Annotated in this window: 58 protein-coding genes (1 of these 58 only partly in view); 33 read left to right on the top strand and 25 right to left on the bottom strand. The window is 73.1% G+C overall.

Annotated elements, in window-relative coordinates; all coding sequences use genetic code 11:
- Positions 1-101 precede the first annotated feature (101 nt).
- A complete protein-coding gene (locus ABT008_RS09715) occupies positions 102-302 on the bottom strand; it encodes a DUF397 domain-containing protein (RefSeq protein WP_350695179.1) in 201 nt (66 codons plus the stop codon).
- A gap of 42 nt (positions 303-344) precedes the next feature.
- Positions 345-1,187 carry a helix-turn-helix domain-containing protein gene (locus tag ABT008_RS09710; RefSeq protein WP_350695177.1) on the bottom strand — a complete coding sequence of 281 codons (843 nt, stop codon included), beginning with the start codon at positions 1,185-1,187 and terminating at the stop codon, positions 345-347.
- A 143-nt stretch (positions 1,188-1,330) separates the two neighbouring features.
- Between ABT008_RS09710 and ABT008_RS09705 the strand changes: the two genes are divergently transcribed.
- Genes ABT008_RS09705 through ABT008_RS09695 form a run of 3 tightly spaced genes read left to right on the top strand, consistent with a single transcriptional unit; the run spans position 1,331 to position 4,099 of the window.
- Complete coding sequence (locus ABT008_RS09705) at positions 1,331-1,957, top strand: GOLPH3/VPS74 family protein (protein ID WP_350695176.1); 627 nt, start codon at positions 1,331-1,333, stop codon at positions 1,955-1,957.
- 40 nt (positions 1,958-1,997) lie between these two features.
- On the top strand, positions 1,998-3,509 hold the full coding sequence (locus ABT008_RS09700) for an APC family permease (protein ID WP_350695174.1): 1,512 nt from the start codon (positions 1,998-2,000) through the stop codon (positions 3,507-3,509).
- Positions 3,506-4,099 (top strand): GNAT family N-acetyltransferase, encoded by a 594-nt coding sequence (locus ABT008_RS09695; protein WP_350695172.1) that lies wholly within the window; start codon positions 3,506-3,508, stop codon positions 4,097-4,099. The genes ABT008_RS09700 and ABT008_RS09695 overlap by 4 nt, the downstream gene beginning before the upstream one ends.
- A gap of 125 nt (positions 4,100-4,224) precedes the next feature.
- Here the strand turns inward: ABT008_RS09695 and ABT008_RS09690 are convergent, their stop codons facing one another.
- Complete coding sequence (locus tag ABT008_RS09690; RefSeq protein ID WP_350695171.1) at positions 4,225-5,034, bottom strand: SigB/SigF/SigG family RNA polymerase sigma factor; 810 nt, start codon at positions 5,032-5,034, stop codon at positions 4,225-4,227.
- A 391-nt stretch (positions 5,035-5,425) separates the two neighbouring features.
- Here ABT008_RS09690 and ABT008_RS09685 point away from each other — a divergent pair, with 391 nt between their 5' ends.
- Entirely contained in the window at positions 5,426-6,157 is a 732-nt protein-coding gene (locus ABT008_RS09685) for an acetoacetate decarboxylase family protein (RefSeq protein WP_350695169.1), read from the top strand.
- 389 nt (positions 6,158-6,546) lie between these two features.
- Here ABT008_RS09685 and ABT008_RS09680 read toward each other — a convergent pair whose 3' ends face one another.
- Complete coding sequence (locus ABT008_RS09680) at positions 6,547-7,068, bottom strand: GNAT family N-acetyltransferase (protein WP_350695168.1); 522 nt, start codon at positions 7,066-7,068, stop codon at positions 6,547-6,549.
- Between the two features lie 160 nt (positions 7,069-7,228).
- Here ABT008_RS09680 and ABT008_RS09675 point away from each other — a divergent pair, with 160 nt between their 5' ends.
- Complete coding sequence (locus ABT008_RS09675) at positions 7,229-7,705, top strand: MarR family winged helix-turn-helix transcriptional regulator (protein ID WP_350695166.1); 477 nt, start codon at positions 7,229-7,231, stop codon at positions 7,703-7,705.
- An 11-nt stretch (positions 7,706-7,716) separates the two neighbouring features.
- Positions 7,717-8,706 carry a pirin family protein gene (locus ABT008_RS09670; protein ID WP_350695164.1) on the top strand — a complete coding sequence of 330 codons (990 nt, stop codon included), beginning with the start codon at positions 7,717-7,719 and terminating at the stop codon, positions 8,704-8,706.
- Positions 8,707-9,351: 645 nt separating this feature from the next.
- Here the strand turns inward: ABT008_RS09670 and ABT008_RS09665 are convergent.
- Positions 9,352-9,939, bottom strand: coding sequence for a YflT domain-containing protein (locus ABT008_RS09665; RefSeq protein WP_350695162.1), 588 nt, complete (start codon positions 9,937-9,939; stop codon positions 9,352-9,354).
- A 170-nt stretch (positions 9,940-10,109) separates the two neighbouring features.
- Complete coding sequence (locus ABT008_RS09660; protein ID WP_350695160.1) at positions 10,110-11,492, bottom strand: glycoside hydrolase family 6 protein; 1,383 nt, start codon at positions 11,490-11,492, stop codon at positions 10,110-10,112.
- A 167-nt stretch (positions 11,493-11,659) separates the two neighbouring features.
- Between ABT008_RS09660 and ABT008_RS09655 the strand changes: the two genes are divergently transcribed.
- Positions 11,660-12,616 carry an NAD(P)/FAD-dependent oxidoreductase gene (locus tag ABT008_RS09655; protein ID WP_350695159.1) on the top strand — a complete coding sequence of 319 codons (957 nt, stop codon included), beginning with the start codon at positions 11,660-11,662 and terminating at the stop codon, positions 12,614-12,616.
- 155 nt (positions 12,617-12,771) lie between these two features.
- On the opposite strand, the gene ABT008_RS09650 is transcribed toward ABT008_RS09655, so the two are convergent.
- Positions 12,772-14,895: an ATP-binding SpoIIE family protein phosphatase gene (locus ABT008_RS09650; RefSeq protein WP_350695158.1), complete on the bottom strand. Its 2,124-nt coding sequence runs from the start codon at positions 14,893-14,895 to the stop codon at positions 12,772-12,774.
- Between the two features lie 188 nt (positions 14,896-15,083).
- Between ABT008_RS09650 and ABT008_RS09645 the strand changes: the two genes are divergently transcribed.
- Complete coding sequence (locus ABT008_RS09645; protein WP_350695156.1) at positions 15,084-15,950, top strand: mechanosensitive ion channel family protein; 867 nt, start codon at positions 15,084-15,086, stop codon at positions 15,948-15,950.
- Positions 15,951-16,001: 51 nt separating this feature from the next.
- On the opposite strand, the gene ABT008_RS09640 is transcribed toward ABT008_RS09645, so the two are convergent.
- Positions 16,002-16,376 carry a DUF6401 family natural product biosynthesis protein gene (locus ABT008_RS09640; RefSeq protein WP_350695154.1) on the bottom strand — a complete coding sequence of 125 codons (375 nt, stop codon included), beginning with the start codon at positions 16,374-16,376 and terminating at the stop codon, positions 16,002-16,004.
- Positions 16,377-16,517: 141 nt separating this feature from the next.
- On the opposite strand from ABT008_RS09640, the gene ABT008_RS09635 reads away from it, so the two are divergent.
- Complete coding sequence (locus ABT008_RS09635) at positions 16,518-16,964, top strand: hypothetical protein (protein WP_350695152.1); 447 nt, start codon at positions 16,518-16,520, stop codon at positions 16,962-16,964.
- Between the two features lie 40 nt (positions 16,965-17,004).
- Here ABT008_RS09635 and ABT008_RS09630 read toward each other — a convergent pair whose 3' ends face one another.
- The 5 genes from ABT008_RS09630 to ABT008_RS09610 form a co-directional block, all read right to left on the bottom strand.
- Positions 17,005-17,361, bottom strand: a complete 357-nt coding sequence (locus ABT008_RS09630) for a hypothetical protein (RefSeq protein ID WP_350695151.1) — start codon at positions 17,359-17,361, stop codon at positions 17,005-17,007.
- A 26-nt stretch (positions 17,362-17,387) separates the two neighbouring features.
- The gene (locus tag ABT008_RS09625) at positions 17,388-17,645 is read right to left on the bottom strand and encodes a hypothetical protein (protein ID WP_350695150.1); all 258 of its coding nucleotides are present in this window, start codon (positions 17,643-17,645) and stop codon (positions 17,388-17,390) included.
- A gap of 140 nt (positions 17,646-17,785) precedes the next feature.
- A complete protein-coding gene (locus tag ABT008_RS09620) occupies positions 17,786-18,247 on the bottom strand; it encodes an SRPBCC family protein (protein ID WP_350695149.1) in 462 nt (153 codons plus the stop codon).
- Between the two features lie 49 nt (positions 18,248-18,296).
- Positions 18,297-18,713, bottom strand: coding sequence for a DUF2795 domain-containing protein (locus ABT008_RS09615; RefSeq protein ID WP_350695147.1), 417 nt, complete (start codon positions 18,711-18,713; stop codon positions 18,297-18,299).
- Positions 18,714-18,759: 46 nt separating this feature from the next.
- Positions 18,760-19,740 carry a YihY/virulence factor BrkB family protein gene (locus ABT008_RS09610; RefSeq protein ID WP_350695145.1) on the bottom strand — a complete coding sequence of 327 codons (981 nt, stop codon included), beginning with the start codon at positions 19,738-19,740 and terminating at the stop codon, positions 18,760-18,762.
- A 148-nt stretch (positions 19,741-19,888) separates the two neighbouring features.
- Here ABT008_RS09610 and ABT008_RS09605 point away from each other — a divergent pair, with 148 nt between their 5' ends.
- The gene (locus tag ABT008_RS09605) at positions 19,889-20,290 is read left to right on the top strand and encodes a ChaB family protein (protein ID WP_350695144.1); all 402 of its coding nucleotides are present in this window, start codon (positions 19,889-19,891) and stop codon (positions 20,288-20,290) included.
- Positions 20,291-20,377: 87 nt separating this feature from the next.
- Here ABT008_RS09605 and ABT008_RS09600 read toward each other — a convergent pair whose 3' ends face one another.
- A complete protein-coding gene (locus ABT008_RS09600) occupies positions 20,378-21,811 on the bottom strand; it encodes an aldehyde dehydrogenase family protein (protein WP_350695592.1) in 1,434 nt (477 codons plus the stop codon).
- A gap of 72 nt (positions 21,812-21,883) precedes the next feature.
- Here ABT008_RS09600 and ABT008_RS09595 point away from each other — a divergent pair, with 72 nt between their 5' ends.
- A complete protein-coding gene (locus tag ABT008_RS09595; protein WP_350695591.1) occupies positions 21,884-23,494 on the top strand; it encodes a phytoene desaturase family protein in 1,611 nt (536 codons plus the stop codon).
- A 24-nt stretch (positions 23,495-23,518) separates the two neighbouring features.
- Here the strand turns inward: ABT008_RS09595 and ABT008_RS09590 are convergent, their stop codons facing one another.
- Complete coding sequence (locus ABT008_RS09590) at positions 23,519-24,286, bottom strand: polyprenol monophosphomannose synthase (RefSeq protein ID WP_350695142.1); 768 nt, start codon at positions 24,284-24,286, stop codon at positions 23,519-23,521.
- A 348-nt stretch (positions 24,287-24,634) separates the two neighbouring features.
- On the opposite strand from ABT008_RS09590, the gene ABT008_RS09585 reads away from it, so the two are divergent.
- From ABT008_RS09585 to ABT008_RS09550, 8 genes are read left to right on the top strand one after another with little or no spacing between them, the layout of a single operon-like run.
- Positions 24,635-26,293, top strand: coding sequence for an HAD-IIIA family hydrolase (locus ABT008_RS09585; RefSeq protein WP_502890394.1), 1,659 nt, complete (start codon positions 24,635-24,637; stop codon positions 26,291-26,293).
- The gene (locus tag ABT008_RS09580) at positions 26,290-27,261 is read left to right on the top strand and encodes a glycosyltransferase family protein (RefSeq protein ID WP_350695140.1); all 972 of its coding nucleotides are present in this window, start codon (positions 26,290-26,292) and stop codon (positions 27,259-27,261) included. The genes ABT008_RS09585 and ABT008_RS09580 overlap by 4 nt, the downstream gene beginning before the upstream one ends.
- Positions 27,252-28,466: a glycosyltransferase gene (locus ABT008_RS09575; protein WP_350695139.1), complete on the top strand. Its 1,215-nt coding sequence runs from the start codon at positions 27,252-27,254 to the stop codon at positions 28,464-28,466. The genes ABT008_RS09580 and ABT008_RS09575 overlap by 10 nt, the downstream gene beginning before the upstream one ends.
- Positions 28,466-29,161 carry a D-sedoheptulose-7-phosphate isomerase gene (locus ABT008_RS09570; protein ID WP_502890381.1) on the top strand — a complete coding sequence of 232 codons (696 nt, stop codon included), beginning with the start codon at positions 28,466-28,468 and terminating at the stop codon, positions 29,159-29,161. The genes ABT008_RS09575 and ABT008_RS09570 overlap by 1 nt, the downstream gene beginning before the upstream one ends.
- Positions 29,162-29,171: 10 nt before the next feature.
- Positions 29,172-30,608, top strand: a complete 1,437-nt coding sequence (locus ABT008_RS09565) for a PfkB family carbohydrate kinase (protein WP_350695137.1) — start codon at positions 29,172-29,174, stop codon at positions 30,606-30,608.
- Positions 30,605-31,300: an SDR family oxidoreductase gene (locus ABT008_RS09560; RefSeq protein ID WP_350695135.1), complete on the top strand. Its 696-nt coding sequence runs from the start codon at positions 30,605-30,607 to the stop codon at positions 31,298-31,300. Before ABT008_RS09565 ends, ABT008_RS09560 begins: the two co-directional genes overlap by 4 nt.
- Entirely contained in the window at positions 31,297-32,244 is a 948-nt protein-coding gene (locus tag ABT008_RS09555) for a glycosyltransferase family 9 protein (RefSeq protein WP_350695133.1), read from the top strand. Before ABT008_RS09560 ends, ABT008_RS09555 begins: the two co-directional genes overlap by 4 nt.
- Positions 32,228-33,211 (top strand): DNA topoisomerase IB, encoded by a 984-nt coding sequence (locus ABT008_RS09550; protein ID WP_350695131.1) that lies wholly within the window; start codon positions 32,228-32,230, stop codon positions 33,209-33,211. The genes ABT008_RS09555 and ABT008_RS09550 overlap by 17 nt, the downstream gene beginning before the upstream one ends.
- Positions 33,212-33,215: 4 nt before the next feature.
- On the opposite strand, the gene ABT008_RS09545 is transcribed toward ABT008_RS09550, so the two are convergent.
- A complete protein-coding gene (locus ABT008_RS09545; RefSeq protein ID WP_350695129.1) occupies positions 33,216-33,974 on the bottom strand; it encodes a TetR/AcrR family transcriptional regulator in 759 nt (252 codons plus the stop codon).
- A gap of 97 nt (positions 33,975-34,071) precedes the next feature.
- On the opposite strand from ABT008_RS09545, the gene ABT008_RS09540 reads away from it, so the two are divergent.
- Both ABT008_RS09540 and ABT008_RS09535 read left to right on the top strand, forming a co-directional pair.
- A complete protein-coding gene (locus ABT008_RS09540) occupies positions 34,072-35,037 on the top strand; it encodes an ATP-binding cassette domain-containing protein (RefSeq protein ID WP_350695127.1) in 966 nt (321 codons plus the stop codon).
- The gene (locus ABT008_RS09535) at positions 35,030-35,794 is read left to right on the top strand and encodes an ABC transporter permease (protein ID WP_350695126.1); all 765 of its coding nucleotides are present in this window, start codon (positions 35,030-35,032) and stop codon (positions 35,792-35,794) included. Before ABT008_RS09540 ends, ABT008_RS09535 begins: the two co-directional genes overlap by 8 nt.
- 61 nt (positions 35,795-35,855) lie before the next feature.
- On the opposite strand, the gene ABT008_RS09530 is transcribed toward ABT008_RS09535, so the two are convergent.
- From ABT008_RS09530 to ABT008_RS09520, 3 genes are all read right to left on the bottom strand, one after another.
- Entirely contained in the window at positions 35,856-36,359 is a 504-nt protein-coding gene (locus tag ABT008_RS09530) for a hypothetical protein (RefSeq protein ID WP_350695124.1), read from the bottom strand.
- Positions 36,360-36,461: 102 nt separating this feature from the next.
- On the bottom strand, positions 36,462-38,093 hold the full coding sequence (locus ABT008_RS09525; protein WP_350695122.1) for a RecQ family ATP-dependent DNA helicase: 1,632 nt from the start codon (positions 38,091-38,093) through the stop codon (positions 36,462-36,464).
- 208 nt (positions 38,094-38,301) lie between these two features.
- Entirely contained in the window at positions 38,302-38,427 is a 126-nt protein-coding gene (locus tag ABT008_RS09520; protein ID WP_350695121.1) for a hypothetical protein, read from the bottom strand.
- A 298-nt stretch (positions 38,428-38,725) separates the two neighbouring features.
- Here ABT008_RS09520 and ABT008_RS09515 point away from each other — a divergent pair, with 298 nt between their 5' ends.
- Positions 38,726-40,243: a glycoside hydrolase family 3 protein gene (locus ABT008_RS09515; RefSeq protein WP_350695120.1), complete on the top strand. Its 1,518-nt coding sequence runs from the start codon at positions 38,726-38,728 to the stop codon at positions 40,241-40,243.
- On the opposite strand, the gene ABT008_RS09510 is transcribed toward ABT008_RS09515, so the two are convergent.
- Positions 40,227-40,508, bottom strand: coding sequence for a GNAT family N-acetyltransferase (locus ABT008_RS09510; RefSeq protein ID WP_350695586.1), 282 nt, complete (start codon positions 40,506-40,508; stop codon positions 40,227-40,229). The genes ABT008_RS09515 and ABT008_RS09510 overlap by 17 nt on opposite strands.
- A 72-nt stretch (positions 40,509-40,580) precedes the next feature.
- Here ABT008_RS09510 and ABT008_RS09505 point away from each other — a divergent pair, with 72 nt between their 5' ends.
- The 7 genes from ABT008_RS09505 to ABT008_RS09475 all read left to right on the top strand — a co-directional run bounded on the left by ABT008_RS09505 (position 40,581) and on the right by ABT008_RS09475 (position 45,053).
- Positions 40,581-40,964: a hypothetical protein gene (locus tag ABT008_RS09505; RefSeq protein ID WP_350695118.1), complete on the top strand. Its 384-nt coding sequence runs from the start codon at positions 40,581-40,583 to the stop codon at positions 40,962-40,964.
- Positions 40,965-41,057: 93 nt separating this feature from the next.
- Positions 41,058-41,879 carry a DUF1206 domain-containing protein gene (locus tag ABT008_RS09500; RefSeq protein WP_350695117.1) on the top strand — a complete coding sequence of 274 codons (822 nt, stop codon included), beginning with the start codon at positions 41,058-41,060 and terminating at the stop codon, positions 41,877-41,879.
- 207 nt (positions 41,880-42,086) lie between these two features.
- Positions 42,087-43,283: a mechanosensitive ion channel family protein gene (locus tag ABT008_RS09495; protein WP_350695115.1), complete on the top strand. Its 1,197-nt coding sequence runs from the start codon at positions 42,087-42,089 to the stop codon at positions 43,281-43,283.
- A 215-nt stretch (positions 43,284-43,498) separates the two neighbouring features.
- Positions 43,499-43,933 carry a phage holin family protein gene (locus tag ABT008_RS09490; RefSeq protein WP_350695113.1) on the top strand — a complete coding sequence of 145 codons (435 nt, stop codon included), beginning with the start codon at positions 43,499-43,501 and terminating at the stop codon, positions 43,931-43,933.
- Positions 43,930-44,268: a DUF3618 domain-containing protein gene (locus ABT008_RS09485; RefSeq protein WP_350695112.1), complete on the top strand. Its 339-nt coding sequence runs from the start codon at positions 43,930-43,932 to the stop codon at positions 44,266-44,268. The genes ABT008_RS09490 and ABT008_RS09485 overlap by 4 nt, the downstream gene beginning before the upstream one ends.
- Complete coding sequence (locus ABT008_RS09480; RefSeq protein ID WP_350695110.1) at positions 44,265-44,537, top strand: DUF4235 domain-containing protein; 273 nt, start codon at positions 44,265-44,267, stop codon at positions 44,535-44,537. The genes ABT008_RS09485 and ABT008_RS09480 overlap by 4 nt, the downstream gene beginning before the upstream one ends.
- A gap of 312 nt (positions 44,538-44,849) precedes the next feature.
- Positions 44,850-45,053, top strand: coding sequence for a cold-shock protein (locus tag ABT008_RS09475; protein ID WP_067306996.1), 204 nt, complete (start codon positions 44,850-44,852; stop codon positions 45,051-45,053).
- Positions 45,054-45,157: 104 nt separating this feature from the next.
- On the opposite strand, the gene ABT008_RS09470 is transcribed toward ABT008_RS09475, so the two are convergent.
- Complete coding sequence (locus ABT008_RS09470; RefSeq protein WP_350695584.1) at positions 45,158-45,352, bottom strand: hypothetical protein; 195 nt, start codon at positions 45,350-45,352, stop codon at positions 45,158-45,160.
- A gap of 62 nt (positions 45,353-45,414) precedes the next feature.
- Positions 45,415-46,398, bottom strand: coding sequence for an aldo/keto reductase (locus tag ABT008_RS09465; protein ID WP_350695108.1), 984 nt, complete (start codon positions 46,396-46,398; stop codon positions 45,415-45,417).
- 159 nt (positions 46,399-46,557) lie between these two features.
- On the opposite strand from ABT008_RS09465, the gene ABT008_RS09460 reads away from it, so the two are divergent.
- On the top strand, positions 46,558-47,583 hold the full coding sequence (locus ABT008_RS09460) for an adenosine deaminase (protein WP_350695105.1): 1,026 nt from the start codon (positions 46,558-46,560) through the stop codon (positions 47,581-47,583).
- A 269-nt stretch (positions 47,584-47,852) separates the two neighbouring features.
- Here the strand turns inward: ABT008_RS09460 and ABT008_RS09455 are convergent, their stop codons facing one another.
- The 3 genes from ABT008_RS09455 to ABT008_RS09445 form a co-directional block, all read right to left on the bottom strand.
- Positions 47,853-49,265 (bottom strand): HAMP domain-containing sensor histidine kinase, encoded by a 1,413-nt coding sequence (locus tag ABT008_RS09455; RefSeq protein ID WP_502890393.1) that lies wholly within the window; start codon positions 49,263-49,265, stop codon positions 47,853-47,855.
- A gap of 17 nt (positions 49,266-49,282) precedes the next feature.
- A complete protein-coding gene (locus ABT008_RS09450; RefSeq protein WP_131054346.1) occupies positions 49,283-49,972 on the bottom strand; it encodes a response regulator transcription factor in 690 nt (229 codons plus the stop codon).
- An 85-nt stretch (positions 49,973-50,057) separates the two neighbouring features.
- Positions 50,058-50,909 (bottom strand): DUF1775 domain-containing protein, encoded by an 852-nt coding sequence (locus ABT008_RS09445; RefSeq protein WP_350695103.1) that lies wholly within the window; start codon positions 50,907-50,909, stop codon positions 50,058-50,060.
- 200 nt (positions 50,910-51,109) lie between these two features.
- Between ABT008_RS09445 and thrS the strand changes: the two genes are divergently transcribed.
- The 3 genes from thrS to ABT008_RS09430 all read left to right on the top strand — a co-directional run.
- A complete protein-coding gene (thrS, locus tag ABT008_RS09440) occupies positions 51,110-53,113 on the top strand; it encodes a threonine--tRNA ligase (protein ID WP_350695102.1) in 2,004 nt (667 codons plus the stop codon).
- Positions 53,114-53,285: 172 nt separating this feature from the next.
- Positions 53,286-53,798, top strand: coding sequence for an HIT family protein (locus ABT008_RS09435; RefSeq protein WP_350695581.1), 513 nt, complete (start codon positions 53,286-53,288; stop codon positions 53,796-53,798).
- Positions 53,799-54,151: 353 nt separating this feature from the next.
- Positions 54,152-54,551: the 5' portion of an aldo/keto reductase gene (locus ABT008_RS09430; protein WP_350695100.1), read on the top strand. The gene runs 659 nt beyond the window's last position; the window shows 400 of its 1,059 coding nt (coding positions 1-400); the start codon lies at positions 54,152-54,154; its stop codon lies off the right edge, out of view.

Here is a 54,551-nt window from a genome sequence, read left to right as displayed (position 1 = left end):
CGTGCCGTTTCCGCCCCGGTCGACTGCCCGGCCGGCCTGCTGTTTCCGCCCCTGGCCGACGGGTCCGTCGGCCGGCCGACGGTGCCCGCCGAGGCGGCGGATCAGCCGGCGCGGACCTCGTCGACGCCGGTGACGAAGGTGTGCCAGGCCGACGGCGGGAAGGTCAGCACGGGGCCGGGGCGGTCCTTGCTGTCCCGCACCGCCACCCGACCGTCGACGACGGCGACCTCGACGCAGTTGCCGTTGCCCACGCTGCGCGTACTGATGCGCCAGTTAGCCCGGGACAGGTCGAGCGCGGTCATCGCGATCCCTTCGTCGATACCGACCGTGACCGCGCCGAACGGTCACGTAAAGTAACGAGAAGCTTCCTTCAGGCGCACCAAAGACGCCGCTGGATCAAGCGCCAGACGTCGCAGCCTCTCGTGCACAAGGCTATACGAGCGCACCTGCGCGACCTCTTCCAGTGCCAGGCCTGTCGAGAGGTTTTCCAGGTAAACCACGGCTGCGTCGGCGGCGTCGGCAAACGTGAGGATCACGTACGGCGAGTTCATCGCCGGGTGACCGCCGGCCGCGAATGGAAGTACCTGGATGGTGACGTTGGGTAGCTGTGCGGTGCTTTCAAGGTGGGCGAGTTGCTCCGCCATGACCGCCCGTTCGCTCACAGGGCGTAGCAGTACCGCCTCGTTCAGCACCACCGACAGCTCGGCCGGCTCGTCGCTGCGCAGCACGTCCTGGCGGCGCAGTCGGGCGGCCACCTTGCGGTCGATGTCGTCCTCGCCCGCGGTGAGCCGGTAGACCTCCCGGGCGTACGCCTCGGTCTGCAACAGACCCGGCACCGCCTCCGCCTCGTACGTGCGCAGCGTGGCCGCCTCGGCCTCCAGTCCGACGTAGAACTCGAACCACTCGGGCAGGACGTCGCTGTAATGCTGCCACCAGCCCCGTTGCTGGGCGCCCCGGGCGATCTCGATGAGCGCCTCGGCGTCGTTCCCGGTCACCTGGTACAGCGCCAGCGCGGCCCGGACGTCGCGCGGCTTGATGCCGATCTGGGCGTTCTCGATGCGGGAGAGGTTGCTCTTGGACATGTCCAGTTGCCGAGCGGCGACGTCCAGGGTCATGCCGGCGCGTTCGCGCAACTGGCGGAGTTCCCGGGCGATGCGGCGGCGGCGAACGGTGGGGCTCGCGGTCACCCTCCGAGTCTGTCACGGGAAAAGTCCCAGGTCGCGTCAGCACGGAGTGCAACTGCCAAAAACGGGAGTTGCGTTGCAGTTGCTCTCGGTGCATCCTTGCCTGCGGTTAGCGATCACTATGGACGGCCGACCCGGGGGGACGCGTGCTCATCGCCGACGAGTTCTTCCTGATCGCCCATAACGACACCCGGGGCAAGGCCAAGCTGCATCCGGCCGCCACCAGCCTCGGCCTGGCCGCCGGCCTGCTCGGCGAGCTGGTCCTCTATGGACACGTGACGGTCGCCGCCGGGCAGGTCACCGTGGTCGACCGGCGTCCACCGGGCGACGCGCTGGCGCACACCGTGCTGGACCAGTTGATCGGCGAGCAACAGCACCAGGCGGTGCGGACCTGGCTCAGCTTCCTCGCCCAGACGGCGGTGACCTCGGTGGGGGAGCGGTTGGCGCGTGCCGGGGTGCTGCGTCGGCAGGAGACGCGCCGGCTGCTGCGGACCAGCGTCACGTACGTGCCGACCGACCTCAACGTCGCGGCCTGGCCGGCCACCCGACTGCGCGCCGCGCTGGAACGCGCGGATCCGCCCCACGTGCCCGACGCGCTGCTGCTCGGGCTGGTGGCGGCGGCCGGCTTGACCCGCGAGGTGCTGTGGAGCGCGGGTCCGCGCGCCCACCACCGGCTCAACCTGATCATTCCGGCCCTGCCGGCTCCGCTGAAGGAACTCGTCGGACAGACCGAGGCCGCCGTGGGTGCGGCCGTGCTGCGCGGGATCCCCTGAGCCGGTTCCTCCCTTCCCCTCCCTGACATCCGGAGCAGTCATGTCCTCGACAGTGACAACCCCACGACCGAGCAACGTCTCCGAGGCACTGGCCCGTGGCCGCCTCGGGGTGCCCTCGGTGGTGTTCTTCGTGCTCTCCGCGGCGGCGCCGCTGACCGTGGTCGCCGGTGTGGTCACCACCGGCTACGGCGTCGTCGGGGTGCTCGGCATCCCGCTGGCCTTCCTGGCGGTCGCCGCCGTGTTGGCGCTCTTCTCCGCCGGCTACGTGGCGATGGCCCGCCGGATGGCCAACGCCGGCGCCTTCTACGCGTACGTGGCCCGGGGGCTGGGCCGCCCGGCCGGGGTGGGCGCGGCCTGGGTGGCGCTGATCGCGTACAACGCCCTCCAGGTCGGGCTCTACGGCACCATCGGCGCCGCGGCGGCACCGGTGCTGGACCGGCTGTTCGGCGTGACGCCGCAGTGGTGGATCGTGGCGCTGCTGGCCTGGGCGCTGGTGGGCCTGCTCGGGCTGCTGCGGGTGGACATCAACGGCATGGTGCTGGCCGCGCTGCTCTGCGCCGAGATCGCCGTCATCGTGCTGTTCGACCTCGGCCAGTTGGGCAACCCGGCGGGCGGCAGCGTCAGCTTCGCGGCGTTCTCGCCGGACAACTTCTTCGTGCCCGGCCTGGGCGCGGTGCTGGTGCTGGCCATCCTCGGCTTCGTCGGCTTCGAGGCGGCGGTGGTGTTCAGCGAGGAGAGCAAGGACCCGCAGCGGACCGTGCCGATGGCCACCTACCTCTCGGTGGCGATCATCGCGGTGGTCTACGCCCTCTCGTCGTGGAGCATGACGGTGGCCGTCGGCCCGGACCGGATCGTCGAGGAGGCCGGCACCCAGAGCGTAGAGCTGATCTTCAACCTGGCCGGCGCACACCTGGGCGACACCGTCCTCACCATCGGCCAGGCGCTCTTCCTGACCTCGGTGCTGGCCGCGATGATCTCGTTCCACAACACCACCGCGCGGTACGCCTTCGCCCTGGGCCGCGAGCGGGTGCTGCCGGCGGTGTTCGGGCGGACCTCGCCGACGACCGGCGCTCCACAGGCCGCCTCGCTGGCGCAGAGCGCGCTCGGCCTGGTGGTGATCCTGCTGTACGCGTTCAACGGCTGGGACCCGGTCCTGCAACTGTTCTTCTGGCTGGGCACCAGCGGTGGCTTCGGTGTGCTGCTGCTGATCGCGACCACCGCGGTCGCCATCATCGTCTACTTCGCCCGCAACGCCGCGCAGGAGACGCTCTGGCGGCGGCTGGTCGCCCCCGGGATCGCGGCGATCGCGCTGACCGCCATCATCGTGCTGGCGGTGCAGAACTTCGCCAACCTGCTCGGCGTCGAGCCCGACTCCCCGCTGCGCTGGGCCTTCCCGGCGGTGTACCCGGTGGCCGCGCTGCTCGGCGCGCTGTGGGGACTGACGTTGCGCAGCAGCCGGCCCGACACGTACGCCCGGATCGGTCTGGGGGCGGAGAGCGCCGCCGCGGTCGTGGCCCCGCCGTCGCCGGTCGAGGCGGAGGTGCGGCGATGACCGTTCCGACGATCGCCCGTCTCGACGTGGCCGACACCCGCTGGGTGGCCGAGCGCATCGCCGAGTCCTTCCTGGTCCTGGACGCCACCCGGTGGCTGGTCCCGGACGAGGCCAAGCGGGAGGCGGTGCTGGCCGGGAACTTCGAGATCATCGTGGCGCACGCGATGCGGCACGGGCTGGTGTTCGGCACCGCAGACCGGGCCGGTGTGGCGGTCTGGCTGCCGTCGGTCGGTGAGCCGCTGCCGCCGCCGGAGGAGTACGACGCCCGGCTGGCCGCCGCGTGCGGGGAGTGGACGCCGCGCTTCGTCCACCTGGACGAGCTGTTCGCCGCCCATCATCCGCACCGGGACCACCATCACCTGGCGCTGCTGGCCGTGCGGCCGGACCGCCAGGGGCAGGGGGTGGGGTCGGCGCTGCTGCGGCACCACCACGGCTGGCTGGACGCCCACGGCGTGCCGGCCTATCTGGAGGCGAGCAGCGAGATCGGCCGCGACCTCTACGCGCGGCACGGCTACCGGGTGTCGGAGCCGTTCCGGCTGCCCGACGACACGCCGTTCTGGCCGATGTGGCGGGAGCCCTCCGCCACCTGAGTCGTCCGCCGCCACCGGCTCGACGACGCGGGCGCCGGCCCGCGAGGGCCGACGGGCCGAGATGGTGGCGGCGGACACGACGGTGGCCGGGTCCTCGCAGGCCCGGCCACCGTCGCCACCCCCTCTTAGTACGTACCGTCGAGCTGCCCCCGCAGCTTCGTCAGCGCCCGGGCCAGCAGCCGGGACACGTGCATCTGCGAGACGCCGATCTGCTCGGCGATCTGCGACTGGGTGAGGTTGCCGTAGAAGCGCAGGGTGAGGATCTTCTGCTCGCGCTCGTCCAGCGTGGCCAGCGCCGGCCCGAGGGCCACCCGCAGCTCGGCCAGCTCGAACTCGCTGTCCTCGCCACCGAGCATGTCGCCCAGCTCGGTCGCCCGGTCACCGTCACCGGTCGGGGTGGACAGCGACACCGCGTTGTAGGCGCGGGCGCCTTCTAGGCCCTCGAGGACCTCTTCCTCGGTGAGGTTGAGGTGGGTGGCGATGTCGGCGACCGTCGGCGAGCGACCCAGGGTCTGCAACAGCGAGCTGTTGGCGTCGGAGATGGCCAGCCGCAGCTCCTGGAGTCGCCGGGGGACCCGGATGTCCCAGGTGCGGTCGCGGAAGTGCCGCTTGAGCTCGCCGATGATGGTGGGGATCGCGTAGCCGGCGAAGTCGACGCCCCGGGTGGGGTCGAACTTGTCGATGGCCTTGATGAGGCCGACGGCGGCGGTCTGGGCCAGGTCGTCGGTGGGCTCGCCGCGCCCGCTGTAGCGGTGCGCGAGGTGGTTGGCCAGCGGCAGCCATGCCTCGATCGCCCGGTCGCGCAGCGCGGCCCGGGACGGGTGCCCGGCCGGCAGCGCGGCCATCGCGTTGAGTAGGTCGGTGGCACTGTCGGAGAGTGATCGCGGGTCGAGCTTCGGCGCCGGGGCGGTCGCCGTTTCGGTGAGCGCGGTCATGGTGGTCCTCCCTGCACCTCGTCCGCGGATAAAGACGTGACGCTTTGGTTTAGAGCCTGTTAGTCCGTTCGGGAGTCACCTTAGCCTGATGGTGCCGCAGAAATCTAGCCGAACGGACGATGTGCTTAAGTGATTTTAAGGCATGAAACATCCTCAATCGGTCATTCGTAGATCAACTACCACCGGACCGAAGGGTGATTCGTGATCTCAACCGGGCGGTTCGGACGATCCCTCATCGGTCGTCGCCAGCGACGGACCGGACGGACGGCGAGCCGACACCGCCGATCGGAGGAGATGCCGCCGGGTCGGTTCGACGACTGTCGCCTATCCGTCGTTGTCCCGTCGGTGGGACCGGGCATAGCGTCGCGGGGGACTGTCGACCGGAGGTGTTGTGCTCGACCCCGCAGTACCCCAACTCGTCGTGAACTGCCGGACGCTGTACTTCAGCTGGCTGCCGGCGGATCCGGACGTGGTGGCGGCGCTCGTGCCGGCCGGGCTCCACCCGCATCCCGGTGGTCAGGTCTTCATGAACCAGTACGTGGTCGACGACGCGAGCCAGACCTCCGGCTTCGGCTCGTACTCGCTGACCTATCTCGGGGTGACCCTGGCCGGCGTGGACGCCCCCGATGGGGTGACCCCGGGGGGCTGGTGGACCCACTACGTGACCTCCAGCGAGCTGGTCCGCCGGTACGCCCTCGGCCGGGGCGCCCCCGCGCTGACCGGCGACACCACCATCGCCGCGAACGGCCACGAACTGGTGACCGAGACCGCCATCGAGGGCGCGCCGGTGATCCGCGCCCGGGTGCGCGCCGGGGAGACCGGGCACGCCGTGCACAACGGCCATCACCGGTACGTCACCGCACTGCACGGCCGGCTGGTGAGCAGCGTCTACCCGGTGGTCGCCGAGCCGACCACCTCCTTCGAGATCGAGTCGGTGGAGTTCCTGGACCCGGACCACCCGGTCTACGCGCTGCGGCCGGAGAATCCGCTCACCATCGGGTGGGGCTATTACTCGCCCCGGGCGTCCTTCGCGTACCCGGGTGGGCTGACCGTGCTCGATGCCCCGGGGTCCGGGTCGGCGGACACGCCGTACGCCGAGCGCCCGCTGCCCGCGCTCGGCTGAGCGACACCGACGCCTCCACCAGCAGAAAATACGGGTCGCTTTCGGGTTTTCCCTGGTCCAGATGGGTAAGCCAGTCGCGGGTCGGTACGCCTCTGTGCGCGGGGCGACATCGTCGTGCGCGTCGGCGTGCCCGCCCGGAGGCCGCCCCGGCCTCACCATCCCGGATCGGGCTCGCCCCGTCGGCCGTCGGTGCCGATGGCGTGCGCCCGGCTTCGGCCCGAGCAGCGAGGAGGCCGCACCATGCCCGGCGAGATGACGAACTCCGTGACCGAGCACCGTGAGCAGGCGGTGGAGAGCGAGCGGGGTGCGCTGTTGGCCGTACTGGTGATGGTCCTGCTGGGCGTGGCCGGCATTTTCGCCGTCTCCTGACCCCGCCACCCGTCGAGGGCTCAGTCGGTGGCGAGGCGGGCGTGCAGGTGTTCGTCGTGGCGTCGACCGTCGCCGTAGCGGTGTGACTGGCGCAGAGTGCCCTCGACCGGATATCCGGCCCGTTCGGCGACCCGGCAGGAGGCCGGGTTGGCGACCGCGTGGCACAACTCGATGCGGTGCAGGCCCAGATCGCGGAAGGCCCACTCGGTGAGCCGGCTGACCGCAGCCGAGGCGAGGCCCTGCCGGCGGGCGGCGGCGACGGTCCAGTAGCCGATCGACGCGTCGCCCGCGTGGATCCGGTGCAGCGACACCGAGCCGAGCATGATCTCCGGCCGGGTCGGGTCGGCCACCGCCAGCGAGACGTGGGTGCCCCGGGACCAGTCGGCCCGCCAGTGCACCCACTGGCGGGCGGCGTCGAGGTCGAACGCGTCGCCCTGCGGGTTCCACTGGGCGATGGCCGGGTCGTGCCACGCGGCCAGCACGGCGGGCGCGTCCGCGGTGTGCCAGGGACGCAGCAGCAGGCCGGGGGCGGTCAGTTCCACGACGGCACAGTGTGGCACAGCCGTCGGGGTCGTCGCGGGGCGTACTTTACCGGTCACTGCTTCAAACTTTCACCAACCGTTCAGCCTGCGGTCGGCGCAGGCCGCTCCGCCGCGCCTTGGCGTCATTGTTCAAATTTTGAATACGTGCTACCGTGGCGCCATGACCGAGAGCCTGAGCGAGGTGCGACTCGCCGCCTGGCGGGCGTACATCGAGGCCAGCCAGCGGTTGTTCACTCGGCTGGAGGACGACCTGCGGGCCGCCAGCGAGCTGAGCTTCGCCGACTACCACGTGCTGGTGCTGCTCGCCGAGGCCCCGGGGCAGCGACTGCGGATGGGTGAGCTCGCCGGTCGACTGGTCTTCTCGCCGAGTCGACTGACCTACCAGGTCTCCTCCATGCAGCGACGCGGCCTGGTCGCCCGGCAGCCCTGTCCGGACGACGGGCGCGGCAGCGAGGCGGTGCTCACCGCCGCCGGGCTGATGGCGCTGCGCGAGGCCGCTCCGCACCATCTGCGCTCGGTCCGCACCCACCTGATGGACGACCTCGACGACGCCGAGATCGCCTGCCTGACCACGGTCTTCACCCGACTCGGCCAGCGGCTGCAGGGCACCCCCGGCGCCGCCCCCCGCGAGAGCTGAAGGAGCTTCCGATGCCCGCCATCACCGTCGACAACGTCCTCGTCCTGCCCCGGCTGCCGAAGCTCGACGAGTCCACCACCGTCATCCGGCCGGTCCGCCGGCTGACCACCGCGCCCAGCGGCTTCGAGGGCGAGGGCTTCCCGGTGCGCCGGGCCTTCGCCGGGGTACCCACCACCGAGCTGGACCCGTTCCTCCACCTCGACCAGATGGGCGAGGTGGAGTACGCGCCGGGCGAGCCGAAGGGCACCAGTTGGCATCCGCACCGCGGCTTCGAGACCGTCACGTACATCATCGACGGGATCTTCGACCACCAGGACAGCCACGGTGGTGGCGGCACCATCACCAACGGCGACACCCAGTGGATGACCGCCGGCAGTGGTCTGCTGCACATCGAGGCGCCGCCGGAGCACCTGGTGGTCAGCGGTGGTTTGTTCCACGGCACCCAGCTCTGGGTCAACCTGCCCAAGGTGGCCAAGATGACCCCTCCGAAGTACCAGGACATCCGGGGCAACCAGGCGGCACTGGTGACCACGCCGGACGGCGGCGCGCTGGTCCGGGTGATCGCCGGTGAGATCGCCGGGCACCAGGGACCCGGATCGACGTACACGCCGATCACCGTCGCCCACGTGACGGTCGAGCCCGGCGCGCAGGTCGACCTGCCCTGGCGGCCGGACTTCAACGCCCTGGTGTACGTGCTGGGCGGCCGGGGCACGGTCGGCGCGAACGGGCGCGGCGTCCGTACCGGGCAGCTCGCGGTGCACGGCCCGGGCGACGCGTTGCGGTTCAAGGCCAACGCCCGGCAGGACAGCCGCACGCCGACGCTGGACCTGTACATCATGGGCGGGCAGCCGATCCGGGAGCCGGTGGCCCAGTACGGCCCGTTCGTGATGAACAGCCGTGACGAGCTGATCCAGGCGTTCGAGGATTACCAGGCCGGTCGGCTCGGGGTCGTCCCGGCGGAGCGGGTGCCGCACACCGGCGGTCAGGGCGACCGTCCCTGACAGGTCTGCACGTGGCGCGCCCCGGGTGCGCGGCCGGGGGGATGGCCGTGGCGGGGCGGGCGGTCCTACCCGGGGTGTGACTCGGCCCAGGTCGTGAAGCGGGGCGTCAGGCCGGCGGGACGCTCGTGTGGATGGCGGCCGGGTGCGCGGCGGCCTGTTCCGGCAGCGCGGTCAGGTGGGCCACCGACCCGACCCGACCCGGCGCGTGCGGTAGGTCGCCGGGTGCTTCGGCCGGAGTGTCTCTGGCGGGTACGTCTGCTCTGGTGCGACCTGCCACTCCGCGGTCAAGTCCTCGGCGGACCCGGCTCGCCTCCACCGGATGCCCGATCCGCCGCCGAGCGGTCATCGTGCCGCCGACGTCGCGGCATCGCTCCGCGCGGGGCTGAGGTGGGTAGATTTGTCGTCGCTCCAGCGACAACAAATCTACCCACCTCTCGGCGCCGAACCGGGGACCGCAACCAGCGGCGGACCCGGCCCGCCGCTGCCCGAGACCCGGCCAAGTTGCATCCCAGGCGCCCAGCGCCGAGGTGAGTGTGAACGGGTTCGCGGTGGCGGGGGCTTTGTCGTAGGGCGGTCCGGTTACGGCCCTGACCACGCGAAACGGCCCACGGGCGGGAGAGTTCCCACCCGTGGGCCTCGCGTGCGTCAGGTCGCCGGTTGTGCCTGGCGACCGCCCAGGTGCAGCCGGCCCATGAGCTGTCGGGCCTGCTCGGCCACGTCCGCCTCGACGGTGACCGCGTACTGGTTGGCCCGCAGTGAGCTGGCGGAGGTGAAGTCCCGCTTGCCGCCGGTCATGGCGTGCGCGACCCCGCCGAACACGGCACCCCAGACGGCACCGATGACCAGGCCGACCAGGAGAACGGCCAGCCAGTTGCCGACCGTGAAGATGCCGAACAGCAGGCCGATGAAGAGCCCGAGCCAGGCACCGGTGCCGGCGCCGATCAGCGCCGCCCGGGCCGTGGTCAGCCGACCCAGCACCGTCTCCACCAGGGTGAGGTCGGTGCCGACGATCGCGGTCCGTTCGACCGGGAAGCGGTTGTCGGCCAGATAGTCCACGACGCGTTGCGCGGACGGATAGTCCGGGTACGCGCCCAGTGTCACGGTCGGCGGTCCGGTCGGCGGGCCGTGCCCGTCGCCACCGGGTGCCACGGTGCGGCCACCGGGACCGGACGGGAGGGTGCCGCCGCCGGTCACACCGGGTTGCCACGCCGAGGGATTCGACTGTGTGGTCATGGGTCTCCTCCTTCGTCTGTAGTCGCGTTCCCGCCTGGGGCGAGCGGTAACGCCGGTGGAGGATCCGGCGCAGGCGACCGGGCCCCCGGCCACCGCTGTCGCGGTGTCGGCCGGAGGCCCGGTCTGTGGTGGTGGCCCGAGGGCCCGGTGTGGTCCTGGGAGCGCGCCGGTCAGGCGCAGGTGCCGCCGTTCAGGGTGAAGGGGCCGGGCGTCGGCAGGCTGCTGCCGCTGTAGGTGCCCTGGAAGCCCACGCTGATCGTGCCGCCGCTGGGCACGCTGCCGTTGTAGGCGACGTTGCGGACCTCGATCCGGTCACCGGACTGGCTCCAGGTGCCGTTCCAGCCGTTGCTCAGCCGGACGCCGGAGCCGGCGTTGAAGGCGAGCGTCCAGCCGTTGAGCGCCCCGCTGCGGTTGGTGACCCGGATCTCGGCGGTGAAGCCGCCGGCCCACGTGTTCGGGGTGAACGTCACCGCGCAGTTGCCGGCGGGCGGGTTGGACGGGGGCGGTGTGGTGGTCGGCGGCGGGGTGGTGGGGGGAGTGGTGGTCGGCGGGGTCGTCGTCGGCGGGGTGGTGGTCGGCGGGGGGCCGGCCGCGATCGCCAGGTCGTACGCCCGCTGCGGCACGAACTGTCCGGCGGCGGCGATACAGCCGTCGGCTTCGCCGGGCAGTTTCACCCAGAGGAACGCGTCGATCGCCGAGTCGCCGGTGGCGGTGGTGCTCGGCGTGCCGATCGCCCGCCCCGGCGGGTCGCACCACTCCGAGCCCGCCGGGCCGTTGCCGTTGCGGCTGGTGTCGATGACCGCCTTGAGACGGGAGATGCCGGTGGCCGCGATGATCTGCTTGGCGTACGAGACCTCGTCGGCGGTGCGGCGGTAGTTCGACACGTTCACCGAGATGCCGTCCGCGCTGTTGGCGATGTCCGCCGCGTTCAGTCGCGCGGCCGCCTCGCTGGGTGCGAGCCATCCGCCGTGGCCGATGTCGTAGTAGACCTTCGCCCCTGACGAGCCGGCCTTGAGCGCCTTGCCGGCGTACGCCATGGAGGCCCGGACCTCGGCCTGCTGGCTGGCGTTCATGCAGCTCGTCATGATCGGGAGCACGTCGGGCTCCAGGATGATCGTGGCGGGCCGACCGCCGAGCCCGGCGGCGACCTGGTCCACCCACTGCCGGTAGGCGGTGTGGTTGGGCGCACCGCCCGCGCTGTGGTTGCTGCAGTCGCGGTTGGGGATGTTGTAGACCACGAGGATCGGGATCTTGCCGGCGTTGGCGGCGGCGGTGACGAAGGAACTCACCTCGGCGCGTACGGTCGAGGTGTTGGTGGTGGTGTACCAGCGAGGTTGCGGGACGCTGGCGATCCGGTCCCGGATCACGGCGGTCTTGGAGTCGTTCGGGTTGGCGGCCACCCAGCGGGCGGCGCTGGTGTCCGGATCGACATAGAACACGGAGTCGGCGGCGGCTGCGGGCGCGGGACGCAACGCGCCCACGCCGACGGTGGCGACCACGGTCAGTGCCGTCGCGACGGCGCCGACCACGGCATAGGTGCCTCGAGTTCTCATGTACTGCTCCTCGTATGCATCGAAGACAGTGCGTGGAAGCGCTCCCACATGTCCGACAAAGTACGGGCCGGTTGCGAACTTGTGAAGACCTTCCGGAAGTATCCGGAGGATCGACGGGCACCGTTCGGTCGCCGCCGCCCGGGCCAGGTCGCGAATACGATCACCGGATGGGACTGGATCGGGCGGGTGTCGTGGTGGTCGGTGCGGGTATCGCGGGCGTCGCCTGCGCCGGGGAACTGGCGCGGGCCGGCGTGCCGGTGGAGATCCGCGAACGCGGTCGGGTGGCCGGCGGGCGGATGGCCAGCAAACGCTTCGACGGCCGCCCCGCCGACCTGGGCGCCGCCTACCTGACGGTGAGCGATCCCGAGTTCGCCGAGGTGGTACGCGAATGGGAGGCCGCCGGCCTGGCCCGCGAGTGGACCGACACCTTCGTCTCCTACGACGGCACCGGGCGGCGTGAGGTCCCCGGGCCGATGCGCTGGGCCGCTCCCCGGGGACTGCGGTCACTCGTCGAGCACCTGGCCCGCGACCTGCCGGTGGTGGTGAACCGGCTGGTGCTCGGCGTCGAGGCCGGTCCGCTGGTGGACGGCACCGCGTGCGCGGCGGCGGTCCTGGCGATGCCGGGCCCGCAGGCGGCGCTGCTGCTCGACCCGGCCCTGGCCGCCGCCACCGAGGCGGCCGGGCGGCAGCGCTGGGCGCCGACGCTCTCCGCCGTGCTGCGCTTTCCGACCCGACGCTGGGCCGACTTCCGGGGCGCCTTCGTCAACGACCATCCGCTGCTCAGCCTGGTCTGCGACGACGGTGACCGGCGCGGTGACGGCGCGCCGGTGCTGGTCGCGCACACCACGCCGGAGTTCGCCGCCGGTCATCTGGCCCAGCCCACCGGCGCCGCGTCGGCCGTCGAGGCGGCCGTCCGCGACCTGTTCGCGCTGCCCGACCGGGCCGAGCACGTGCACGTGCACCGCTGGACGTACGCCCGGCCCACCTCCGACACCGACGCCGGGTTCCACCTGGACGGCGACGGGATCGGGCTGGCCGGGGACGCCTTCGGCGAGTCCCGGGTGCAGACCGCCTGGCGTTCCGGCCGCGACCTCGGCCGCGCCCTGGTCCAGCGCCTGACCTGACGCACGGTCCCGGTGACCAGCCGACGGTCGGAACGGCCAGCCCGGTCGGAACGGCCAGCCCGGTCGGAACGGCCAGCCCGGTCGGGATGGTCAGCCCGGTCAGCCCGGTCGGGAGCCGGCCCGGTCGGGACGGCCAGCCGCCGGGCGCGGGGTGGTCAGGCGGGCGGGAGCAGGATCTCGAACCAGACGGTCGAGCCGCGCACGGTGGGGTCGGTGCCCCAGGCGTCGCTCAGCTCCTCGATCAGGCCCAACCCCCGGCCCCGGCTGCTCAGCGTGTCGGTGCGGGCCCGGGTCACCGTGCCCCGGGACCCGGAGTCGGCCACCGAGACGAGCAGGCGCTCCGGGCTGAGGTCGATCTCGACCCGTGCCTCGGTGCCGGCGTGCAGCAGGGCGTTCGTGGTCAACTCGCTGGTGCAGAGCACCGCCGCGCCGATCACCGACTCGGCCACCCGCCACTCGGTGAGCAGCGCGGTCATCCAGTGCCGGACCCGGCTCGGCGCGGTCGGCTCGGCCGGCACCTCCATCCGGGCCGACCGGCTCGGCCGCAGCGCGTACTCGACGGCCAGGACGGCCACGTCGTCCTCGGTGGCACCGGGGACCGAGGCCGTGGCGGTGGCGCAGAGGGCTCTCGGGTCACCGCTGGGCGCGGCGGCCACCGACTCCGCCAGGCGGGCCAGGCCGTGCGACAGCCCCTGCCGTCGGCGCTCCACCACGCCGTCGCTGAACAGCAGCAGGGTGTCGCCGGGGGAGAACGCGACGGTGCCGGTGGCGGGGTGGTAGCCGATGCCCAGCGGCGCGCCGGTCGGCACGTCCACGTACTGGGCCCGTGGTTCGCCCCCGGGCCCGCAGCGCCGCACCAGCGGCGCCGGGTGGCCGGCGCTGGCCAGGGTGAGCTGCTCCCGCTCCACGTCGATCACGCCGAACGCCACGGTCACGAACAGCTCGTACGTGCCGGTCTCGGACCCGAGGCTGGTGACCAGCCGGTCCAGCCCGGCGAGCACCTGGTCGGGGCGCGGGTCGTTGAGCGCCAACGCCCGCAGCGCGGCCCGGACCTGTCCCATCCGGGCGGCGGCCTGCACGTCGTGCCCGGCCACGTCGCCGAGCACCACCCCCAGGTCGCCGGTGGGCAGCACGAACGCGTCATAGAAGTCGCCACCGGCAGCGTTGCCGTCGACACCCGGGTCGTAGCGGGCGGCGATCCGCAGCAGCGGCAGGCTGGGCAGGTTCTCCGGCAGCATGCTGCGCTGGAGCAGTTGGGCGGTGCCGTGCTGGGTCTCGAAGCGCCGGGCCCGCTCGGTCGCCTGCCCGACCAGCTCGGCCGACGCGGCCAGCAACGCCCGCTCCGGCGCGGTCCAGGCGTGCGGGGTGCGGTACCCGACGGTGAGCGCGCCGCGTACCCCGGAGGCGCGCAGCGGCACTGCCGCCAGAGCACGGACCCGCTGGTCGTGCCGGTCGGCGGCGGTGTCGCGCAGTGGCTCGCCGTCGTCGACGAACCGGGGCTGGCCGCTACCCGCGCTGAGCGCCGCCGGTGCCGGCCAGTCCGCCGGCCCGCGCCGCCACAGCGGGGGCAGCCGCTCGTCCGCCTCGTCCACCAGCTCGCCACGGACCCGGCGGACCAGCCGCCAGCCGCCCCCACCGCCGGCGTCGTCGACGGCGAACGAGACCCGGTCGGCGTCGAACGAGGTGAGCGCGTACCGCAGCGCCACCCGGGCCACGTCGTCGAGGGTCAGCGTGCCGGACAGCGCCGCGGCGAACTCGCTGAGCTCCTGCAACTGGCGGGTCGCCGGGTTGGTCTCGGCGACCACCGACAGCACCCCGGCGATCCGGCCCCCGCTGTCGCGGACGGTCGAGCAGGCCCAGATGTAGACGGACGGGTCGAGACCGTCGGAGTGCAGCGGGAGGGGTGCCTCCTTCTCCAGGAACGGCTCACCGGTGCGGTAGGTCTGCTCCACCACGTCACCGACGCCGGGCAGCCGCCACACCTGGTCGAAGACCTCGGCGGCGGGCCGACCCACGGCCTGCGGGTGCCGGTCACCGATCAGCTCGGCGTACGCGTCGTTGTAGAGCAGCAGCAACTCGTCGCCGAGGTACAGCGCCATCGGTGCGGGTGAGGCGAGCACCACCTCCACGGCGGCGCGGACCGCCGGGTCCCAGGACTCGCGGGTGCCCAGCACCGTCGCGCCCCACTCGTGGTGGCCGACGACGGTCGCGGCGCGCGGCATCGGCGCGCGGGGCGCCTGGCCTGCTGGCGTGGGGACTCGCCCGACCGTTCCTGGCATGACCGCAGCCTAGCCCGACCCCTCGACCCGTGTTTCCGATCATGCGCCCGGCGGTTCGGGTCGGGACATCAGGGCAGGTCAGAGCCGTTCTGTCGGGATGTGTCGGGAAAAAGCAGGTGACCTGCGCGGCGTGCCGTCCCGACGTTGGGGTAAGCGCGCGGGGCAGTCCATGCGACAGGAGGGACATCATGCCGGAAACCCTGGCGGCCAGGCAGGTCAACATCGGTGACGCTGTGGCCGACATGTGGAGGTCGGTGCTGCTGTTCGTACCGAGGGCCATCGCGTTCATCGCGATCCTGGTGGTCGGATGGCTCATCGCCAGAGCCGTGCTCAAGATCGTAGATGCGGTCCTGGAACGGGTGGGGTTCGATCGCGCGGTCGAACGGGGCGGCATCAAGCGCGCGCTCGAACGGACCAGGTACGACGCCAGTGACATCCTGGCGCGCCTGGCGTACTACGCCGTACTGCTGTTCACGCTTCAGTTCGCCTTCGGCGTCTGGGGTCCGAACGCGATCAGCAACCTGATCGGCGGCGTGGTGGCCTGGCTGCCCCGAGCCTTCGTGGCGATCGTGATCGTGGTGATCGCCGCGGCGATCGCCAACGCGGTACGGGACCTCGTCAGCGGGGCGCTGGGCGGTCTGTCGTACGGGCGGGTGCTGGCCGACCTGACGGCGGTCTTCATCATCGCGCTCGGCGTCATCGCGGCGCTGAACCAGGTGGGCATCGCCACCACCGTCACCACTCCGGTCCTGATCGCGGTGCTCGCCACGGTGGCCGGCATCCTGATCGTCGGCGTGGGCGGTGGTCTGGTCAAGCCCATGCAGAACCGCTGGGACGGCTGGCTCCACCGGATCGCGGAGGAGTCGCGGGCCGTCCGCGAACACCGGCAGGGCGCCCAGGCCGGACGCAGCGACATGCAGCGGCAGATGGCCGACCGGGCGGGCGCCGAGCGTTCCCAGGCGATGTCGAGGGGGCAGGAGTCCTCGATGTCCGGGGGGCGGGGTACGTACCAGTCCGGGACCTCGGGTGACGAGACCCAGCAGTTCGGTCGGTGACCGTACGTGTACCGGGACGGGTGTCCGCCACACGGCGGGCACCCGTTCACGTCACAGCGGAGGCGGCTGCGGAGCCGGGGTGTCCAGCGCGGCGGTCAGCGCGCAGACGGCGAGCAGACGCACCAGCGCCCAGTCCGCCTCGGCCCACTCGACCGGGGCGGCCGGCGGCTGCCAGCCGTGCTCGGCGGCGGCGGCCCGGAGCCCCTCGGCGTAACCGGCCAGGGCCGCGGCGGTCAGCGGGGTGAGGTCGCCGTGCAGGCTTTCCCGCACCGCGGCGGCGTGCTGGTCGACCACGGCGAGTAGCCCGGGCAGGGCTCCGGCGGCGGCCAGCCCGTCGAGACCCACGGTGGTGGCGAGCGCCATCAGGGCGGACCGGTTGTCCTCGACGGTGGTCCGGGTCCGAACCCGGTTCGACGGCACGCGCATGGGGAACGAATCTAGCCAACTCGGACCGGCGGCGACCTCGGCCGCTCGGCTGGTCAGGGGATCGGCCGGTCGTCGTCCCGGTAGCTCGGACCCGGACGCGCGAGGGCCCAAGCGGGCAGTGGCGGTAGCAGGGAGGCACGAATGGACACCACCGACGGCCCCGAGGAGCGGCACCGGCGCCCGGCCGGTGTGAGCGACGACACGGTGGAGGCGCTCGGCAAGCTCAGCGAGGCGCTGGAGTGCGTGGAGCGCGCCCGGGGCGAGCTCTACTCCATGCATCAGCGCATCGGCCACGCCGACCTGATGCTGGACGAGGCGGTCCGGATGTTCCGCGCGGCCGGCCACGGGACGATCGCCGACCGGATCGCCGACGAGCTGGTGGGCCGGAACGTGATCGCGGGTCGCTGGACGTTCCAGATCGTCGAGGACTTCGACGACGGGTACTACGCGCTCTTCCGCGACCTGGACCGGGCGGCCCGCGACGAGCTGGTCGGGGGCCGGCGGCACCTGTACGAGGCGGAGATGAAGGAGCGGCGTCGTACCCGTGGTCGAGCGGGTCACGAGGCCCGCCCGCAGGAAGCCGGGTGAGGCGGTTCGTCCGCCCGCCGGGATCCGGGTGTGGAGCGGGTTACTCCGTCGAGCGGGCGTCCGCCGGACGGCGGCGCGCGGTGTCGTCAGCGATGATCACCGTCGCCACCATCAGCGCGACGCAGAGGCTGAACAGCCAGGAGCTGTCCTCGGTGAACCTGGCGGAGACGGGCGCCTGAGCGGCGGCGAGCAGGAAGCCGAGCCATGCCAGGCGGCGTTGACGCGTGGTGAGGAAGCCGGAGCCCTGATGCATCCCGAAAGTCTTGCGCGCCGTCGCGGCGTTGCCGTCAGCCGAACGGCCGAATCTGTCCGACCCGTCCGAATCCCGATCCGTCCGGCTGACCCAATCACCGCCGATCATGAGCGTGTCCGCCCCGTAGAAGGCGATGCCGCGCACTGGTCGGCGGTGATCCGGTGGTGTTGTCAGAGCGTGTCCGGGCCGGTACGACCGGTGGTGGAGGGGCGGTGGGCGCGGTCCGGGTCGGTCGGCTCGCGACCCGTGCCGGGCACCTGCGTACCCCGGTCGGCGGCCTCCGGGCCGTGGCCGAACGCGGCCTCCTCACCGGCGTCGTTGCCGGTCACGTCGTCGGACTGCCCGTCGAGCGTGGACCGGGCGACCGCCCGGTCCAGTTCCTCCAACGGCAGCCGTTCCTCGTCACGCCACACCCTGTCGTCGCTCATACCCTCGCCCTACCCCCGCCGGCACCGGCCAAACGGCGCACCGGCGCGACCGCCGGCAACGGCAACGGCACCGGCGCGACCGCCGGCAATGGCGACGGCCGCCGGGTGAGCGGCGGCCGTGGCGGGAGGTACGGGAGGGATCAGGGCTGCGGTCGGTCGACGCTGCCTCGCCAGGCGCCGGTCTCCTGACCGCGTCGCTCAATGAACTGCTTGAAGCGTTGCAGGTCACCCTTTGCCCGGCGGTCCACCACGCCCAGCTTGTCGCCGGCCTGTTCGAGGACACCCTGCGGGTCGAACTCCAACTGGAGACTGACCCGGCTGGTCTGCTCGTCGAGCCGGTGGAAGGTGACCACCCCGGCGTGCTTGGTGCCGCCGGTCGAGCGCCAGGCGACCCGCTCGTCGGGGAGCTGCTCGGTGATCTCGGCGTCGAACTCGCGCTTGATCCCGGCGATCTCCACGGTCCAGTGGGTGAGCGTGTCGGAGAGCTGACGGACCTCCTCGACGCCCTCCATGAAGTGGGGGAACTCCTCGAACTGCGTCCACTGGTCGTACGCCGTCCGCACCGGGACGGACACGTCGACGTGCTCGGTTACGCCACTCATCAGGATCCTCTCCTGCGCCGGTGCGGGGGCTGGCCGCAGCAGGCCATCCTCACCAGCGCGTCGTCTCGTTCTTGTGGCCGAGCGCGGCCCAGACCTCGGACACCGTCTGATACCGGGTGCCCTCCGGCAGGCGCTCCAACTCGGCGAGCAGGTCCGCCGGCGCCTCGTTCTCCCGCGCGTTGGCGAGCAGGGCCGCCCGGTCCCCGGGCAGGGCGGTCATCGTGATGAACCGTCCCAACCGGCTGCGGGCCTCCACGTCCTCGGACGTCATGCCCTGCGGAGTGCCGCTGCGGGTCTCGCCGCCGACGACGGTGGTCGTCTCCGGCTGGTCCTCGCCCGCCGGCTCCGGCACCCGGAACTCGTCGACCCGTGAGCCACCGGTCCCCGGCCCCTGGACCAGGCCGTTGACCTCCTGCTCCATCTGCTCGTCGACTCTCGGTGCGTGCTTGCTGCTGCCGCGTTCCATGCCTTCTGCGCTACCCGGCGAGGTGGGCGGTAAACGCGGCACGGGGTCACGAAGGTGCCGGCGACCGGGGCGGCAGCACCGGCTCCTCGGCGTCGCTCGCGCCGGACTGGAGCACCCGTCCGCGCTGCAACTCGGCGTTGATCTGCACCCCGAGCAGCAGGGCGGAATTGGACACGTAGAGCCAGACCAGGAAGGCGATCACCGCGCCGAGGCTGCCGTAGGTGGTGTCGTACGAGCCGAAGTTGGCCACGTACAGGCCGAAGCCGAAGGAGCCCAACGCCCAGGTGACCAGCGCCACCACCCCGCCCGGGGTGAGCCACCGGAACCGGGGCTGGCGGACGTTCGGCGCCACCCAGAACAGCATCGACATCAGCAGCATCGCGATCATCGCCAGCACCGGCCACTTCACCACCGACCAGGCGGTACGGGCCGCGCCCCCGGCACCGACCAGGTCGCCGACCGCGTCGGCGACCGGGCCGCTGACGATCAGTCCGGTGGCCACCACGGCGAGCAGCACCAGCGACAGCGCCGCCAACCCGATCTGGATCGGCCGCAGCTTCCACACCGGCCGCCCCTCGGTCACCCCGTAGATGGTGTTCGAGGCGCGGGTGAACGAGGCGATGAAGTTGGAGGCGGACCAGAGCGCGCCGAGCAGACCGAAGCTCAGCAGCACCCCGGCCGAGCTGTTCTGCTCCACCACGCCCCGGACCACGCCGACGAAGTTCTCGTTGGCCACCACCGACCCCGCCCCGACGTCCCGGGCCAGGTCGAGCACGGTGTCGACGGTGCGTTCCCCGTCCGAGACCAGCCCGACCAGGGCCACCACCACGACGGTGGAGGGGAAGAGCGCGAGCACCCCGTAGTAGGTCAGCGCGGCGGCCCAGTCGGTGCAGTTGTCCTGCAGGTAGTTGCGGACGCTGCGGACCAGCACGCCGCGCCAGGTCGACCAGTGCAGTTGTCGGATCCGGCCGGGTAGCGCGGACACCGGCGGCTCGGCGGCCGGGGCGTCCGGGTTCGTCGTGGTCATCACCGCTCCCTGCTGGCGGCCGGCACCGGGTACGCCGGTGGCCCGGCCGGTACCCCCGTCCACGCGACGGCAAACCGGGCACCGGGGTTTACCACCGCTCGGCCAGGGAACGCCAGTCGGAATGGCCCGACCACGGAGGAGGATCGAGATGCCCGGGCGCGAGGTACTGCCCAGCACGCTGCGGCGCTCCCCGGAGAAGGCGCAGCGCACCTGGGAGAAGACGCACGATTCGGCCGTCGAGACGTACGGCGAGGGGGAGCGGGCGCACCGGACCGCCTTCGCCGCCGTCAAGCACGAGTTCGAGAAGGTGGGCGACCACTGGGAGCCGAAGGGCCGCAAGGGCCCGAGCGACCGGCAGGCCGCCGGGGGCGGCCCGGAACGGCGGGCACCCACCGCCGGCGGCGTGGATGCGAACGCCCCCAAGGAACACCTGATGGCCAGGGCCCGCGAACTGGACGTGCGGGGCCGGTCGAGCATGACCAAGCCGGAACTGGTCACCGCCATCCAGAAGGCCAACAACCGGCAGACCGCCAAGGCACGCGGCGACTGAGGCACGCGGCGACTGACCGGCGCACCGAGGGCCCCGACCCCGCCGTCACCGGCGCGGGTCGGGGCCCTCGGCGTACCGGCGCGGTCCTCACCAGTGCCCGCCGCCGGGCGCTTCGATGTGCACCGCCTTGGTGGCGGTGAACTCGTCCAGCAGCTCCGGCCCGTAGCCGAAGCCCTGGCCGCTGCCCCGACGCGGGTGGGCCGCCCCGGCCGGGGCACCGCCGAAGACCGCGTTCACCTTCACCGTGCCCACCGGCAGCTCCCGCCAGGCCCGCTGGGCGTGACTCATCGAACCGGTCAGCACGGTCGCGGCCAACCCGTACGGCGAGTCGGCGGCGCACCGCAGCGCCTCGCTGAACGAGTCGACCACCACCACCGGCGCGACCGGCCCGAACGTCTCCTCCCGCACCAGCGCCATGTCGTGCCGGCAGTTGTCCAGCACGGTGGCCGGATAGAAGGCGCCCGGCCCCTCCGGCAGCGTCCCGCCGATGCGGATCCGCGCCCCGTCGGCGACCGCTGCGGTCACCTGTCCGTGCACCTGGTCGCGGTGCCGCCGGTCGACCAGCGGACCCAGGTCGGTGGCCGGATCGCCACCCGGCCCGACGCGCAGCGCCGCCGCCCGCTCCACCAGCGCGGCGACGAAGTCCTCGGCCACGTCGCGGTGCGCGTAGACGCGTTCCACCGCGACGCAGATCTGTCCCGCGTTGGCGAACGCGCCGGTCGCGGCCTGCCCGGCGGCCCAGACCGGGTCCACGTCCGCGTCCACGATCAGCGGGTCGCTGCCGCCGTTCTCCAGCAGCACCTTGGCGCCGCTGCGGGCGGCTGCCGCGGCGACGGCCCGGCCGGTCAGGGTCGACCCGACGTGCGCCACCACGTCCACCTCGGCACCGGCGAGCGCCGCGCCGGTCTCCGCCCCGCCGGTCAGCAGCGAGAGCACGCCGACCGGCAGCGCCGAGTCGAACGCGCGGGCCAGCAGCCACCCGGTCGCCGGGGTGCGTTCGCTCGGCTTGTGCAGCACCACGTTGCCGGTGACGAGGGCGGCGCCGAGCAGCCCGCACGACACCGCCACCGGGTCGTTCCACGGCGTGAGGACGGCGACCACGCCGCGCGGCTGCGGTGTCATGAAGTCCAGGGCGTCGGGTCCGCCGTGCAGGGTCCGTCCACCCCGGGCCGTGGCGAGTTCGGCGTACTGCCGCAGGGTGGCGATGCCGGCCTCGACGCCGCCCCGGGCGTCGGCGAGCGGCTTGCCCATCTCGGCGGTGGTCGCCTCGGCCAGCTCGTCGGCGGCGGCGGCGACCGCGTCGGCGGCCCGGTGCAGCGCGGCGGCCCGGTCGGCCGGTGGTGTCGCCGCCCACTCGGCCGCCACGCCGCGCGCCGCCGCGACCGCCTTGCCGACCTCGTCGGCCGTGGCGACCGGCGCGCCGGTCACCGGGGTGCCGGTCGCCGGGTCGTGCACCACCAGGTCACCGGCCTCCCCGCCGGCTCCCCACACCCCACCGATGAGCTGCGCAACCGTGTACATGGCGCGCTGCATGCCCGGATGGTCGCCGGGCAAACGTTTCGCCCGGTTGCGCCCGGGTAGCGTCGGTGGATGATGCCGTCCGGTTCTCTCGGCACCGAAACGGCCGACGCGGTGGTCGTCGGCGCCGGCCACAACGGTCTGGTCGCCGCGAACCTGCTCGCCGACGCGGGCTGGGACGTGCTGGTGCTGGAGGCGACCGGTGCGCCGGGTGGCGCGGTGCGCTCGGCCGAGGTGACCGCCCCCGGCTACCTGAGCGACCTCTACAGCTCCTTCTATCCGTTGGGCTACGCCTCCCCGGTGCTGCGCGGGCTCGACCTGACCCGGTACGGACTGGCCTGGCGGCACGCCCCGGACGTGCTGGCCCACCTCTTCCCGGACGACCGGGCCGCCCTGCTCAACCGCGACCCCGAGGTCACGGCGGCGTCGCTGGAGGAGTTCGCGCCCGGCGACGGCGAGCGTTGGCTGGCCGCGTACGCCGAGTGGCAGCACATCGCCGACCCGATGCTGGACCTGATCACCACCCCGTTCCCGCCGGTCCGTCCCGGTCTGGACGTGCTGCGTCGGCTGCGTACCGGTGGCGCGTTGCGACTGGCCCGGCGGATGGTCCTGCCGGTGCGCCGCCTCGGCGAGGAGCTGTTCGCCGGTCCCGGCGGGCCGGCGCTGATGGCGGGCTGCGCGTTGCACACCGATCTGTCCACCGAGGACGCCGGCTCCGGCGTGTACGGCTGGCTGCTGGTCATGCTCGGCCAGCAGGTCGGCTGGCCGGTGCCGACCGGCGGGGCGCAGAAGATCACCGACGCGCTGGTGGCCCGGCTGACCGAGCGGGGCGGCCGAATCCGGCACGACGCCCGGGTGGACCGTGTCCTGGTGGCCCGGGGCCGGGCGATGGGCGTACGCACCGCCGACGGCGGGTTGTACCGGGCCCGCCGGGCGGTGCTGGCCGACGTGCCCGCACCCGCGCTCTATCTGGACCTGGTCGGCGCGGCGGCGCTGCCGCCGAGGCTGGTGGCGGACCTGGAGCACTTCCGCTGGGACGGTTCGACACTGAAGGTGGACTGGGCGCTGTCTGGCCCGGTGCCGTGGACCAATTCTCGGCTGGCCACCGTCGGCACCGTGCACCTTGGGGCGGATCTCGGCGGGCTGACCGGTTACGCCGCCACGCTCGCCCGAGGTGAGCTGCCCCGCGACCCGTTTCTGCTGGCCGGGCAGATGACGGTGGCCGACCCCAGCCACTCCCCGCCGGGCACCGAGTCGCTCTGGTCGTACACGCACCTGCCGTTCCGCCGGCACTGGCGCAGCGAGGACGTGATCGGTCACGTCGAGCGGATGGAGGCGGTGCTGGAGGCCGCCGCGCCCGGCTTCCGGAGTCTGGTGGTGGGCCGGCACGTGTTCGGGCCGGCCGATCTGGAGGAGGCCAACCCGAGTCTGGTCGGCGGTGCCCTCGGTGGTGGCACCGCCGCGCCCTATCAGCAACTGTTCCTACGCCCGGTGCCCGGACTGGGCCGCGCGGACACCCCGGTCGACCGGCTCTTCCTGGCCAGCGCGTCGGCGCATCCCGGCGGCGGGGTGCACGGGGCGCCGGGGGCGAACGCGGCCCGGGCCGCGCTGGCCCGGGACCGGATGCTCACCGGTGGTGTCTACCGCCGGGCCGTGGACACCGCACACCGGGCCGTGTACCGCTGACGCGGTCGGTCGCGGCGCGGTGGCTCAGCGCTCGATGCCGCGATGCCGGGTACGCAGCTTGAACGGCATCAACGCGCTCTCGATCTTGGTGGCGGTGGTCATCTTCGAGTCGCCGTCGCGCCGTTCCTCGAAGCGGATCGGCACCTCCAGGATGGTGTGCCCGAGCTTCGTGGCGAGGTAGTGCATCTCCACCTGGAAGCTGTAGCCGTTGGACTGCACCCGCTCCAGCCCGATGTCGCGCAGCGCGTCGGCCCGCCAGATCTTGAATCCGGCGGTGAGGTCCCGGATGCGGACCCGCAGCAGCGTGTGCACGTACAGGTTGGCCCAGCCGCTGAGCGCCCGCCGGTACAGCGGCCAGTTCTCGTCCAGCTCGCCACCGGGCACGTACCGGGAGCCGATCACCACACCCGCCTGGGTGGACAGCAGTGCGCCGAGCATCCCCGGCAGGGCTTCCGGCGGGTGGGACAGGTCGGCGTCCATCTGGGCCACGTACTCGGCCCCGCCGTCGAGGGCTCGGCTGATCCCGTCCACGTACGCCCGGCCGAGACCCTCCTTGCCCGGCCGGTGCACGACCTCGATCCGCTCCGGGTGCTCGATGGCCAGCTTGTCCGCCACCTCGCCGGTGCCGTCCGGGGAGTTGTCGTCCGCGACCAGCACCTTCAGGCCCGGCAACGGCAGGGCGAGCAGGCGCTCGACCAGCAGTGGCAGGTTGCCCGCCTCGTTGTAGGTAGGTACCACGACGGTCAGGCGCGCGTCCCCCCACGGCGTGGGTAACTGGACGGGTTCGATCATGGAGGACATCCTCGGTCTGCGGACAGGCTTCCCCGTGAGCGTAGCCACTTGTCCGTTGCAGGGGGAATCGGCTCCCCCTGCCCAGGTCAGTCCGGTGGCTTCTGCCGACGGGCGACTCGCTCCACGATCGCCACGAACAGGCCGTACCCAGGTGGGTGGCCCGGCTAACGGCAGCACGGGTTAGCTTCTCGGGGGCCGTGGGTAAGGCCACCCGCGAGCGGCGGTGCGTCGGTCGGTGCGGGACACCCGCCGGCCACGCCCCGATCGACGTTTACTCCTCGGGGCGCAGGGAACCCGCCGCCCGTGCGACAGGACCGTGGGGAGCCGGATCAGCGCAGGTCAGCCGGGGTGCTGACCGGCGTCGACCGGGCCGGTCCCGCCCTGTTCGACGCGGTGCTGCTGGACCGCGACGGCACCCTGGTCGAGGACGTGCCGTACAACGGCGACCCGGACAAGGTGCGCCCGATGCCGGGTGCGCGGGCCGCGCTGGACCGGTTGCGCGCGGCCGGTCTGCGGCTCGCCGTGGTCACCAACCAGTCCGGGCTGGCCCGGGGCCTGTTCACCGAGGCGGACCTGCACCGGGTGCACCGTCGCGTCGAGGCCCTGCTCGGCCCCTTCGACTCGTGGCAGGTGTGCCCGCACGACGACGGGGACGGCTGTGCCTGCCGCAAACCCGCACCCGGGCTGGTGCACGCCGCCGCCCGGGCGCTCGGCACCGTACCCGCGCGCTGCGTCATGGTCGGCGACATCGGCCGGGACGTCACGGCGGCGCTGGCCGCCGGTGCGGCGGGCATCCTGGTGCCCACCCCGGTCACCCGGCCCGAGGAGGTCGCGGCTGCCGGCTGGCTCGCCGCCGACCTGCCGTCGGCGGTGGACGAGATCCTGCGTCGCCAGCAGGCGCTACGCCCGACGCCGCCGTTCCCGCCCGACGCGGGACCGGGCCGCACGGTGCTGGTGGTGCGCTCCGACTCGGTCGGGGACGTGCTGGTCACCGGCCCCGGTATCCGGGCGGTGGCCGCCGGGGCCGACCGGGTGGTGCTGCTCTGCGGCCCGCGTGGCCGGGCCGCCGCCGAGCTGCTGCCCGGCGTCGACGAGATCGTGGAGCACCGGCTGCCGTGGATCGACCCCGAGCCCGGACCCGTCGCCCCGGCCGAGATGGCCGCGCTGACCGCGCGCCTGGCGGCCGTCGACGCCGACGAGGCGGTCGTCTTCACCTCGTTCCACCAGTCGCCGTTGCCGCTGGCCCTGCTGCTGCGGATGGCCGGTGTCCGGCGGATCTCCGCGATCAGCGACGACTACCCGGGAAGCCTGCTGGACGTCCGGCACCGGGTGCCGGCCGGTGTGCCGGAGGCCGAACGCGCGCTGTCGCTGGCCGCCGCCGCCGGGTACGCGCTGCCCGTCCACGACGAGCCGCGCCTGCGGTTGCGTCCGGGACTCGCACCGCCGCCGGAGGCCGGCGAGCCGGGATACGTGGTGCTGCACCCGGGTTCGGACGCGCCCGCGCGCGGCTGCCCGCCGGAACTGGCCGAGCGGATCGCCCGGGAGCTGGCCGCCGCCGGTCACCGGGTGGTGGTCACCGGCGGCCCGCAGGAACGCGAGCTGACCGCCCGGGTCGCCGGCCGGTACGCCCGCGACCTCGGCGGCCGGACCGGGCTCGCCGAACTGGCCGCCGTGGTGGCCGGTGCCGGCGCGCTGGTGGTCGGCAACACCGGCCCGGCGCACCTGGCCGCCGCCTCCGGGGTGCCGGTGGTCAGCCTGTTCGCCCCCACCGTCCCGTTCGGACAGTGGGGTCCCTGGCGGGTGCCGACGGTACGCCTCGGCGACGCCGCCGCCGGATGCCGCGACACCCGCGCCGCACGCTGCCCGGTGCCCGGTCACCCCTGCCTCAGCGGGATCTCCCCGGGCGCGGTCGTCGACGCGCTCCGGCTGCTCGGCGTACCGCCGGACCGGGTGCCCACCCGCCCGGCGGTGTCCCGTACGGCGGTGTCCACCGGAGGCGGCCGATGAACATCCTGCTCTGGCACGTGCACGGCTCGTGGACCACGTCGTTCGTGCACGGCAAACACCGCTACCTGGTCCCGGCCACCCCGGACCGGGGGCCGTACGGGCTGGGCCGGGCCCGCACGTACACCTGGCCGGAGAGCGCCGCCGAGGTGAGCCCGGAACAGTTGCGCGACACCGACGTCGACGTGGTCCTCCTGCAACGCCCCGAGGAGTTGGAGCTGGCCCAGCGGTGGCTGGGCCGCCGGCCCGGCCGGGACGTTCCGGCGATCTACGTCGAGCACAACACCCCGAAGGACGGGGACGTGCCGCACAGCCGCCACCCGATGGCCGACCGCGACGACCTGCTCGTCGCCCACGTGACCGCCTTCAACGAGCTGTTCTGGGACACCGGCAGGACCCGGACCACGGTCGTCGACCACGGCATCGTGCCGCCGGTCGTGGAGTACACCGGCGAACTGGACCGGCTGGCCGTGGTGATCAACGAACCGGTACGCCGGTGGCGGGTCACCGGCACCGACCTGCTGCCCCGGTTCGCCGAGATCGCCCCGCTGGACGTCTTCGGCCTGAAGGTGGCCGGGCTCGCCGAGCACCTCGGCCTGCCCGCCGACCGCCTCACCAGCCACGACGACGTCCCGCAGCACCGGATGCACGCCGAACTGGCGCGCCGCCGGGCGTACCTGCACCTGTGCCGGTGGACCTCGCTCGGGCTGAGCCTGATCGAGGCGATGAGCATCGGGATGCCGGTGGTGGCGCTGGCCAGCACCGAGGCGGTGATGGCCGTGCCGCCGGACGCCGGTGCCCTGGACACCCGCGTCGAGACGCTGCTGGCGGCCGCCGCCCGGTTCGTCGCCGAGCCGCAGCAGGCCCGGCAGGCGGGGCAGGCGGCCCGGGCCGCCGCCCGGCAACGCTACGGCCTCGACCGTTTCCTCGCCGACTGGGACCGGCTGCTGGAGGAGGAAGTATGCGGATAGCGATGATCTCGGAGCACGCCAGCCCGCTCGCCATCCTGGGCGGGGAGGACGCCGGCGGCCAGAACACGCACGTCGCGGAACTCTCCGCCGCGCTCGCCGCGGCCGGGCACGACGTCCGCGTCTACACCCGGCGGGACGCGGTGGACCTGCCGGTGACCGTGCGCAGCCCGGACGGCTACGACGTGGTGCACGTACCCGCCGGACCGGCCGAGCCGGTGGCCAAGGACGCGCTGCTGCCGCACATGCGGACGTTCGGTGCCTGGCTGGTGGAGCGTTGGCGCGGCGACTGGACGCCCGAGGTGGTCCACGCGCACTTCTGGATGAGCGGGCTGGCGGCGGTGCAGGCCGGTCGACAGGTCGGCGTGCCGGTGGTGCAGACGTACCACGCGCTCGGCACGGTCAAGCGCCGGCACCAGGGCGTCCAGGACACCAGCCCGGCCCGGCGGATCGGCTACGAACTCCAACTCGGCCGGTCGGTGGACCGCGTGATCGCGCAGTGCCGCGACGAGGTCGGCGAACTGGTCCGGATGGGGGTGCCCCGCTCGGCGATGACGGTCGTGCCGTCCGGGGTGAACCTGGGCACGTTCGCCCCGCTCGGCCCGGCCGCCGAACGGCGACCGGGACGGGCCCGGATCCTCACCGTCGGGCGACTGGTGGAACGCAAGGGCTTCCAGACCGTGGTCCGCGCCATGGCGCACGTGCCGGAGGCCGAGTGCGTGGTGGTCGGCGGCCCGCCCGCCGGGCTGCTGGAGACCGACCCGTACGCCCGGCGGCTGCGCGCGTTGGCCCGAAGCTGCGGGGTGGCCGACCGGGTCCGGCTGGTCGGCGCGGTGCCGCGCGAGGAGATGGGCCGCTGGTACCGGTCGGCGGACATCCTGGTCGCCGCCCCCTGGTACGAGCCGTTCGGCCTGACCCCGCTGGAGGCGATGGCCTGCGGCGTGCCGGTGGTGGCGACCGCCGTGGGCGGGTTGCGGGACACCGTGGTCGACGGGGTGACCGGGGACCTGGTGCCGGCCCGGGACCCGAGGGCGTTGGGCGAGGCGCTGGCCGGGCTGCTCGACGACCGGATCCGCCGGTTCGCGTACGCGGGCGCGGCGCGGGCGCGCGCGCGGCAGCACTACTCGTGGACGGTCACCGCGGAACGACTCGCCGAGGTCTACGCCGAGGTGGCCGCCGTGCACCGGCCGACCCGGGTGGTGGCCTGATGCCGGGGCGCAACCCGCTGGAGACGCACCTGGCACACCTGGCCGCCGCGCTGGCGCCGTACCGGCGGTGCGAGCCGCTGCTGGCCCGGTGGGGGGCCGTCCTGGCGCAGCACCTGACCGCCGGGGGCCGGTTGCTGGTGGCCGGCAACGGCGGCAGCGCCGCCGAGGCGCAGCACCTCACCGCCGAGCTGGTCGGCAAGCTGCGCGAGGACCGGCAGCCGCTGTCCGCCATCGCCCTGCACGCCGAGACCTCGGCGCTGACCGCGATCGGCAACGACTACGGCTACGACGAGGTCTTCGCCCGGCAGGTCCGCGCGCACGGTCGCCCCGACGACGTCCTGCTGCTGCTCTCCACCAGCGGTGGCAGCACGAACCTGCTGGCCGCCGCGCGGGCGGGTCGCCAGGCCGGGCTGCGGTGCTGGGCGTTCACCGGCCCGGCGCCGAACCCGCTGGCCGACGCCGTTCACGAGGCGCTCGCAGTGGACTGCCCGGACTCCCAGGTCGTGCAGGAGCTGCATCTGGTCTCCAGTCACCTGCTCTGCGAGTACGTGGAGCGGGCGATGGTCGAGCAGCCGGCGGTGGCGTACGTGGAGCCGGTGGTGCCGGCGGCGTCGGAGGCACCGGCGGCCGGTCCGGTCCGCGCCGGGGTCGAGGTGGTGCTGGACGGTGGGGCCGGCCGACCGGTCGAGGCGTGAGGAGGCAAGCGTGAGGGGACCCGTGGTGGTGGTCGGCGACACCCTGCTCGACCGGGACGTGGAGGGCGTGGTGAACCGGCTCTGTCCGGACTCGCCGGTCCCGGTGCTGGACGAGACCGCGCACGTGGACCGGCCCGGCGGGGCCGGGCTCGCCGCCGTCTTCGCCGCCGCACAGGGCGCCGAGGTGGTGCTGGTCACCGCGCTGGCCGACGACGCCGGTGGGGCCCGGCTGGGGGTGCTGCTGGCCGCCGCCGGGGTGCAGGTGTACCCGTTGCGGCTGGCCGGGTCCACTCCGGAGAAGATCCGGCTGCGGGCCGGTGGGCGGGTGTTGCTGCGCCACGACCGGGGCGGCGGTGCCGAGACGCCGGGCGAACCCGCCGAGGCGGTCCTGCGCGTCATCGAGCGGGCGTCGGTGGTGCTGGTCAGCGACTACGGCCGGGGGGTGGCGCGGCAGCCCGCGCTGCGGGCGGCCCTGGCGGCGACCCGGGCACCGGTGGTCTGGGACCCGCATCCGCGCGGGCCGGCGGCGGTGCCCGGGGTGCACCTGGTCACGCCGAACGAGTCGGAGGTGCAGGAGTTGGTGGAGGCGCCGGCCGCCGCCACCCGGCTGGCCACCGCCGCCGACGGCGCGGAGCGCCTGCGGCAACGCTGGCGGGCGGGCGCGGTGGCGGTGACGTTGGGTGCCGACGGCGCGTTGCTCAGCCACGCCGGGTCGACCCCGCTGGTGGTGCCGACGCCGGTGGCCGCCGAGGGCGACACCTGTGGCGCGGGGGACCGGTTCGCGGTCGCCGCCGGCCTGGCGCTGGGCCGGGGCGCGCTGCTGTCGGAGGCGGTGCAGGAGGCGGTGACCGAGGCGTCGGCGTACGTGGCGGACGGCGGAGTGGCCACCGCGTTGCCGTTGCCGGTGCGGCGGGCGCCGCAGGCGGTGCACACGGCGGTGGCCGGTGACCGGGTCGGGGTGGCGGCAGCCGCCGCCGCGGTGGCCCGGGTCCGTGCCGCCGGGGGGACGGTGGTGGCGACCGGCGGCTGTTTCGACCTGTTGCACGCCGGTCACGTGGCGACCCTCCAGGCCGCCCGGCAACTCGGCGACTGCCTGGTGGTGTGCCTCAACTCCGACGCCAGCGTCACCGGACTCAAGGGACCGGACCGGCCGGTCGTGCGGCAGGACGACCGAAGTCGCCTGTTGGCGGCGTTGAGCTGCGTGGACGCGGTGATGATCTTCGACGAGTCGACTCCGGCGGCGGCGCTGTCCTGGCTGCGCCCGGACATCTGGGTCAAGGGCGGGGACTACGCCACCGGCGGCGGGGACGGTGACTGCCTGCCCGAGGCCGAGATCCTGCGCCGCTGGGGCGGCCACACGGTGGTGGTGCCGTACCTGGACGGCCGGTCCACCACCGAGATGATCGCCGCGACGGCGGCGCGTACCGGCGTGGGGGTGTCCCGATGAGCGCGCCCGGCACCGGACGCACGGTGCTGGTCACCGGCGGGTCCAGCGGGTTGGGCGCGGCGGTGGTCGCCGCGGTCGCTCGTTCCGGCGGCCGGCCCCTGGTGCTGGACCGGCAGGCGCCCGGCGACGGGGTGGCCTGGGCCGAGTGCGACCTGGCCGACACCCGCGCGGCGGAGGCCGCCACCCGGCAGCTCGCCGAGCGCGAGGGCGGGCTGGACGCGGTGGTCACCGCCGCCGGTGTCGACGTGCCCGGCCGGCTGGCCGACGTGCCCGGCGAGACCTGGGACCGGATCGTCACGGTGGACCTGCTGGCCACCGCCGCGGTGATCCGGGCCGCGCTGCCGTTCCTGACCGCCGCCCGGGGCAGCGTCGTCACGGTGGCGTCCACGCTCGGGGTCAAGGCGGTCAGCGACGCCACGGCGTACTGCGCGGCGAAGTTCGGCGTGGTCGGCTTCACCCGCGCGCTCGCCGCCGAGCTGGCCGGGTCGGTGAACGTGACGCTGCTGGTGCCGGGCGGCATGCGGACCGCCTTCTTCGACGACCGCGACGCGCAGTACCGGCCGGGGCCGGACGCGATCCTCAACGACCCGGCCCACACCGCCGCCGCCGTGATGTTCGCGCTCTCCCAACCGGCCGGCTGCGCGGTACGCGAGATGGTGGTCTGCGCCGAGCAGGAGACCTCGTACCCGTGATCCTGGTCCTGCGTGCCCTCGGCGTCGGTGACCTCGCCACGGCGGTCCCGGCGTTGCGGGCGCTGCGGACGGCGTACCCGGACCGCGAACTGGTGCTCGCCGCGCCGTCCTGGCTCGGCCCGCTGGTCGAGCTGGTCGGCGGCGTGGACCGGCTGCTGCCCACCGACGGGCTGGACCGGCTCGGGACTCCCGGCGGGCCGGTGGAGGTCGCGGTGAACCTGCACGGCCGGGGACCGCGCTCGCACCGGCTGCTCGCCACCACCGGCCCGGACCGGCTGTTCGCCTTCGCCGACGCGCGGGCGGAGCACGCCGACGGGCCCGGGTGGGACGACGAGGAGCACGAGGTGGCGCGCTGGTGCCGGCTGCTGCGCTGGTACGGGATCCCCACCGACCGGACCGACCTGGACCTGCGCCGGCCGCTGCCGGGGACCATGCCGACCGGCGTGACGGTGCTGCATCCCGGCTCCAAGGTGCCGGCCAAGCGCTGGCCGTCCGGGCGGTACGCCGCTCTCGCCCGGGACCTGACCGGCCGGGGGCACCGGGTGGTGCTGACCGGCAGCACGGGGGAGCGGGCCACCGCCGTACGGGTCGCGGACGAGGCCGGTCTGCCCGCCGACGCGGTGCTGGCCGGGCGGACCGATCTCGGACAGCTCGCCGCCCTGGTCGCCGGGGCGCGGCTGGTGGTCAGCGGGGACACCGGCGTGGCGCATCTGGCCACCGGCTACCGCACCCCGTCGGTGGTGATCTTCGGTCCGGTCCCGCCCGCCCGCTGGGGGCCGCCGCCGGAGCGACGACGGCACCGGGTGCTCTGGGCCGGTGCATGCCCGACCCGGGGCGGGGTAGACGGTCATCCGGCGGTCACCGCCGTCGGGGTCGACGCGGTGCTGGCCGCCGTCGAGGAGGTGGAACGGGTGGTGCGGGCGGACCGTGCGGTTGCGGCGTAGTGATCCGGGTCGGCCGGGATACGGCCGCCGGCGACGCGGTCCGGGCTGGTCGTTCGTCGACCCGCGCGGCGCCCCGGTGCGTGACCCGGACGATCTGGCCCGGCTGCGGGCGCTGGTCATCCCGCCGGCCTGGCGGCAGGTGTGGATCGCGCCGCACCCGAACGGGCACATCCAGGCCACCGGGATCGACGCCGCCGGGCGCAAGCAGTACCTCTACCACCCGCTGTGGCGGCAGCGGCAGGACGAGGCGAAGTTCGACCACGTGCTGGAGGTGGCCCGCCGACTGCCGGTGCTGCGGGAACGGGTCGGCCTCGACCTGACCGGGCGGGGGCTGCGCCGCGAGCGGGTGCTGGCCACCGTGACCCGGCTGCTCGACATGGGCACCTTCCGGGTCGGCAGCGACCAGTACGCGGCCGGGGACGAGCCGACGTTCGGCGTGGCCACCCTGCGTCCCGAACACGCCCGGTCCCGCCAGGGCTGCGTGGTCTTCGAGTTCCCGGCCAAGGGCGGCATCGAGCAGGTTCGCCGGGTCTCCGACCCGGAGCTGTGCCAGGTGCTGACCCACCTGCGCCGCCGTCGCCGGGCGGCGGACCGGTTGTTCGGCTACTGGGACGGCCGGCAGTGGCGGGACGTGCGGGCCGACGAGGTCAACGACTACCTGCGCGACGCCAGCGGCGGCGAGATGACCGCGAAGGACTTCCGCACCTGGCACGCCACCGTCCGGGCGGCCACCGAGTTGGCCGCGCTCGGGACGCCGAGGTCGGTCACCGCGCGACGGCGGGCGGTGGCCGGGGTGATGCGCGAGGTCGCGGAGCTGCTCGGCAACACCCCGACGGTGGCCCGTACCTCCTACGTGGACCCTCGGGTGGTCGACCTGTTCCACGACGGCGTGGTGGTACCGGTCACCCGCGACACCGGGCGCGAGCAGGCCGAGCGTGCCGTGCTCGACCTGCTGGACCGGTCCTGAGCGGTCACCGGCCGCCCGCCGTACGCGTCTGGATCATCACCTCGACGCCGTCCAGCACCCGGCCGAGCCCGAAGCGCCACTCGGCGTCGGCGTAGTCGTCCTCGTCGTCGCCCTCGGCGATCAGCTCGTGGATCGCCGGGTACGGCCCGTCGGCGGTGAGCCGGGCCAGGTGCTGCCAGTAGTGCAGGCCCACCTGGTCGGGGGTCTGCCCGCTGCGGACCGCCGCCTCCATCAGGTCTGCGGTGGTGGTGGCCCAGCTTCGGGCGTACCCGCTGACCAGCATGATGGTGGAGACGCGCTCGGTGCCGCGCAGGCCGGTACCGGCCAGGGCGGTCAGCCCGTACTCCAGCCAGCGGACCTGGTTGGGGTTGATCGGGGGGCCGCTGATCGGCACGTGCCGCATCCACGGCTGTCGGCGCAACGCGGTCAGGTTCCCCTCGGCCCAGCGGGTCAGCGCGGGGCGCCAGCCCTCGTCCGGAGCGCGTGGTGGCGGAGGCGGCCCGTACGCCGTGTCGACCATCAGGTCGAGCAGGTCGTGCTTGGTCGGCACGTACCGGTAGAGCGACATCGTCGCCGCGCCCAGCTCGCCGGCGACGCGGCTCATCGACACCGCGCCGAGCCCCTCCGACTGGGCGACCTGGATCCCGGCGGCCACCACCTGTTCCAGGCTGAGGCCGCGCTTCGGGCCACGGCTCGGACGCTCGCGCAGCCCCCAGGCGAGCGCGACGTTCTCGGGCAGTTCGACGTCGGAACCGTCGCTCACATGTACCTCCACCGACCGGGCTTGACCCTCATCGTAGCTTCTGCGTATGGTCTACGCAGATAAGCGTACGGCATACGCAGAAAGCGGAGAGTGACCCATGACGAACGGACCACCGGCGGTCGAGCTGATCGAGCTGAGGAAGTCCTTCGGCGACCTCGTCGTCCTCGACGGGCTGACCATGCGGGTCCGGGCCGGCGGCGTGCACGCGCTGCTCGGCCAGAACGGGGCCGGCAAGACCACCACCGTGCGGATCCTGGCCACGCTGACCCGACCCGACGGGGGCAGCGCCCGGGTCGCCGGCCACGACGTGGTGCGCGACCGGCGGCGGGTCCGGCGGACGATCAGCCTCGCCGGCCAGCACGCCGCCCTGGACGACACCCAGACCGGCCTGGAGAACCTGACCATGCTGGCCCGGCTCGCCGGGCTGTCCGGGCCGGCGGCCCGCAAGCGCGCCACCGACCTGCTGGAACGCTTCGCGCTGACCGACGCGGGCGGGCGGCAGGCGATCACCTACTCCGGGGGCATGCGCCGCCGCCTGGACCTCGCCGCCAGCCTGGTCGGACAGCCGTCCGTGGTCTTCCTGGACGAGCCCACCACCGGCCTGGACGTGCGCAGCCGGCAGGGGCTCTGGGAGGTCGTCGGCGAACTGGCCCGCACCGGGGTGACCGTGCTGCTCACCACGCAGTACCTGGAGGAGGCCGACCGGCTGGCCGACCGGATCACGGTGCTGCACCACGGAGCGATCGCCGCCGAGGGCACCGCCGACGACCTCAAGCGCCGCTTCGGCGCGCACCGCCTGGAGCTGACCTGGCGCGAGGAAGCCGGTCTGCGGGAGGCGGCCGGGCTGCTGGGCGACCGGGTCACCGGCCGGGACCCGGACCGGCTTGCCCTGTCGGTGGCCACCGACGGTAGTGCGCCGCAGGTGCGCGCCCTGCTCGACGAGATCGATCCGGACCGTCACGGGGTGGTCCGGTTCACCGTCCGCGAGGCGACCCTCGACGACGTCTTCCTCACCCTCACCGGCACTCCGGTGCCCACCCGACAGCAGGTGACCCATGTCTGAGCTGGCCGTACGCGGATCGCAGACGGCGGTGATGATCGGCCGCTGCGTCCGGCTGTCCCGCCGCAACGTCGACGCGTTGCTCACCTCGCTGCTGCTGCCGGTGATGCTGATGTTGGTGTTCGTCTACCTCTTCGGCGGGGCGATCGACACCGGCTCGGCGTACGTCACCTACGTGGTGCCCGGCGTGCTGCTGCTCTGCGCCGGCTTCGGCGCGGCGGGCACGGCGGTGAGCGTCACCACGGACATGACCAACGGCATGATCGAGCGACTGCGCACCATGGACGTCGGCGCGACCTCGATCATCGGCGGTCACGTGATGGCCAGCATCGCGCGCAACACGGTCTCCACCGTGCTGGTGCTGGCCGTCGCGGTGGCCATCGGGTTCCGGCCCGCCGTGGAACCGCTGCGCTGGCTGGCCGCCGCCGGGGTGCTGCTGCTGTTCCTGCTGGCGGTGTCCTGGCTCTCGGCGGCGTTCGGGCTGCTGGCCCGTACCCCCGAGGCGGCCGGCGGGTACACCTTCCTGGTGATGTTCCTGCCCTATCCGAGCAGCGCCTTCGTGCCGGTCGAGACGCTGCCCCGCTGGCTGCGCGGCTTCGCCGAGCACCAGCCCGTCACGCCGGTCATCGAGTCGCTGCGCGGGTTGCTGCTCGACCTGCCGGTCGGTTCGGCGCCGGCCCGCGCGGCGGCCTGGTGCCTGGGCATGCTGGCGGTCGCGGTGCTGCTCTCGGCGGTGCTGTTCCGTCGCCGGATCGCCTGATCCGCACGACGAAAGGGGGCGACGTCCGTCGGACGTCGCCCCCTGTTCTCGTCGCCGTCGCTCAGTCGTTGAGGACCTGGGCCAGCCGGTCCCGGAAGCGTCGCTCCGAGGGGCTGACCTGGCTGCCCCCGAGCCCGAGGATTCCGCCGCTGGTGGCCGCGCCGACCACCTGGTCGGTGATCTCCACCAGCCAGTGCTGGTACGCGCCGGCCTCGCCCTCGTCCACCTTCGCCGCCAGCAGGGCGGCGGCGGCCTTGGCCCGGCCCAGCACGTCCTCGGCGTACGTGCGCGGGTCCTCCGGCGCGATCACCGGCAACTCCTCGCCGGCCTCCGGGTCGCCCACCCGGGTCACGATCTCCCCGGCCACCGCGGCCACCAGCGGGCTGGCCGACTCCCGACCGGTGGAGATGGTCTCCAGCCCGGCCGCGCTCTCGGCCATCGTCGCCCGGGTGCCGTCGGACTCCGCGGCGCTCGCCGCGGTGAGCACCGCCTGCGGCAGGCCGACCAGCAGCCCCCACTCCTCGTCGGAGAAACCGAAAGCGGTGTACGTCGGCTCTTCGATCACGACCGTGCCTCTCCCGTTCGTCGTCCGGTCCCCGGTCACGCGCCACCCGTGCTGGCCGCGCCGGGCCCGGTATGTCCCCGCCGCCATCGCGGCGGGCTCAGGTTAGTCCAGCGTCAGCAGTCCCTGTTCGGACACCACGCTGACCGACAGCGTCTTGTACCCGACCTCGTCGAAGAGCACCGTCATCCGGTCGTCCTCGTAGCTGAGCACCAGGCCGGCGCCCCACTCCGGGTGCCGCACCTGGCTGTGCACCGGGAACGGACCCACCGCGCCGTCGTCGGCGGTGCTGGTGCCGGCGTGGCAGTTGTCGCAGTGCCCGCAGATCTGGGTCATCTGCTCGCCGAAGTAGGCCAGCAGGGTCTGCCCCCGGCAGGCCGTGGTCTCGGCGAAGGCCCGCATCATGTCGGTCCGCGAACGGGTCAGGTTCTGCTGCCGCTCGGCCTCCGCCACGGCCGCCTCGGCGGCCTCCACCGGAGTCGGCGAGTAGCGCGGCGCGCCGATCCGCTGCCCGGCGCGGGGCTGCGCCGCACCGACCTGCTCCAGCAGGGCCAGGTACTGCCCGAGCTTGCGCGGCCCCAGCCCGGTCACCTCGCGCAGCTCCTTCTTGGTGGTCGGCCCCTGGCGCAGCAGGGCGGCCAGGTCCCGCAGCTCGGTGGCGTCGGGCAGGCCACCGCTGAAGAAGCGTTGCAGCCCCACGTCCTCGGCCTGCCAGAGCAGCAGGACGCGGGCCGGCTGGCCGTCGCGTCCGGCCCGGCCGATCTCCTGGAAGTAGCTGTCCGGCGAGTCGGGCAGCGCCATGTGCACCACCCAGGCGATGTTCGGCTTGTCGATACCCATGCCGAACGCCGACGTGGCCACCATGATCGGCACCTGGTCGGCGAGGAACGCCTCGTGCAGCCGAGCGCGGGCGCTGGCGGACATCCCACCGTGGTAGTACTGCGCCGGGTAGCCGGCGTCGGTGATCCGGGCGGCGAGTTCCTCGGCCGCCCGCCGCGTGGGTACGTAGATGATGCCCGGCCGCTCGTCGTCCCGCAGTAGCGCGATCAGCCGTCGCCACCGGTAGTCCTCGGTGGGGCAGTGCGCCACCTCGAAGAAGAGGTTCGGCCGGTCCAGCCCGGACACCACGATCTCGGGCTCGCGCAACCGCAGCCGGGCCACGATGTCGTCGCGTACCGGTGGGGAGGCGGTGGCGGTCAGCGCCACCACCGGCGGCCGTCCGATGCCCTCGATGAGCTGACCGAGCGCCAGGTAGTCCGGACGGAAGTCGTGCCCCCAGGCCGAGATGCAGTGCGCCTCGTCGATCGCGACCAGTGCCGGTTTCAACGCGCGCACCTCGGCCAGGCGTTCCGGGTTGGCCAGTTGCTCCGGGGTGATGAAGAGGAACTCGGCCCGCCCGTCGCGGATCTCGGCGATCGCCTCGGCCTGCTGGGCCGGCGACTCGTCCGAACTGATCCGGACCGCCCGCAACTCCGCCCGCTGCCGCTCGTTGAGCGCGGCGATCTGGTCCTGTTGCAGGGCGAGCAGTGGCGAGATCACCACGGTCGGGCCGGGGATCAGGCTCGCCGGTATCTGATAGATCGCCGACTTGCCGGCGCCGGTGGGCAGCACCACCAACGCGTCGCGCCGCCGCATCACCGCGCGCATCGCGGCCAGTTGGTTGGGGCGCAGGGTGGACCAGCCGAACAGGCTGCGCGCCGCGCGGCGCAACGACATCGAGTGCGTGGTGAGCTTCATCGAAGGCCGCAGGTACCCGGCCGGACCAGCGCCGAAACGCAGGTCCGGCCAAGAGGCGCTCGGCGGCCTGTGCCTGCGCCAGCAACTGCTCCGGTGGGTACTCCTCAGTGGACAGGAAGTAGCCGATCTTCATGGGTGCGCCCTCGCCGTGATGGTGTCCAAGGCCAGGCGGTACCCCGGCGGGGACGGGTCACGCCCGGTCGCGAGGTCAGCGCCGGAACATCGCCCGGATGGCCACGAGCAGCAGCAGGCCGCCCACCACCAGGCCGAGCAGGCGTACGCCGGGGATGTCGGCCGGGCTCGTCGCGTCGGCGAGCAACAGCAGCGGGTCCATCTCCGCACTCTGCTGGCAGAGCGCTCCCAAGGCAACTGTAAGGTTTATTGACTATTCGATGGCGCGGTGTGACCATTGCTGCACCGCCGGGTGGCGGGGGGGAGTCCGCGGCGGAGGATGACGGGGGTACGCGACCGCATGAGCGAGCGTCAGCGAGCGAATCTTCAACGCAGTGCGGTGGTGCCTCATGGCGGCACGCAGCGAAGCGGAGTGCCGGCATGAGCGAGCGTCAGCGAGCGAATCATCGGTGCAGTGCGGTGGTGCCTCATGGCGGCCCGGAGCGCAGCGGAGGGCGGGCATGAGCGAGCGTCAGCGAGCGAACGGGGATCTGGCGGCGTTGGCGGCCGCGGTCCTGCAGCCCGGGTTCGTCGGCACCGTACCGCCCGCGTGGGTCTGCCGCTGGCTCGGCGACGGCCTCGGCGCGGTGGTGTTGTTCAGCCGCAACGTCGTGGACCCGGAGCAGGTGGCGGCGCTCACCGCCGGGCTGCGCGCGGAGCGGCCGGACGTGATCGTGGCGATCGACGAGGAGGCGGGCGACGTCACCCGCATCGAGTCGGGTCGGGGCAGCACCCGGCCGGGCAACTTCGCCCTCGGCGTGGTGGACGACCCGGCCCTCACCGAGGAGGTCGCCCGCGACCTGGGCGTCGAACTCGCCGCGCTGGGCGTGACCCTGGACTACGCGCCGGACGCCGACGTGAACTCCAATCCGGACAATCCGGTGATCGGTGTCCGCTCGTTCGGTGCCGATCCGTCGGTGGTGGCCCGGCACACCACCGCCTGGGTACGTGGCCTCCAGTCCGGCGGCGTGGCCGCCTGTGCCAAGCACTTCCCGGGGCACGGCGACACCCGGGTGGACTCCCATCACGACCTGCCCCGGATCGCCGCCGACCGGGATCGGCTGGACGCCGTCGAGCTGGCCCCGTTCCGGGCCGCGGTCGAGGCGGGCGTGCAGGCGGTGATGACCGGGCACCTGCTGGTGCCGGCGCTGGATCCGGAGCTTCCGGCGACGCTGAGCACCCGGATCCTGAGCGGTGTGCTCCGGGAGGAGATGGGCTTCAACGGCGTGGTGGTGACCGACGCCGTGGAGATGGAGGCGGTCGCCGGCCGGTACGGCTTCGCCGGGGCGGCGGTGCGGGCGCTGGCCGCCGGGGCGGACGCGATCTGTGTCGGCGGCGAGCACGCCGACGAGGAGACCGCCCGGCACCTGCGCGACGCCATCGTGGACGCGGTCGTGGCCGGGGAGTTGCCGGAGGAGCGGCTGGCCGAGGCGGCGAAACGGGTCGGGCAGCTCGCGGCGTGGACGGTGGCCGCCCGCACGTCCGGTGGACGTACCCCGGTGACGGCCGGCGGTTCGGCGGTCGGTCTGGTCGCCGCGCGCCGGGCGATCCGGGTCACCCGCGCCGACGGGGGCGCCGAGTTGCCGTTGGCCGCGCCGGCGCACGTGGTGGAGTTCGAGCCGCCGCACAACATCGCGATCGGGGCGGAGACCCCGTGGGGAGTGGCCGCGCCGCTGACCACGCTGGTGCCGGGCACCACCAGCGCCCGCTACGCGCGGGGCGAGGTGCCGGCCGACCCGGCCGCGGTTGCCGTCGGCCGACCGCTCGTGCTGGTGGTGCGCGATCTGCACCGGCACGACTGGATGCGGAGCGCCGTCGACCGGGTGCTGGCGGACCGGCCCGACGCCGTGGTGGTGGAGTTGGGCGTGCCCGCACTGGTGACCGGCACGGTGCACGTCGCCACGCACGGCGCGACCCGGGCCGCCGGCCGGGCCGTGGCCGAGCTGCTGGCGGGTACCGCCGTCACGTCGGGCTGGTGACCAGGTCCGCGTACTCGGGGTGGCGCTCGATGTAGGCGTGCATGAACGGACACTGCGGGACCACCCGCTGCCCCTGGGCGCGGACCTGGTCCAGGGTGCCGCGCATCAGTGCCCCGCCGACGCCCCTGTTCTGGAAGGCCGGGTCCACCTCGGTGTGCGTGAACACCAGTGCCTCGCCCCGGGGAAGGTATGCGGTGAACCCGGCCAGCGCGTCGTCGACCAGGATCTCGTAGCGGTGTTTGGCGGCGTTCTCCTCGACCAGCATGCTCACCGGCCCATTCTCCACCGCCGGTTCGGCACGCCGGGGCCGTTCGCCTTCGTCTCGTACGCTGAGGCGGTGACGAACCGATCGCCCGCCGGCCGCAGCCGGCGCACCCTCGCCTGGAGGGTCCCCACCCGTAAGTCGGCCGGTCTGTTGGCCGGGCTCGCGCTCGGTGCCACCCTGCTGATGGGATGCAGCTCCGAAGGTGCCCGCACCGACTGCGGGCTGGACGCCTGCACAGTGACCTTCGACCGGGGGGTGGACGCGCGCGCGAGCATCTTCGGCGTCGAGGCGCGGCTCGTCGAGGCCCAGGACGACGTGGTGACCATCGAGGTCGCCGGTGAGCAACTGTCGCTGACGGTCGGGCAGCAGGCCGCCGACGTCGGCGGTCTGGCGGTCACCCTGGACAGCGTCACCGATGCCGAGGTCAAGGTACGCATTTCGCGCAATTCCGGCTGACGCCGACAACTGCCTGATCCGGCCGTCCAGCCGTCGCTTTCCGGCGACGGCTGGACACGTTTGGAAATCTTCGCGTCCGGAGATTGATGGCCCATGTCTCTCACCCGGAACGCCGAAGCCACCGCCGCCCGAACGGCAGACAGCCGGTGGCTGGAACTCCTCGCCCGGGCCGGTTTCATCGGCTACGGGATCGTCCACCTGTTGTTCGGCTGGTTGGCGTTGCAGATCGCATTCGGCAACTCCTCCGACGACGGTGACCAGTCCGGCGCGCTGCGGACACTCGCCGCGCAGCCGATGGGCACGTTCGTGGTCATCGCCATCGCCGTCGGCATGGTCGCCATGGCGATCTGGCAGGCCCTCGAAGCCGCCATCGGGCACCAGACCGAGAGCGGCAACGACCGGATCAAGGAGCGGGTCTTCTCCGCGGCCCGCGCGGTCATCTACCTCTGGCTGGCCTGGACGGCCTGGAAGGTCTTCTCCAACGCCAACTCCGACAGCGCCTCCCAGCAGGAGGAGCTGACCGCCCGCCTGATGGAGTCGACCGGTGGCCGGTGGCTGGTCGGTCTCGCCGGCCTGGTCCTCGTCGGGGTCGGCGTCGGCATGTTCATCTACGGCGTCAAGAAGAAGTTCATGAAGCGGTTGAAGACCGGCGAGATGAACGCCCGGACCACCCAGCTCGCCCGGCGGCTCGGCATGGCCGGCTACACCGCCCGGGGCAGCGCGTTCGCGGTGACCGGCTTCCTGGTCGTGCTGGCCGCGGTGAACTACGACCCGGAGAAGGCCCGGGGTCTGGACGCCGCCCTGCGGACGCTGCGGGACCAGGCGTTCGGCACCGTCCTGCTCTCGCTGGTCGGGCTGGGCATCGCCGCCTTCGGCCTCTACTGCTTCCTCCAGGCCCGCTACCGCAAGGTCTGATCCCTCCCGGCCCGCTACCGCAAGGTCTGATCCCTCCCGGCCCGCTACCGCAAGGTCTGATCCCTCCCGGCCCGCTACCGCAAGGTCTGACTCCGCCCCCTCCGTCACCGGCCACCGCAGCGGCGTTGCGGTGGCCGGTGACGGCGTTCTGGGGCAAACTTGCCCCTTTGCGTGGATCTTGTTGTCGGTCCGGAAGGAGAATCACACGTGCACAGCTACCTCGTGACGGTCGTCGCCGCGCTCGCCGCAGCGGCGATCGCCATTGCCGTGGTCGAGGTGGTGCATCGCTCGATCCGGCGGTGGGGCCACCGCTCACGACTGCTGATGGAGTTGACCGAGCACGCCCACCGTTCGTTCCAGATCGCGGCCACCGTGCTCGCCGTGCAGTTCGCGGTCCGGTTCAGTACCGGCTACGCGGTCGGCACCGGGTGGCGGCAGGCGCTGTTGCACATGCTGGTGCTCGCGGTCATCGCGGCCACCGCCTGGTTGGTCACCTCGCTGCTGGTGGTGGTGGAGGACACCGCGCTGGCCCGGTTCCGGGTGGACGTGCCGGACAACCGGCACGCCCGCCGGGTACGCACCCAGGTCGTCATGCTGCGCCGGGTGACCATCGTGGTGATCGTGGTGCTCACCGTCGGCGTGATGCTGATGACGTTCCCGGCGGTGCGCGGCATCGGTGCCGGTGTGCTGACCAGCGCCGGTGTGGTCGGTATCGTCGCCGCGCTGGCCGCGCAGAGCCTGCTCGGCAACGTCTTCGCCGGGCTGCAACTCGCCTTCAGCGACGCGGTCCGCCTGGACGACGTGGTCGTGGTCGAGGGGGAGTGGGGCCGGATCGAGGAGTTGACCCTCAGCTACGTGGTGGTGCAGATCTGGGACGACCGCCGGCTGATCCTGCCCACCTCCTACTTCACCAGCACCCCGTTCCAGAACTGGACGCGTACCGAGGCGGCGGTGCTCGGCACCGCGGAGTTCGACGTCGACTGGTCGCTGCCGGTGCAGGCGATGCGGGAGGAGCTGCGTCGCCTGGTGGAGGGCACCGACCTGTGGGACGGCCGGGTCTGCGTACTCCAGGTTACGGACGCGACCGGCGGCATGGTCAAGCTGCGGGCGCTGGTGAGCGCCGCCAGCGCCGGCGCGTTGTGGGACCTGCGCTGCCTGGTCCGCGAGCACATGGTGGCGTGGGTACGCGACCAGCGGCCCACCGCGCTGCCGCGGCTGCGTGCCGAGGTCGGCGACGGTACCGCCTCGCTGCCCTGGCAGTGGGTGCACCCCAAGCGCCGGACCGGCCGCCTCGAGGACGGGGAGGTCCCCGACGACGCCCGCCTCTTCGGCGGCAGCGACGACGGCGACGCGCGCAGCGAGGCCTTCGTCGGCCCCGACGAGCCCGTCGAGGCGCGCCGCTGACCCCGGATGCGTGCCGATGCGGGCCGGCGGGCGGTGACGACCCCACCGCCCACCGGCCCGCATCGGGTGAGGACGCCCGAACGGGGCGGGCCGGACAGGTTTGACGGAAGGTTTCCCGGGGACCTCGTGCGGGACGCCCTGCTCCTTCTTCGCACGCAGGATTGGCGGGCGGCTACTTCGGGCATACAGCGCGGTGACGACGAGAGGGGGACAGCATGGCTGACGTGGCGAACGTCCGTACATCCCACAACGGAAGCGAGCCCTCCACCGCCGAGCTGGTCCAGCGGGCGACGGAGCAGGTGTCTCGCCTGGTCCGGGACGAGCTCGCGCTGGCCCGCGCGGAACTGACAGAGAAGGGCAAGCACGCCGGTATCGGCGTCGGCCTGCTCGCCGGCGGCGGCGCACTGGCCTTCCTGGGCCTCGGCGCGCTGGTCACCGCGGCGATCCTGCTGCTGGCCCTGGTGCTACCGGCGTGGGCGGCCGCGCTCATCGTGGCGGCGGTCGTCTTCCTGATCGCCGGCGTCCTCGCGTTGCTCGGCAAGAAACAGGTCAGCCAGGCGGTCCCGCCGGTGCCGCAGGCCACTGTGCAGAGCCTGCGGGCCGACGTCGACGTGGTCAGCGCGGCGGTGAAGGACAGGGGACGGGCATGACACACAACGGGACGCGCAACGGCCACGGCAACGGCACCGGCGACACCGACGCGTTGCGGGCGGAGATCCGGCGGACGCGGGTCGAGCTGGGCGAGACGGTGGAGGCGCTGGCCGCCAAGGCCGACGTCAAGAAGCGGCTGAAGTCCTCGGCGGACCAGGCGCGCGAGCGGGTCCGGGAGCAGGCGGCGCTGACCGTCGCCCGGGTCCGTGGTCAGGCGGCCCTGACCCATCCGCCGGTGCGGGGGCGGCACGGGCCGGCGCCGTTCGTCGCCCTCGCGGCGGGCGCGATCGTCACCGCCGTGGTGCTGATGATCATTCGAGGGAGGCGTGGGTGAGCAAGGGGTTGAGCAAGGTCGCCTACCGGCCGGTGGGCATCCTGGCCGGTATCGCCGCCGGTGCGATCGCGGGCGCCGTCTTCCGCCAGGTGTGGAAGTTGACCGCCGGCGACGGTGACGCGCCCGATCCCGTCGACGAGGACCGCCGCTGGGGCGAGATCCTCGCGGCGGCGGCGTTGCAGGGCGCCATCTTCTCGGTCGTCCGGGCCGCCGTGGACCGTGGTGGCGCGGTGGGCGTACGCCGGTTGACCGGCCGCTGGCCCGACTAGGTCTTGACGGCGTCCGGACTGCGGTCCGGGCTGTTCGGCCCCCTTGTCCGTACCCGGTCAAGGGGGCCTTTTGCCTTACCTCGCGGATGCCGCACAGCGGATCTTTCGCATCCGTCAGGTCACATGTCGGAGAATTTCGTCGGGTAGGCTGTGCAGAGTTTTTGCGTACGTGGTTTGCTGTTCCACGCTGTTGAGAGATGGCGTGGGTTGAGAGAAGTCTCCTTCATTGGGGGCCGCCTCAGGCGCCGCTGCTCGAAAACGGCCAACCGGCCGCACGGCGTGCTCGGCCGCCAGTTTTAGAAGGAGATACACATGGCGCAGGGAACCGTGAAGTGGTTCAACGCTGACAAGGGCTTCGGCTTCATCACCGTCGACGGCGGGGGTGCTGACGTGTTCGTCCACTTCTCGGCCATCCAGTCCAGCGGCTACCGGTCGCTGGAGGAGAACCAGCGGGTGGAGTTCGAGATCGCCCAGGGCCAGAAGGGTCCGCAGGCCGAGCAGGTCCGCCCCCTCTGACACACCGGTCGGCGACCGCCGGCCGCCAGATGGCGAGGCAGTCCCCGCACAGGTGCAAAAGCCCCGCGTTCCGTACGGACCGCGGGGCTTTCCGCATCCCTCGGTCAGCGTCGCGTCCGGGCCCGCATGCCCAGCCAGAGCAGCACCGCACCGACGAGGGCCAGCAGCGGACCGAGTGCGGCCCAGATCCGCTGACCGGTCATCAGGCTGTCCTCGACGTACCCGAGGCCCTGCACCGTCCAGACCGCCCCGATCACCACGGCCAGCAGGCCGCTGGTGAGCCGGAACCAGCCGCTCATCCGGTCCTGCGGAGCCGGGCTCTGCTCCGCCGGGGCGCTGGTGCCCTCGGCCGTCTCCCCGGTCACCATCGCTGGTGCACCTGGGGACGGATCAGCTCGTCGTAGACGGCGGCCACCGCTGCCTGTTCCTCCGTGGACAGTGGCCGCTGACCGGCCACCGCGGCGTTGCCACGGGCCTGTGCCGCGTCGCGGGCGCCGGGGATGACCACGGTGACCCCGGGCTGGTCGAGCACCCACCGCAGGGCGAACTGGGCCATCGTCCGGTCGTCGCCGACCAGCGGGGCGAGCCGGCGTACCGCCTCCAGCCCCAGCGTGTAGTCGACGCCGGAGAACGTCTCGCCGACGTCGAACGCCTCCCCGTGCCGGTTGAAGGAACGGTGGTCGTCGGCGGCGAAGGTGGTCTGCTCGTCGTACCGGCCGGAGAGCAGTCCGCTGGCCAGCGGTACGCGGGCGATGATGCCCACCCCGGCGGCCGAGGCGGCCGGCAGCACCCGCTCCAGCGGCTTGTGGCGCAGTGCGTTCAGGATGATCTGGACGCTGGCCACCCCGGGCCGGGCGATCGCGGTGAGCGCCTCGTCGCAGGTCTCCACGCTGACGCCGTACGCGGCGATGCGCTTCTCGGCGACGAGGGTGTCGAGGGCGTCGAAGACCGTGTCGGTGGCGAACACCGGCGTCGGCGGGCAGTGCAACTGCACCAGGTCCAGCGTGTCCACGCCGAGGTTGGCCCGCGAACGATCCGTCCACCGACGGAAATTGTCCAGAATGTACGCCTCGGGGGTCTGTGTCACCCGACGCCCCATCTTGGTGACCACCGTCAGCCCGGCGTCCGGGTGGGCCGCCAGGTACCGCCCGATGAGCTGCTCGCTGCGGCCGTCGCCGTAGACGTCGGCGGTGTCCAGGAAGGTGATGCCGGCGTCGACCGCGGCGTCCAGCACCGCCATGGCGTCGTCCTCGGTGACCGTGCCCCAGTCGGCGCCGAGCTGCCAGGCGCCGAGCCCGACCACGCCGACCTGTCGGCCCATGCGGGGGAAGGTGCGTTGCTCCATGCGACCGAGCCTAGTGACCCGCCGGCGGCCGTGCCGAGGCCGGGCCGCGCGAGCCGGACCCGGTGGACGTGCCTCTCCACGACCGGACCAGCGGCCTGCAAGACTGCGCACGGACCGTCGTCGTCGCCGGTGTGCCGGTGCCATCGCCCAGGAGAACCCGTGACCGATCTGCGTACCTTCATCGCCGGACTGCCCAAGGTCGAACTGCACGTGCACCATGTCGGTTCCGCCTCACCCCGGATCGTGGCCGAACTGGCCGCCCGCCACGAGGGGCGTACGCCGGTCCCCGCCGACCCGGAGTTGCTCGCCGACTACTTCGTCTTCCGCGACTTCGCGCACTTCGTCGAGCTGTATTTGAGCGTCGTGGACCTGGTCCGTGACCAGGAGGACGTATGGATCCTCACCCACGAGGTGGCCCGGGAGCTGGCCCGCCAGCAGGTGCGCTACGCCGAGTTGACGGTGACGCCGTACTCGCACGTGAGCCGGGGCATCCCGGCACCGGCGTTCTGCGAGGCGATCGAGGACGCCCGCAAGCGGGCCGCCGCCGACTTCGGCATCGAGCTGCGCTGGTGCTTCGACATCCCCGGCGAGGCGGGCCTGCCGGCCGCCGAGGAGACGCTGCGGATTTCCCTCGACGAGCGCCCGGACGGGCTGGTCAGCTTCGGCCTGGGCGGCCCCGAGATCGGGGTGCCCCGGCCGCAGTTCAAGCCCTACTTCGACCAGGCCCGGGCGGCGGGACTGCACTCGGTGCCGCACGCGGGGGAGACCACCGGCCCGCAGACCGTCTGGGACGCCCTGCGCGAGCTGGGCGCCGAGCGGATCGGCCACGGCATCTCCGCCGCGCAGGACCCGGAGCTGCTCGCGTACCTCGCCGAGCGGCAGATCGCCATGGAGGTCTGCCCGACCTCCAACGTGCGGACCCGGGCGGTGGCCGCCATCGAGGAGCACCCGCTGCCCACGCTGGTCGAGGCCGGGCTGCTGGTGACGATCAACTCCGACGACCCGCCGATGTTCGGCACCACCCTCGACGACGAGTACGCGGTGGCCGCCCGGCTGCTCGACGCCGGCCCGGAGCAGGTGGCGGCGCTGGCCCGTAACGCGGTGACCGCCTCGTTCCTCGACCCGGCGGGCAAGCAGCGGATCATCGCGGAGATCGACGCCTACCTGGCCGCCCCGCGCGACTGACCTCGCCTGCGGAGGTCCCCGGTCCCGACCGACCCGGTCGGGACCGGGGGACGCCTGGAAGTGCGCGCGACGGGAGGAGGTGTGGGGGGACCGTGTCTCCCGCCGCGCGCACGGCTCCACCGGCCGATGTGCGCTGGGAGCGGAGAGCCGGCGGAACTGCTGGGTTCGGAGCTGATCCTGGCACCCTTACCGGGCCAATGGGACGTCGTTAATTCGGATCTAAGGAAGACTTGTGCCGCCGCACAACCCGGGCCGCGCAGACCATGTGCTCAGCCGTCGGTGGGACGTTGCCTCGGCCAGCGCCGTCCGCTGCCTTTCTGCTCCCGTGCCTCCCGGGCCATCCGACCCACCAGGCCGAACCGGCTGACCTGCCGGGGCGTCGCCTCCGGGTCGGCGAGCAGCATCACCACGCTCGCGCCGCCCAGCCGCGCCCGGTCGATGCTCACCGAACCGTTGGCCTGCAACGCCACCCGCTTGGCGATGTCCAGCCCGAGGCCGGTGGAACCCTGGTCGCTGGCGCCCCGGCGCAGTGCGCGATCCGGGTTGGCGATGCCCGGCCCGGCGTCGTCGATCCGGATGGCCACGTACCCGTCGCGCCGGGACACCGCCACCTCGAACGCCGTGCCCTGCGGCGTGTAGCGGAACACGTTGCCGATCACCGCGTCGAGCGCGGCGGCCAACTCGGCCCGGGGTACCGGCGCCGGGATGCGCAACTGGGCGCCGACCACCCGTTGCGGGCGGTTCTGGTCACCGGCCAGGGCCGCCCAGAACACCATCCGGTCCCGGACCACCTCGCTCACGTCGCACATCGCCGGAGCTGCCTCGGTGGCCACCGCCTTGCGGGTGGTCTTGATCAGCACGTCGATCTCACCCTCCAGGGTGACGATCGCCTGCCGGATCCGCCGGATGCCGCGTCGGTGGTCCAGCTCCGCCTGACTGAACGCGTCCACGCTGGTGTCGTCGGACTCCAGCGCCTCCGCGTCGAGCCGGAGCACGGTCAACGGGGTCCGCAGCCGGTGGGACAGGTCCGCCACCAACTCCCGCTCCTCGGTGCGGGCCGCGACGAACCGCTCGGCCATCCGGTTGAACGCGTGCCCGGCCTCGGCCACCTCGCGCGGGCCACTCGGCTCCACGCGTACGCCCAGGTCGCCGTCGCTGACCGCGAGCGCCGCCTTGACCAGCCCCCGGGTGGCGTCGACCGTACGCGCCGCGAGCCGGTCGACCACCAGCACGGCCGCGCCCACCAGGGCGACGGCCACCCCGGCCAGCAGCCACCAGCGGCCCGAGCCGCCGAGCGCCTCGTCCGGTACGAACACCTCCACCACGGCCGTCCGGTCGCCCAACACCACCGGGTCCAGCCGCAGCACCCCGCCGTCGACGTCGACCACCAGGGAACGTCCCTCGTCGCGGGCCCGGTCGAGCTGCCCGGCGTCGGCGCGTCCGGCCTCGGCGGCCACGTCGTCGAGACCGTGCACCACCGGACGGGTCGCCGGGTCGGCGCTGCTGGCCTCGATGGCGCGGTCCACCACCGCCGGCTCAGTGCTCACCGCGAGGGCGCCGGTGACCAGCGCGCTGCGTCGGGCCGCGTCGGCGATCGCCTCCTCGCGGGCCTGGCCGCCCAGGGCCAGGCCGAGCGGGATCAGGAAGGCCAGTGCCAGCAGGATGCCGGTGCCGCCGGTCAGCAGCGCCAGCGAGCGCCTCAGTCCGGCGCCACCAGCCGGAAGCCCACCCCCCGCACGGTGCGCAGGTAGCGAGGCTTCGCCGCGGACTCGCCCATTTTGCGGCGTAGCCAGTACAGGTGCACGTCGATGGTCTGGTCCTCGCCGACCGATGGCTGCCGCCATACCTCCTCCAAGAGCTCCCGCCGGGACACTACCCGGCCAGGTCGGGCGGCGAGATAGGCCAGCAGGTCGAATTCCTTACGTGTCAGCGCCAGCGCCTCACCGTCCAGGAGGGCGCTGCGTTCACCGACGTCGACCCGCAGCCCGCCGACGCTGTGCACGGCCGGTGCCACGCCGCGACTGGCGCGGCCGACCCGGCGGAGCACGGTGGTGATCCGCGCGTCCAGGTGTGCGCCGGTGAACGGCTTGACCATGTAGTCGTCGGCACCGGCCCGTAGCAGCTTGACCACGGACTGCTCGTCGTCGCGGGCGGTGGCGATGATGATCGGTACGTCGGTGATGCCGCGCAGCATCCGCAGGGCGTCCGATCCGTCCAGGTCCGGCAGGCCCAGGTCGAGCACCACCAGATCGGGCGTCTCGGCGGCCACCCGGCGCAGCGCGTCCAGCGCGGTGCCGACCGCGTGCACGGCGTGGCCCCGGTCGGTGAGGGAGCGAAGCATCGCGCCGCGTACGACGTGATCGTCTTCGACCAGCAGGACGGTGGCCACGCCAGAACGGTACTCGGAGTGGCGCGGTACGTCGTTGCGGCCCACCCGACAACCCGCCAAGCTGGCACGACGACGAGGCCGACCCTCAGCGGTTCGCGCCGGCCTCGACCACCTCGTCGTCGCGGCGCTGCGCCGGGTCCGCGTCGGCTGACGGCTCGGCGGTGGGCTGCTCGTCGAGGACCGACCGGTCGATCTCCTCGGTGCCGGAACGGCGGCGTCGACTGATCAGCCAGCCGATCACCGCGCCACCGCCGAGACCGGCGACCAGGCCGGCGGCGAGCAGGCTGTTGGCGTTCGGGCCCTCGTCGGGCGTGGCGGCGGTCGGCACGGGGTCGCCCGGCGCCGCACCGCCGGGTGCCGCGCCGTGACCGCCGTGGGCGGCACCCGGGTACGCCGGGTCGCCCGGGGTGAGGGTCAGCGCGGGCAGCGGGCGCTGGCCGGGACGGTCGCCCCAGTGCACCTGGAGGCCGTCGGCGTAGGTCTGGGTCAGCTCGAACCGCACCTGCTCGGTCTGCGGCAGCGGCGCCATCGAGAACACCAGGCGGGCCGGGCCCGCACCCGCCTCGCCGGTGGCCCGGGTCCAGGTCAGCGCGGCGGTCACCACGTCGGTCGCCGGACCGTGCATGCCCGCGATCGGGGCGTCGAGCTTGCGGGTGGTGATGGCGGGCGCCCAGCCCTCCACCGAGAGCGGATACACCTCGGCCACCGGAGTCTCCGCCGGCATCCGGATCTCGATCCGCTCGGTCCGGACCCCGGGCCGCTCGTCGGGCACCAGGAACTCGAGCTTGACCGAGTTGCCCTGCTGGGCCTCGGCCGGAGTGAACGTCACACCGTCGGCCCACGCCGTGCTGGCGGGCCAGAGCAGTACCCCGGCCGTGGCCAGGGCGGCCACCAGCGCGCCCCGGCGTCGACGGCTGCCGCCGCGCGTCATCGCCATGCTGGGTTCCCCTCCACATCGACGTGGCCGGAACCGGCTCCGGCCACACCTGGTAGTTCGGATCCCAGGCCGAAAAGGTTCAACGGTGGCGGGATTCGTCCCCTACGGTGTCGGGGACGGTGGCCACCACGCCGACCGATACCATCGCGGTGAGCCGTCACCGGCACCTTTCCGTCACATCTGCTGCGAGGAGTTCACCCGTGTCCGCACCCCGTACCCCCGCCGTGGCCGACCCCGTCGTCGTCGCCGCCGGGACGACGGCGGCCGACGCGGTGGCGGCGGCCGGGTTGCCCACCACCGGCCCGAAGGCGATCGTGGTGGTCCGCGACCCGCAGGGCGCCCTGCGCGACCTGGACTGGCGTCCAGCCGAGGAGACCGCCGTCGAGCCGGTCGCGCTGGACTCGCCGGACGGGCTCGACGTGCTGCGGCACTCGACCGCGCACGTGCTGGCCCAGGCGGTGCAGGACGTCTTCCCCGAGGCCCGGCTCGGCATCGGCCCGCCGATCGAGAACGGCTTCTACTACGACTTCGCGGTCGACAAGCCGTTCCAGCCGGACGACCTCGCCAAGGTCGAGAAGCGGATGCAGGAGATCGTCAAGTCCGGGCAGCGGTTCCGGCGGCGGCGCTTCGACAGCCTCGACGAGGCCAAGACCGAGCTGGCCGCCGAGCCGTTCAAGCTGGAACTCATCGACGTCAAGGGCGAGGGGCTGGACTCCTCCGAGGTGATGGAGGTGGGCGGCGGCGAGCTGACCATCTACGACAACCTCGCCGCCGACTCCGACAAGGTCTGCTGGTCCGACCTGTGCCGGGGCCCGCACCTGCCCAACACCCGCCTGATCGGCGCGTTCAAGCTGATGCGCTCGGCCGCCGCGTACTGGCGGGGCAGCGAGCGCAACCCCCAGCTCCAGCGGGTGTACGGCACCGCCTGGCCGACCCGGGACGCGCTCAAGGCGTACCTGAAGCTGCTGGAGGAGGCGGCCCGGCGCGACCACCGCAAGCTCGGCGCGGACCTCGACCTGTTCAGCTTCCCCGACGAGCTCGGCTCCGGCCTGGCGGTCTTCCACCCCAAGGGCGGCATCATCCGCCGCGAGATGGAGAACTACTCACGGCTCAAGCACGAGCAGGCCGGGTACGAGTTCGTCAACACCCCGCACATCACCAAGGGCCACCTCTACGAGGTCTCCGGGCACCTCGACTGGTACGCCGACGGCATGTTCCCGCCCATGGAGGTGGACGGCGCCAGCTACTACCTCAAGCCGATGAACTGCCCGATGCACGACCTGATCTTCCGGTCCCGTGGCCGCTCCTACCGGGAGCTGCCGCTGCGGATGTTCGAGTTCGGCACGGTCTACCGCTACGAGAAGTCCGGCGTGGTGCACGGCCTGACCCGGGTGCGCGGCATGACCCAGGACGACGCGCACATCTTCTGCTCCGAGGAGCAGATGGCAGGGGAGCTGAAGTCCCTGCTCGCCTTCGTGCTCGAACTGCTGCGCGACTACGGCCTGGACGACTTCTATCTGGAGCTGTCCACCCGCAACCCGGAGAAGTCGGTCGGCACCGACGAGAACTGGGAGCGGGCCACCGAGGCGTTGCGGTCGGCGGCCGAGGAGTCCGGTCTGGACCTGGTGCCCGACCCGGGCGGTGCGGCCTTCTACGGCCCGAAGATTTCCGTACAGGCCAAGGACGCCATCGGCCGGACCTGGCAGATGTCCACCATCCAGGTCGACTTCAACCTGCCGGAGCGCTTCGGCCTGGAGTACCAGGCGGCCGACGGCACCCGGCAGCGGCCGGTCATGATCCACCGTGCGCTGTTCGGCTCGATCGAGCGGTTCTTCGGCGTGCTCACCGAGCACTACGCCGGGGCGTTCCCGGCCTGGCTGGCCCCGGTGCAGGTGGTCGGCATCCCGATTCGCGAGGACCACGCCGACTACCTGCACGGCTTCGTCGCCGCGCTGCGCGCCGAGGGCGTCCGCGCCCAGGTGGACGCCGGTGACGACCGGATGCAGAAGAAGATCCGGACCGCCCAGCAGCAGAAGATCCCGTTCATGGTGATCGCCGGGGACGACGACGTGGCCGCCGGCACCGTCTCGTTCCGCTACCGGGACGGCTCGCAGCGCAACGGGGTGCCGCTGGCCGAGGCGGTCTCGCACGTGCTCGACGTCGTCCGCACCCGCACCAACGTCGGCCCCTCCGCCCAGATGTAAGGAAGGGCACCTTATTAACGCCTGCGGTAGAGCAGGGGACCCTTCCTAACATTCACGCCGGGTGCCGCTCCACCGATCACGACGGGTGCCGGGCCGAGGCTCGGCACCCGCTCGGCGGGGCCGTAGGATCGCCGGTGTGACTGGGGGAGCGGACGAGCACAGCGACAGGGACATGGCCGACGGGCTGGACCGGCTCTGGACGCCCCACCGGATGACCTACATCTCCGGCGAGGACCGACCCGAGGGCGGCTACGAGCAACCCTCCGGCTGCCCGTTCTGCCTGGCCCCGGCCCGACCGGCGGAGGAGAGCCTGGTCGTGGCGCGGGGCGAGCACGTCTTCGTGGTGCTCAACCTGTACCCGTACAACCCGGGGCATCTGCTGGTCTGCCCGTACCGGCACGTGGCCGACTACACCGACCTGAACGAGCCGGAGACGGTCGAGCTGGCGTCGTTCACCCAGGCCGCGATGCGGGTGGTCCGCAAGGTCAGCAACGCGCACGGCTTCAACCTGGGCATGAACCAGGGCGGGGTGGCGGGCGCCGGCATCGCCGCCCACCTGCACCAGCACGTGGTGCCCCGCTGGGGCGGTGACGCCAACTTCATGCCGGTGATCGGGCGTACCAAGGTGCTGCCGCAACTGCTCGGCGACACCCGCGACCTGTTCGTCCGCGCCTGGCCGACCTGACCTCACCCGCAACGCCTCGCCCCTCCCGGGACCCCGCGCTCCGTCCCCTGCGCCCCGGGTCCTCTGCGCTGGCTGCGGACTGCGCCGCGCCGGACTGCGCACACCGCTGCGCCGCCTTTGCTCTGCTTCACCCCACGCAACGGTTACGCGCTGAAGTTGATGCGTATCGGTGAGCAGAGCAAAGGCGGCCGGGAGGGCAACCGGATCCGGAGTGATCCGCAGGTCGTCCGGGTGGGGCCGAAAACGGGACGGATCAGGGGCGGTCCGGGGTGATCCGTCAAGGACGGTCCCCCGTACGGATGATCGTGCTGGATGTCTGTCAAACCGTGTCCGGAAGATGGCACGATGCGCCGGTGGCGGAGTCGACGCGCACGCTCGGGCGCAGCGGGATCGAGGTCAGTGCCCTCGGCATGGGCTGCTGGGCGATCGCCGGCCCCTGGTCCGAGGGGCACACCCCGCTGGGGTGGGGGGCGGTCGACGACGAGGAGTCCGTCCGGGCGGTCCGCCGGGCCCTCGACCTCGGCGTGACCCTCTTCGACACCGCCGACTCGTACGGTGCCGGGCACGGTGAACGGCTGCTCGGCCGGGCGCTGGCCGGACGGCGTGACGAGGCGGTGATCGCCACCAAGTGGGGCTACACGTTCGACGAGCGGTCCCGGCAGGCCACCGGTCGGGACGCGTCCCCGGCGTACCTGCACCGGGCGGTACGGGACTCGCTGCGCCGCCTCGGCACCGATCGGATCGACCTGTACC

Origin of the sequence: Micromonospora sp. NPDC002389 (assembly GCF_040296095.1) — a bacterium.
Taxonomy (GTDB): Bacteria; Actinomycetota; Actinomycetes; order Mycobacteriales; family Micromonosporaceae; genus Micromonospora.
Note: the sequence above shows the minus strand (reverse complement) of the source record. Positions and strands in the feature narration are given on the sequence as shown.

What these genes read in the sequence shown, in the direction of transcription:
- ABT008_RS09695 (WP_350695172.1), top strand. Translation starts at nt 3,506, where the DNA reads ATGACCGTTCCGACGATCGCCCGTCTCGACGTGGCCGACACCCGCTGG.
- ABT008_RS09515 (WP_350695120.1), top strand. Translation starts at nt 38,726, where the DNA reads ATGAGCGAGCGTCAGCGAGCGAACGGGGATCTGGCGGCGTTGGCGGCC.
- ABT008_RS09595 (WP_350695591.1), top strand. Translation starts at nt 21,884, where the DNA reads ATGCCGTCCGGTTCTCTCGGCACCGAAACGGCCGACGCGGTGGTCGTC.
- ABT008_RS09605 (WP_350695144.1), top strand. Translation starts at nt 19,889, where the DNA reads ATGCCCGGGCGCGAGGTACTGCCCAGCACGCTGCGGCGCTCCCCGGAG.
- ABT008_RS09610 (WP_350695145.1), bottom strand. Translation starts at nt 19,740, where the DNA reads ATGACCACGACGAACCCGGACGCCCCGGCCGCCGAGCCGCCGGTGTCC.
- ABT008_RS09580 (WP_350695140.1), top strand. Translation starts at nt 26,290, where the DNA reads ATGAACATCCTGCTCTGGCACGTGCACGGCTCGTGGACCACGTCGTTC.
- ABT008_RS09540 (WP_350695127.1), top strand. Translation starts at nt 34,072, where the DNA reads ATGACGAACGGACCACCGGCGGTCGAGCTGATCGAGCTGAGGAAGTCC.
- ABT008_RS09535 (WP_350695126.1), top strand. Translation starts at nt 35,030, where the DNA reads ATGTCTGAGCTGGCCGTACGCGGATCGCAGACGGCGGTGATGATCGGC.
- ABT008_RS09645 (WP_350695156.1), top strand. Translation starts at nt 15,084, where the DNA reads ATGCCGGAAACCCTGGCGGCCAGGCAGGTCAACATCGGTGACGCTGTG.
- ABT008_RS09500 (WP_350695117.1), top strand. Translation starts at nt 41,058, where the DNA reads ATGTCTCTCACCCGGAACGCCGAAGCCACCGCCGCCCGAACGGCAGAC.
- ABT008_RS09445 (WP_350695103.1), bottom strand. Translation starts at nt 50,909, where the DNA reads ATGGCGATGACGCGCGGCGGCAGCCGTCGACGCCGGGGCGCGCTGGTG.
- ABT008_RS09465 (WP_350695108.1), bottom strand. Translation starts at nt 46,398, where the DNA reads ATGGAGCAACGCACCTTCCCCCGCATGGGCCGACAGGTCGGCGTGGTC.
- ABT008_RS09625 (WP_350695150.1), bottom strand. Translation starts at nt 17,645, where the DNA reads ATGAGCGACGACAGGGTGTGGCGTGACGAGGAACGGCTGCCGTTGGAG.
- ABT008_RS09510 (WP_350695586.1), bottom strand. Translation starts at nt 40,508, where the DNA reads ATGCTGGTCGAGGAGAACGCCGCCAAACACCGCTACGAGATCCTGGTC.
- ABT008_RS09570 (WP_502890381.1), top strand. Translation starts at nt 28,466, where the DNA reads ATGCCGGGGCGCAACCCGCTGGAGACGCACCTGGCACACCTGGCCGCC.
- ABT008_RS09640 (WP_350695154.1), bottom strand. Translation starts at nt 16,376, where the DNA reads ATGCGCGTGCCGTCGAACCGGGTTCGGACCCGGACCACCGTCGAGGAC.
- ABT008_RS09690 (WP_350695171.1), bottom strand. Translation starts at nt 5,034, where the DNA reads ATGACCGCGCTCACCGAAACGGCGACCGCCCCGGCGCCGAAGCTCGAC.
- ABT008_RS09620 (WP_350695149.1), bottom strand. Translation starts at nt 18,247, where the DNA reads ATGAGTGGCGTAACCGAGCACGTCGACGTGTCCGTCCCGGTGCGGACG.
- ABT008_RS09665 (WP_350695162.1), bottom strand. Translation starts at nt 9,939, where the DNA reads ATGACCACACAGTCGAATCCCTCGGCGTGGCAACCCGGTGTGACCGGC.
- ABT008_RS09715 (WP_350695179.1), bottom strand. Translation starts at nt 302, where the DNA reads ATGACCGCGCTCGACCTGTCCCGGGCTAACTGGCGCATCAGTACGCGC.
- ABT008_RS09575 (WP_350695139.1), top strand. Translation starts at nt 27,252, where the DNA reads ATGCGGATAGCGATGATCTCGGAGCACGCCAGCCCGCTCGCCATCCTG.
- ABT008_RS09670 (WP_350695164.1), top strand. Translation starts at nt 7,717, where the DNA reads ATGCCCGCCATCACCGTCGACAACGTCCTCGTCCTGCCCCGGCTGCCG.
- ABT008_RS09700 (WP_350695174.1), top strand. Translation starts at nt 1,998, where the DNA reads ATGTCCTCGACAGTGACAACCCCACGACCGAGCAACGTCTCCGAGGCA.
- ABT008_RS09655 (WP_350695159.1), top strand. Translation starts at nt 11,660, where the DNA reads ATGGGACTGGATCGGGCGGGTGTCGTGGTGGTCGGTGCGGGTATCGCG.
- ABT008_RS09470 (WP_350695584.1), bottom strand. Translation starts at nt 45,352, where the DNA reads ATGAGCGGCTGGTTCCGGCTCACCAGCGGCCTGCTGGCCGTGGTGATC.
- ABT008_RS09660 (WP_350695160.1), bottom strand. Translation starts at nt 11,492, where the DNA reads ATGAGAACTCGAGGCACCTATGCCGTGGTCGGCGCCGTCGCGACGGCA.
- ABT008_RS09600 (WP_350695592.1), bottom strand. Translation starts at nt 21,811, where the DNA reads ATGTACACGGTTGCGCAGCTCATCGGTGGGGTGTGGGGAGCCGGCGGG.
- ABT008_RS09475 (WP_067306996.1), top strand. Translation starts at nt 44,850, where the DNA reads ATGGCGCAGGGAACCGTGAAGTGGTTCAACGCTGACAAGGGCTTCGGC.
- ABT008_RS09590 (WP_350695142.1), bottom strand. Translation starts at nt 24,286, where the DNA reads ATGATCGAACCCGTCCAGTTACCCACGCCGTGGGGGGACGCGCGCCTG.
- ABT008_RS09485 (WP_350695112.1), top strand. Translation starts at nt 43,930, where the DNA reads ATGACACACAACGGGACGCGCAACGGCCACGGCAACGGCACCGGCGAC.
- ABT008_RS09525 (WP_350695122.1), bottom strand. Translation starts at nt 38,093, where the DNA reads ATGAAGCTCACCACGCACTCGATGTCGTTGCGCCGCGCGGCGCGCAGC.
- ABT008_RS09490 (WP_350695113.1), top strand. Translation starts at nt 43,499, where the DNA reads ATGGCTGACGTGGCGAACGTCCGTACATCCCACAACGGAAGCGAGCCC.
- ABT008_RS09520 (WP_350695121.1), bottom strand. Translation starts at nt 38,427, where the DNA reads ATGGACCCGCTGCTGTTGCTCGCCGACGCGACGAGCCCGGCCGACATC.
- ABT008_RS09675 (WP_350695166.1), top strand. Translation starts at nt 7,229, where the DNA reads ATGACCGAGAGCCTGAGCGAGGTGCGACTCGCCGCCTGGCGGGCGTAC.
- ABT008_RS09435 (WP_350695581.1), top strand. Translation starts at nt 53,286, where the DNA reads ATGGCCGACGGGCTGGACCGGCTCTGGACGCCCCACCGGATGACCTAC.
- ABT008_RS09650 (WP_350695158.1), bottom strand. Translation starts at nt 14,895, where the DNA reads ATGCCAGGAACGGTCGGGCGAGTCCCCACGCCAGCAGGCCAGGCGCCC.
- ABT008_RS09615 (WP_350695147.1), bottom strand. Translation starts at nt 18,713, where the DNA reads ATGGAACGCGGCAGCAGCAAGCACGCACCGAGAGTCGACGAGCAGATG.
- ABT008_RS09560 (WP_350695135.1), top strand. Translation starts at nt 30,605, where the DNA reads ATGAGCGCGCCCGGCACCGGACGCACGGTGCTGGTCACCGGCGGGTCC.
- ABT008_RS09635 (WP_350695152.1), top strand. Translation starts at nt 16,518, where the DNA reads ATGGACACCACCGACGGCCCCGAGGAGCGGCACCGGCGCCCGGCCGGT.